This window comes from Maridesulfovibrio zosterae DSM 11974, assembly GCF_000425265.1.
Classification (GTDB): Bacteria; Desulfobacterota; Desulfovibrionia; order Desulfovibrionales; family Desulfovibrionaceae; genus Maridesulfovibrio; species Maridesulfovibrio zosterae.
The window spans coordinates 114,155-171,825 of record NZ_KE384342.1; the positions used below are offsets into that span (position 1 = coordinate 114,155).

The 57,671-nt window shown below is 42.0% G+C and carries 51 protein-coding genes (2 of these 51 running past the window's edge); 37 read left to right on the forward strand and 14 right to left on the reverse strand.

Going from position 1 to position 57,671, the window contains the following annotated elements:
* Together H589_RS0112060 and H589_RS0112065 are read right to left on the reverse strand one after the other, a co-directional pair.
* Positions 1-240, reverse strand: partial view of a GNAT family N-acetyltransferase gene (locus tag H589_RS0112060; protein ID WP_027722252.1) — the 5' portion only. The gene continues 159 nt to the left of window position 1, outside the view; 240 of the gene's 399 nt are visible here — the first part of the coding sequence; its start codon is at positions 238-240; the stop codon falls past the left edge of the window.
* 166 nt (positions 241-406) lie between these two features.
* Positions 407-1,354: a UDP-glucuronic acid decarboxylase family protein gene (locus H589_RS0112065; RefSeq protein WP_027722253.1), complete on the reverse strand. Its 948-nt coding sequence runs from the start codon at positions 1,352-1,354 to the stop codon at positions 407-409.
* A 158-nt stretch (positions 1,355-1,512) separates the two neighbouring features.
* On the opposite strand from H589_RS0112065, the gene H589_RS0112070 reads away from it, so the two are divergent.
* The 14 genes from H589_RS0112070 (at position 1,513) to H589_RS0112135 (ending at position 15,013) form a co-directional block, all read left to right on the forward strand.
* Positions 1,513-2,814, forward strand: a complete 1,302-nt coding sequence (locus H589_RS0112070) for a two-component system response regulator (protein ID WP_245577138.1) — start codon at positions 1,513-1,515, stop codon at positions 2,812-2,814.
* 575 nt (positions 2,815-3,389) lie between these two features.
* Positions 3,390-3,767 (forward strand): NADH-quinone oxidoreductase subunit A, encoded by a 378-nt coding sequence (locus H589_RS0112075; RefSeq protein WP_027722255.1) that lies wholly within the window; start codon positions 3,390-3,392, stop codon positions 3,765-3,767.
* Positions 3,746-4,282, forward strand: coding sequence for an NADH-quinone oxidoreductase subunit B (locus H589_RS0112080; protein WP_027722256.1), 537 nt, complete (start codon positions 3,746-3,748; stop codon positions 4,280-4,282). The genes H589_RS0112075 and H589_RS0112080 overlap by 22 nt, the downstream gene beginning before the upstream one ends.
* Positions 4,282-4,818: an NADH-quinone oxidoreductase subunit C gene (locus tag H589_RS0112085; protein WP_027722257.1), complete on the forward strand. Its 537-nt coding sequence runs from the start codon at positions 4,282-4,284 to the stop codon at positions 4,816-4,818. The genes H589_RS0112080 and H589_RS0112085 overlap by 1 nt, the downstream gene beginning before the upstream one ends.
* Positions 4,819-4,926: 108 nt before the next feature.
* A complete protein-coding gene (locus H589_RS0112090) occupies positions 4,927-6,078 on the forward strand; it encodes an NADH-quinone oxidoreductase subunit D (protein ID WP_027722258.1) in 1,152 nt (383 codons plus the stop codon).
* 12 nt (positions 6,079-6,090) lie between these two features.
* Positions 6,091-7,062 carry an NADH-quinone oxidoreductase subunit NuoH gene (gene nuoH, locus H589_RS0112095; protein ID WP_027722259.1) on the forward strand — a complete coding sequence of 324 codons (972 nt, stop codon included), beginning with the start codon at positions 6,091-6,093 and terminating at the stop codon, positions 7,060-7,062.
* A gap of 11 nt (positions 7,063-7,073) precedes the next feature.
* Positions 7,074-7,670 carry a 4Fe-4S binding protein gene (locus tag H589_RS0112100; RefSeq protein WP_027722260.1) on the forward strand — a complete coding sequence of 199 codons (597 nt, stop codon included), beginning with the start codon at positions 7,074-7,076 and terminating at the stop codon, positions 7,668-7,670.
* Positions 7,667-8,182, forward strand: a complete 516-nt coding sequence (locus H589_RS0112105; RefSeq protein ID WP_211225343.1) for an NADH-quinone oxidoreductase subunit J family protein — start codon at positions 7,667-7,669, stop codon at positions 8,180-8,182. Before H589_RS0112100 ends, H589_RS0112105 begins: the two co-directional genes overlap by 4 nt.
* Entirely contained in the window at positions 8,182-8,490 is a 309-nt protein-coding gene (gene nuoK / locus H589_RS0112110) for an NADH-quinone oxidoreductase subunit NuoK (protein WP_027722262.1), read from the forward strand. The genes H589_RS0112105 and nuoK overlap by 1 nt, the downstream gene beginning before the upstream one ends.
* Before the next feature lie 4 nt (positions 8,491-8,494).
* Positions 8,495-9,988 (forward strand): monovalent cation/H+ antiporter subunit D family protein, encoded by a 1,494-nt coding sequence (locus H589_RS0112115; RefSeq protein WP_027722263.1) that lies wholly within the window; start codon positions 8,495-8,497, stop codon positions 9,986-9,988.
* A gap of 11 nt (positions 9,989-9,999) precedes the next feature.
* A complete protein-coding gene (locus H589_RS0112120) occupies positions 10,000-10,260 on the forward strand; it encodes a hypothetical protein (RefSeq protein ID WP_035076011.1) in 261 nt (86 codons plus the stop codon).
* Complete coding sequence (locus tag H589_RS0112125; RefSeq protein WP_027722265.1) at positions 10,250-12,022, forward strand: Na(+)/H(+) antiporter subunit D; 1,773 nt, start codon at positions 10,250-10,252, stop codon at positions 12,020-12,022. The genes H589_RS0112120 and H589_RS0112125 overlap by 11 nt, the downstream gene beginning before the upstream one ends.
* Positions 12,023-12,037: 15 nt before the next feature.
* Complete coding sequence (locus tag H589_RS0112130) at positions 12,038-13,573, forward strand: complex I subunit 4 family protein (RefSeq protein ID WP_027722266.1); 1,536 nt, start codon at positions 12,038-12,040, stop codon at positions 13,571-13,573.
* A gap of 18 nt (positions 13,574-13,591) precedes the next feature.
* The gene (locus H589_RS0112135; RefSeq protein WP_027722267.1) at positions 13,592-15,013 is read left to right on the forward strand and encodes an NADH-quinone oxidoreductase subunit N; all 1,422 of its coding nucleotides are present in this window, start codon (positions 13,592-13,594) and stop codon (positions 15,011-15,013) included.
* A 501-nt stretch (positions 15,014-15,514) separates the two neighbouring features.
* Here the strand turns inward: H589_RS0112135 and feoB are convergent.
* Together feoB and H589_RS0112145 are read right to left on the reverse strand one after the other, a co-directional pair.
* The gene (gene feoB / locus H589_RS0112140; protein ID WP_027722268.1) at positions 15,515-17,644 is read right to left on the reverse strand and encodes a ferrous iron transport protein B; all 2,130 of its coding nucleotides are present in this window, start codon (positions 17,642-17,644) and stop codon (positions 15,515-15,517) included.
* A 1-nt stretch (position 17,645) separates the two neighbouring features.
* Positions 17,646-17,882 (reverse strand): FeoA family protein, encoded by a 237-nt coding sequence (locus tag H589_RS0112145; RefSeq protein WP_027722269.1) that lies wholly within the window; start codon positions 17,880-17,882, stop codon positions 17,646-17,648.
* A gap of 406 nt (positions 17,883-18,288) precedes the next feature.
* On the opposite strand from H589_RS0112145, the gene H589_RS0112150 reads away from it, so the two are divergent.
* Positions 18,289-19,770, forward strand: coding sequence for an MFS transporter (locus tag H589_RS0112150; protein WP_027722270.1), 1,482 nt, complete (start codon positions 18,289-18,291; stop codon positions 19,768-19,770).
* 156 nt (positions 19,771-19,926) lie between these two features.
* Positions 19,927-20,487, forward strand: a complete 561-nt coding sequence (locus H589_RS0112155; RefSeq protein WP_027722271.1) for a type I restriction enzyme HsdR N-terminal domain-containing protein — start codon at positions 19,927-19,929, stop codon at positions 20,485-20,487.
* Between the two features lie 84 nt (positions 20,488-20,571).
* Here H589_RS0112155 and H589_RS0112160 read toward each other — a convergent pair whose 3' ends face one another.
* Together H589_RS0112160 and H589_RS20945 are read right to left on the reverse strand one after the other, a co-directional pair.
* A complete protein-coding gene (locus H589_RS0112160) occupies positions 20,572-22,170 on the reverse strand; it encodes a sodium:solute symporter family protein (protein WP_027722272.1) in 1,599 nt (532 codons plus the stop codon).
* Entirely contained in the window at positions 22,170-22,334 is a 165-nt protein-coding gene (locus tag H589_RS20945; RefSeq protein ID WP_169433121.1) for a symporter small accessory protein, read from the reverse strand. The genes H589_RS0112160 and H589_RS20945 overlap by 1 nt, the downstream gene beginning before the upstream one ends.
* 618 nt (positions 22,335-22,952) lie before the next feature.
* Here H589_RS20945 and gdhA point away from each other — a divergent pair.
* The 4 genes from gdhA (at position 22,953) to H589_RS0112185 (ending at position 28,565) form a co-directional block, all read left to right on the forward strand.
* A complete protein-coding gene (gene gdhA / locus H589_RS0112170; RefSeq protein WP_027722273.1) occupies positions 22,953-24,299 on the forward strand; it encodes an NADP-specific glutamate dehydrogenase in 1,347 nt (448 codons plus the stop codon).
* A 186-nt stretch (positions 24,300-24,485) separates the two neighbouring features.
* On the forward strand, positions 24,486-27,473 hold the full coding sequence (locus H589_RS0112175; RefSeq protein WP_027722274.1) for a PEP/pyruvate-binding domain-containing protein: 2,988 nt from the start codon (positions 24,486-24,488) through the stop codon (positions 27,471-27,473).
* Between the two features lie 143 nt (positions 27,474-27,616).
* Positions 27,617-28,009, forward strand: a complete 393-nt coding sequence (locus H589_RS19750) for an STAS domain-containing protein (RefSeq protein WP_051249738.1) — start codon at positions 27,617-27,619, stop codon at positions 28,007-28,009.
* Positions 28,010-28,235: 226 nt separating this feature from the next.
* Positions 28,236-28,565, forward strand: a complete 330-nt coding sequence (locus tag H589_RS0112185; RefSeq protein ID WP_245577141.1) for an STAS domain-containing protein — start codon at positions 28,236-28,238, stop codon at positions 28,563-28,565.
* A gap of 71 nt (positions 28,566-28,636) precedes the next feature.
* On the opposite strand, the gene H589_RS0112190 is transcribed toward H589_RS0112185, so the two are convergent.
* Together H589_RS0112190 and H589_RS19755 are read right to left on the reverse strand one after the other, a co-directional pair.
* On the reverse strand, positions 28,637-31,726 hold the full coding sequence (locus H589_RS0112190) for an efflux RND transporter permease subunit (protein WP_027722276.1): 3,090 nt from the start codon (positions 31,724-31,726) through the stop codon (positions 28,637-28,639).
* Position 31,727: 1 nt separating this feature from the next.
* Positions 31,728-32,891, reverse strand: coding sequence for an efflux RND transporter periplasmic adaptor subunit (locus H589_RS19755; RefSeq protein ID WP_084146998.1), 1,164 nt, complete (start codon positions 32,889-32,891; stop codon positions 31,728-31,730).
* 223 nt (positions 32,892-33,114) lie between these two features.
* Between H589_RS19755 and H589_RS0112200 the strand changes: the two genes are divergently transcribed.
* The 12 genes from H589_RS0112200 to H589_RS0112255 all read left to right on the forward strand — a co-directional run bounded on the left by H589_RS0112200 (position 33,115) and on the right by H589_RS0112255 (position 46,707).
* Positions 33,115-34,917 (forward strand): DegV family protein, encoded by a 1,803-nt coding sequence (locus tag H589_RS0112200; RefSeq protein WP_027722277.1) that lies wholly within the window; start codon positions 33,115-33,117, stop codon positions 34,915-34,917.
* A gap of 786 nt (positions 34,918-35,703) precedes the next feature.
* On the forward strand, positions 35,704-36,432 hold the full coding sequence (locus H589_RS0112205) for an amino acid ABC transporter ATP-binding protein (protein ID WP_027722278.1): 729 nt from the start codon (positions 35,704-35,706) through the stop codon (positions 36,430-36,432).
* A 55-nt stretch (positions 36,433-36,487) separates the two neighbouring features.
* Positions 36,488-37,303 carry an ABC transporter substrate-binding protein gene (locus H589_RS0112210; protein ID WP_027722279.1) on the forward strand — a complete coding sequence of 272 codons (816 nt, stop codon included), beginning with the start codon at positions 36,488-36,490 and terminating at the stop codon, positions 37,301-37,303.
* Between the two features lie 85 nt (positions 37,304-37,388).
* Positions 37,389-38,090, forward strand: coding sequence for an amino acid ABC transporter permease (locus H589_RS0112215; protein WP_027722280.1), 702 nt, complete (start codon positions 37,389-37,391; stop codon positions 38,088-38,090).
* A 12-nt stretch (positions 38,091-38,102) separates the two neighbouring features.
* A complete protein-coding gene (locus H589_RS0112220; RefSeq protein ID WP_027722281.1) occupies positions 38,103-38,798 on the forward strand; it encodes an amino acid ABC transporter permease in 696 nt (231 codons plus the stop codon).
* A gap of 225 nt (positions 38,799-39,023) precedes the next feature.
* A complete protein-coding gene (gene deoC / locus H589_RS0112225) occupies positions 39,024-39,677 on the forward strand; it encodes a deoxyribose-phosphate aldolase (protein ID WP_027722282.1) in 654 nt (217 codons plus the stop codon).
* A gap of 3 nt (positions 39,678-39,680) precedes the next feature.
* A complete protein-coding gene (locus tag H589_RS0112230; protein WP_027722283.1) occupies positions 39,681-40,355 on the forward strand; it encodes a precorrin-8X methylmutase in 675 nt (224 codons plus the stop codon).
* 195 nt (positions 40,356-40,550) lie between these two features.
* On the forward strand, positions 40,551-43,367 hold the full coding sequence (locus H589_RS0112235) for an EAL domain-containing protein (protein ID WP_027722284.1): 2,817 nt from the start codon (positions 40,551-40,553) through the stop codon (positions 43,365-43,367).
* Positions 43,368-43,759: 392 nt separating this feature from the next.
* A complete protein-coding gene (locus H589_RS19760; protein ID WP_035076017.1) occupies positions 43,760-44,086 on the forward strand; it encodes a 4Fe-4S dicluster domain-containing protein in 327 nt (108 codons plus the stop codon).
* Between the two features lie 10 nt (positions 44,087-44,096).
* Positions 44,097-45,248: a 2-oxoacid:acceptor oxidoreductase subunit alpha gene (locus H589_RS0112245; protein ID WP_027722285.1), complete on the forward strand. Its 1,152-nt coding sequence runs from the start codon at positions 44,097-44,099 to the stop codon at positions 45,246-45,248.
* A 2-nt stretch (positions 45,249-45,250) separates the two neighbouring features.
* Positions 45,251-46,087, forward strand: coding sequence for a 2-oxoacid:ferredoxin oxidoreductase subunit beta (locus H589_RS0112250; RefSeq protein ID WP_027722286.1), 837 nt, complete (start codon positions 45,251-45,253; stop codon positions 46,085-46,087).
* On the forward strand, positions 46,087-46,707 hold the full coding sequence (locus H589_RS0112255) for a 2-oxoacid:acceptor oxidoreductase family protein (RefSeq protein ID WP_027722287.1): 621 nt from the start codon (positions 46,087-46,089) through the stop codon (positions 46,705-46,707). The genes H589_RS0112250 and H589_RS0112255 overlap by 1 nt, the downstream gene beginning before the upstream one ends.
* A 34-nt stretch (positions 46,708-46,741) precedes the next feature.
* Here H589_RS0112255 and H589_RS19765 read toward each other — a convergent pair whose 3' ends face one another.
* The 5 genes from H589_RS19765 to H589_RS0112280 form a co-directional block, all read right to left on the reverse strand.
* On the reverse strand, positions 46,742-47,386 hold the full coding sequence (locus tag H589_RS19765) for a hypothetical protein (RefSeq protein ID WP_051249739.1): 645 nt from the start codon (positions 47,384-47,386) through the stop codon (positions 46,742-46,744).
* A 3-nt stretch (positions 47,387-47,389) separates the two neighbouring features.
* Complete coding sequence (locus H589_RS0112265) at positions 47,390-48,958, reverse strand: sigma-54-dependent Fis family transcriptional regulator (protein WP_027722288.1); 1,569 nt, start codon at positions 48,956-48,958, stop codon at positions 47,390-47,392.
* Positions 48,959-49,146: 188 nt separating this feature from the next.
* Complete coding sequence (locus H589_RS0112270; RefSeq protein ID WP_027722289.1) at positions 49,147-49,734, reverse strand: indolepyruvate oxidoreductase subunit beta; 588 nt, start codon at positions 49,732-49,734, stop codon at positions 49,147-49,149.
* A complete protein-coding gene (iorA, locus tag H589_RS0112275) occupies positions 49,734-51,578 on the reverse strand; it encodes an indolepyruvate ferredoxin oxidoreductase subunit alpha (RefSeq protein WP_027722290.1) in 1,845 nt (614 codons plus the stop codon). Before iorA ends, H589_RS0112270 begins: the two co-directional genes overlap by 1 nt.
* A 148-nt stretch (positions 51,579-51,726) precedes the next feature.
* Positions 51,727-52,380 (reverse strand): tetratricopeptide repeat protein, encoded by a 654-nt coding sequence (locus H589_RS0112280; RefSeq protein WP_027722291.1) that lies wholly within the window; start codon positions 52,378-52,380, stop codon positions 51,727-51,729.
* A gap of 315 nt (positions 52,381-52,695) precedes the next feature.
* Between H589_RS0112280 and H589_RS0112285 the strand changes: the two genes are divergently transcribed.
* Both H589_RS0112285 and nadD read left to right on the forward strand, forming a co-directional pair.
* Positions 52,696-53,955, forward strand: coding sequence for a glutamate-5-semialdehyde dehydrogenase (locus tag H589_RS0112285; protein WP_027722292.1), 1,260 nt, complete (start codon positions 52,696-52,698; stop codon positions 53,953-53,955).
* A gap of 119 nt (positions 53,956-54,074) precedes the next feature.
* Positions 54,075-54,725, forward strand: a complete 651-nt coding sequence (nadD, locus tag H589_RS0112290; RefSeq protein WP_027722293.1) for a nicotinate-nucleotide adenylyltransferase — start codon at positions 54,075-54,077, stop codon at positions 54,723-54,725.
* A gap of 3 nt (positions 54,726-54,728) precedes the next feature.
* Here the strand turns inward: nadD and H589_RS0112295 are convergent, their stop codons facing one another.
* Positions 54,729-55,733: a glycosyltransferase family 9 protein gene (locus H589_RS0112295; RefSeq protein ID WP_245577142.1), complete on the reverse strand. Its 1,005-nt coding sequence runs from the start codon at positions 55,731-55,733 to the stop codon at positions 54,729-54,731.
* A gap of 259 nt (positions 55,734-55,992) precedes the next feature.
* On the opposite strand from H589_RS0112295, the gene H589_RS0112300 reads away from it, so the two are divergent.
* From H589_RS0112300 to H589_RS0112310, 3 genes are all read left to right on the forward strand, one after another.
* The gene (locus H589_RS0112300) at positions 55,993-57,057 is read left to right on the forward strand and encodes a hemolysin family protein (protein ID WP_027722295.1); all 1,065 of its coding nucleotides are present in this window, start codon (positions 55,993-55,995) and stop codon (positions 57,055-57,057) included.
* Positions 57,058-57,070: 13 nt separating this feature from the next.
* Positions 57,071-57,487 carry a cytochrome c maturation protein CcmE gene (locus H589_RS0112305; protein WP_027722296.1) on the forward strand — a complete coding sequence of 139 codons (417 nt, stop codon included), beginning with the start codon at positions 57,071-57,073 and terminating at the stop codon, positions 57,485-57,487.
* Positions 57,488-57,582: 95 nt separating this feature from the next.
* Positions 57,583-57,671: the beginning of a heme lyase CcmF/NrfE family subunit gene (locus tag H589_RS0112310; protein WP_027722297.1), read on the forward strand. The gene runs 1,789 nt beyond the window's last position; only the first 89 of its 1,878 coding nucleotides appear in the window; the start codon lies at positions 57,583-57,585; its stop codon lies off the right edge, out of view.

A 57,671-nucleotide genomic window follows, 5' to 3' on the forward strand; every position in this document is an offset into this window, starting at 1 on the left:
TCCCTGATAGTCAGGGTGAACCAGTAGATATTGAAAGTAGACTGTAAGTACAGTGTCTGTCATAGAGTTGATCAGTCCTACCAGCTCGTTACCATTCCATACAGAGTAAACTCTATGAGAATTCAGCATAGCCTGTTGAACTTTCTCAGGATAATTTCCTGATTCCCAGTCAACTGATAGAAAAAGTGTTTTCAAAGCATCTGCTGAAAAATTATGCGTCCAACTGTATGAGATTGCCATGACTAACTCCTTTTTCCTCGTGAGTCAGGTATAGGTAACGAGCATTTATATGTCTAATATATAATTCATAGTCGTTTGATACTTTAAGAGTATTGATCATGAAAAATAAAAAGCTGGAGCACTTCAAAAGTGGTCCAGCTTAAATAAAATTTTATAATTTATGTACTTATTCGGATAGGATTCGATCAAAGTACTCAATGGTAGGTTTTAACCCTTTTTCAAGAGGTGTTGATGGAGTCCATCCAAGTTCTTTCTGAGCTAAGGATATATCCGGTCTACGCTGACAGGGATCATTTTCAGGAAGAGGTTTATGAACTAATTTAGAAGATGATCCTGTCATATCAATTACTATTTCAGCAAGTTGCTTGATCGTAAATTCGCGAGGGTTTCCAAGATTGACTGGCCCGGTAAAAGAATCATTTGTATTCATCAGGCGGATAAATGCATCAATCAGATCATCAATATAGCAGAAAGAGCGGGTTTGTGTGCCTTCTCCGTAAATGGTGATGGGCTCATTCCGTAGGGCTTGAACAATGAAATTCGATACGACTCTACCATCATTAACAGCCATGCGCGGACCGTAAGTATTAAAAATACGTGCGACCTTAATAAGTAGCCTATGCTGACGATTGTAGTCGAAGAAAAGTGTCTCAGCACAACGTTTTCCTTCATCATAACAAGCTCTTAGGCCGATAGGGTTAACATTTCCCCAGTAATCTTCTGTTTGCGGGTGACATGTCGGATCACCATATACTTCAGACGTTGAGGCTTGAAAAATTTTTGCTTTAACTCTTTTTGCCAATCCAAGCATATTTATTGCCCCGTGAACTGAGGTCTTAGTCGTCTGGACAGGGTCAAATTGATAGTGAATAGGTGATGCTGGACAGGCTAGATTAAAAATGTTGTCAGTTTCAACATAGAGTGGAAATGTTACATCGTGGCGCATCATTTCAAAATATGGGCTATCAAGCATTTCTACAATATTTGATTTTTGACCTGTGTAGAAGTTGTCCACACATAATACTTCATGTCCAAGTTCCAGCAGTTTTTCACAAAGCCGTGATCCGAGAAAGCCTGCGCCGCCTGTAACTGTATAATGCTGTATTGTTTTCATTTTTATCTCCAGAAACTGAACACGTTGCCTTTTATTTAATAACTATCTTTAAATTATAGATAAAACAAGGTTCAAGGGTAAAAAATAATACATAATGCTCTTAAACATACTTTAATCTTTTATTGAAATGTATTATTGAAAAAAATATGGAAAATTCTTTGAAGATACTTATCGTTGATGACAATGCGGTAAATCTGACTTTGCTCGATAGGTTGCTTAAAAATGAAGGGGCTGATGTATATAAAGCTCTTACCGGAAATGAGGCAATTGAGATCTGCAAAGATAATGATTTTGCATTGATTTTACTTGATGTTCAAATGCCAGGGATGGATGGCTATGAAACAGCTAAAGCCATTAAAGAAATTGAAGAATGCCGATTAGTTCCGATAATTTTCTTAACAGCTATCTATAAAGATCCTACTTATGCCCGTATGGGGTATGAGGCCGGGGCTGTTGATTTTCTCACTCAGCCCATAGATCCTGCTACATTGCGAGGCAAGGTCGGTGTTTTTCTTGAGCTTAAACGGCAAAAGGATTTGCTGGAACGTGAAATAACACAGCGCATCCGGATTGAGCGCGCGTTGCGAATAGCTGAGGAAAAATACCGTAATATATTTGAAAGGGCTGTAGAAGGTATTTTTAGGTCTACTTTGAGTGGGGTTCTCAAAGAGGCGAATCCAGCTCTTGCCCGTATTCTTGGGTACGATACTCCAGAAGAAACCATTGCATGTGTTAATACCATAGAAGCTTTTGCAGAACATGAAGAACGAAACCAGTATCTTAAATCATTGATGAGAGAAAAATCACTCAACGATTATGAGTTTCAGGTTAAGCGTAAAGATAATTCTCTTATCTGGATTTCTGAAAGTTGCAGATTGTTCGAGGAGAATGGTGAATTTTATATTGAGGGAGTCGTAGAAGATATTACACATCGTAAAATCTGCGAATTTGAGTTGCAGACTCAAGCAACAGTTGACGCATTGACTGGAATTCCGAACCGTTATTTGTTTTTTGATCGGCTGAATAAATCTATTGCCAATGCCGGTAGATTCAGTGAGAAATTGGCTTTATTGTTTATAGATTTGAATAATTTTAAATCTGTTAATGATCAGTACGGACATCATACAGGTGATATGCTCCTTGAAAGGGTAGCCAGAAGATTACAGGCTCGGTTGCGCTCTTCGGATACTTTTGCCCGATTGGGAGGTGATGAATTCTGCGTGCTTCTTGAGCGTCCTTCCGGGCGTGACACTATTGCCACTGTGGCTACTGAATTTATTTCCTGCTTGAGTGAGCCATTCAATTTTGGTGGAGTATCCTGCTCTGTAGGTGCATCAATAGGCATAAGCCTTTTTCCTGAGGATGCATCTATTGCAGAGGAGTTGGTTAAACGTGCTGATGAGGCTATGTATAAAGTTAAGGATGAGACGGATAGAAATTATTGTTTTTTCTCTGAGTAAGATAATTTTCAGGCATATTATTACTGTATCTATTTGGCGGTGAGGCCAATGCTTTTTTTAAGGTGTTTTTGCTGTTTTGAGTGAAAACACCTTTTTTATGGGCTGTTTATTGTCAGGAATGATATGAATGATAGTTTGTATCGATTTGATACATGAAGATGCCGATAAATGGTTTTGTGAAAAAAAATGCTAGTTAAAAAACCTTTACACGACTGCATTACATCGGTTTCTAAGCTATGTGTGTCAAAATTTTTCATTGAAATCCACTTGTGTATGATTTGATTTGTGTTAAAAGTAGGTCACTAAAAGCAAATGGCTGTCTCAGTGTTGTAATATACTGTATTTTAAATTTAAAATAATGTGATTTTTTTAACAAATTATAGTTTTAAACTGTATTTAACCGGGGAATTATTTTGAACTTCTTGACACTGTAATAGTCGGGTGCGATAGGTTTAATTAAAAAATAATGCCTGTTTTTATTTTTTTCTAGGGTGTTAGTTCTTCAAAATCTTACGTTTTTAGGTTAGATGTTTGCATCGTGTTATTAAATTGAAAAAAGTAAGAGAGGTAAGAGAATGGTTTTTACCTGGCTCCAGTTTGCCATCTTCATGTTTCTCATAGGTGGACTTCTTTTTGCTGGTGGTCCGCTGATTTTATCAGCTGTTGTAGCCCCAAGAGCAAAGGGGGGGGACATGGGCATGTCTTATGAATGCGGCATGAAACCTCATGGACGAGCCTGGAATCAGTTCGGCATCAGTTATTATGTTTATGCCTTGCTGTTTCTGGCATTTGATGTGGATGTTCTCTATCTCTTTCCTGTTTCAGTCTGGTATCCCCATGCGGTAGGAATGGAGGCATTTGTTGAGGTGGCAGGATTTCTTTCTGTACTTGCTGTAGCAATTATCTATTTTTGGAAGAAAGGAGTATTCACATGGCCCCGCAAGATCTCCTAACACCCGGCGGACATAAGATCGATGACGGTCTTGTCCGGCTGGAATTGGCTGAAGATGCAATGAATATCTGTCGGTCGATGTCTTTATGGCCTATGACTTTCGGTCTTGCCTGCTGTGCTATTGAAATGATGGCTTGCGGTATGGCCCGGTTTGATATGGCCCGGTTCGGTGCAGAAGTTTTCCGGCCATCTGCCCGTCAGGCTGACCTTATGATTGTCGCTGGAACGGTTACTAAAAAAATGGCCCCTGCTGTTGTTCGTCTATATGAGCAGATGCCTGCTCCAAAGTGGGTGTTGGCTCTTGGAAACTGTGCAATTTCCGGTGGTCCATTTAAGTTTAAGGGGCAGTATGGAATTGTAGAGGGAGTTGATAACCTGATTCCTGTCGACGTTTATGTCCCCGGTTGTCCTCCGCGTCCTGAAGCTTTGCTGGAAGGTTTGTTCCAGATTCAGGAGAAGGTAACCGGTAAACGGTGGTGGCCCGTTCCCGAAGCTTTAGAGAAGGAGAATTTCTGATGCAGGTGGATGAAAGATGGCTTGGCTCTGTGACCCCGCTCATGGTCGGTAGATCCGGCTATGAGCGAACTGGAATTAATTATAACTTTTTTCTGTCCTCCAACGATATCTCTTCCGCAGCAGAATCTATGCTCGCCAAAGAATATCATTTAGAAAATATAGATGCCCTTGATGTAACCGAAGGGTTCCTCATCACATATCACTATGCACATTTCGAACAGCCGGATCGTGTGGCCCATCGGGTGCTTCTCCCTAGGGATAAGCCTGAGTTGCCGACTATTTCTGCAATTTATCAGGGGGCAGACTGGCATGAACGTGAGTGTAATGATTTTCACGGGATAATTTTCAGCGGCCACCCCAATTTGATTCCACTTCTGCTGGACCCTGAGACACCTAATGGTGTGCTTTTAAAGAATGACAAAAGTCGTAAACCTCTGCGGGATTTAATCGATCCCGGAAAGGTCCTTTTTAAAATAGATGACTTTAGTCTCTTTGATGAAGAGGTGGAGAAACAACCTGAACAGAATGATACCTAGTTAAATAAATTTAACTAGGTAATCCAGAAGGGGCAGCCCTTTTGGCCGCCGGAGGCGAAATCATCTGTCAAAGCGCAAACCGCATTAAATCAAAAACGGCAGGCTGTTATGAATACATTTCTTGAAGGTGATTTTTACACCAACCATTTTGAGAAGGGTGCTGAAGAAAACACCATGATTCTCAACATGGGACCGCAGCATCCATCCACCCATGGTGTTTTGCGGGTCATCCTCGAATTGGACGGTGAATATATCGTTCGTGCAGAGCCCATTTTAGGCTACCTGCATCGTATGCACGAGAAGATGGCTGAGGTGAAAACATGGGTCCAGTTTATGCCTAACATGGGGAGGGTTGACTACCTGCATCCTCTGGCATGGAACCATGCTTATGTCGGCGCAGTTGAAAAACTTGCTGAAATTGAAGTTCCCGAACGTGCTGAGTTTATCCGGGTGATAACTTCTGAATTTAACCGTATTTCATCCCATTTGCTCTGGTGGGGGGCTTATCTGCTTGATCTCGGTGCTTTTACTCCGATTATGTACGCTTTTGATGATCGTGAAATGATTATGGATATGATGCAGAAGTGTACAGGTTCAAGGCTTACTTACAGCAATTTTCGTATTGGAGGAGTGTCACACGATATTGATGCTGCTTTCGTTGAAAAGGCTAAAGCATTCGTACCTTATCTTCGCAGTCGACTTCCTATGTATAAGGATCTGGTTACCGATAACGTTATTCTTCGTAAACGTATTGAAGATGTAGGGCACATGGATAAAAACATGTGTAATCGTTACGGTGCGACGGGGCCTCTCATCCGTGGAGCAGGGGTTAAGCATGATACTCGTGTTGCAGAGTCTTACTCTGTCTATGATCGTTTTGACTGGGAAGTCCCTGTCTATCATGAAAAAGATGCCATGGCCCGTTATATGGTGCGCATGGAAGAAATAGAACAGAGCCTTAATATTATTGAACAGGCTCTTGAGCAGCTCCCTGAAGGGGAACATATCATTAAAAAGAGACCTAAACCTACATGGAAAGCTCCTGCCGGAGAGGCTTATTTCGCCGCGGAGAGTGCTCGAGGTAAGGTTGGTATTCATATTGTGAGTGACGGAAGTAAGATTCCATACAGAGTTAAACTTCGTGCTCCTGGATTTTCAAATTTAAGCCTGTTCGCTGAATGTGCGAAGGGTACGATGCTGGCTGATGCTGTTGCCATTCTCGGCAGTCTGGACATGGTAATTCCTGAAATCGACAGGTAGAGAGGAGTGTTTATGTCTCAAATACCCGTTGAACTAGTGAAACTGGTCATAGCACTGGTGGCAATTGCCGCATTTGTTGGGCTGAACGGGCTGGTTCTGGTTTATCTCGAGCGTAAGATTGCCGGGCACGTTCAGCGCAGACCCGGTCCTTTTGAGGTTGGTCCTCATGGACTCTTGCAGCCGCTTGCAGATGCGGTAAAACTTATCGGAAAACAACTGTTTACTCCTAAGGGAGCTGATAAAATCCTATTTTGGATGGCTCCAGTATTATCTTTTTTTCCGGTATTGCTGCTTTTCCTGCCGATTCCATTCGGTCCGGTTGCTACCGGGATGGAAATGAATCTCGGTCTGTTGTTAATTCTGGCATTTTCCGGCTTGAACGTACTTGCTTTATGTCTGGCTGGATGGGGCTCCAATAATAAATGGGGTATACTTGGAGCGGCAAGAGCTGTGGCTCAGTCCGTTGCATATGAAATCCCGTTGCTGCTATCCGTGCTGGCAATTGCATTTCAGACCGGAAGTTTGAATCTTTCCGTAGTTGTTCAGGGGCAGGGCGGATGGCCATGGCAGTGGAATGCAATGGTGCAGCCTCTTGCCTTTATCATCTATTTCATAAGTGCCTTAGGTGAAACAAACCGTGCTCCTTTTGACCTTCCTGAAGCGGAAAGTGAGCTTACCGCTGGATTCCATACTGAGTATTCCGGTATGGGCTTCGGTCTCTTCTTTCTTGCTGAATATGCCAATATGATTGTTGTATGTTCCGTTGCTGCTGCCCTTTTTCTGGGTGGCTGGCAGGGGCCATTCTTTGATGGCAGTTTATGGTTTCTGTTAAAGGTTTATGTTCTTCTGGTGGTCATGATCTGGCTTCGCTGGACTTATCCGCGAGTACGTTTTGACCAGCTTCTGAATATCAACTGGAAATGGCTCATGCCCCTGGCTCTGGCCAACCTCTTCATAACTGCATTTGTAACTAAGCTTTTCTAGGGGCGTGAAATATGAGTGCAATTAAAAAGATATGGGAAGATGTGGCTTCACTTTGGTCTTTGATCGTAGGACTGAAAGTCACAGGTAAAAACTTTGCCGATAAGCAGATTACACTGCACTATCCCCGTGAAACCGTGAGTGAGGCTCAGCTTGAAGGATTCCGGGGGCCGCTGGAACTGATCGGTAAGCCTAAGAATCCGGCGAAACCCAAATGTATTTCCTGCATGATGTGTGTCACAGCATGTCCCAGTAAATGCATTACTGTGGTTAAAGCAAAGGCTCCAAAACTTACTGAGGAAGAGCTTCAGGCCATGAAAGAAGCGGAAGAGCGCGGTGAAAAGGTAAATAAACCTAAAGCTCCTAAAGAACCTGCAAAGTTTCTTTATGATTATTCGCTCTGCTCATTGTGCGGGTCATGTGTTGAGAACTGTCCTGTTTCTTCACTGAAATATTCGTCCCACGTGTATTTCACCTCCACTAATCGCAAAGATTTCAAAATGGATCTGCTGGAACGACTGGATAGACAGGCTGCACAAGCTGAATCATTTGTCGAAAGTCCCGAAGCTGCTGTTGAAACATCAGAAAATTCAACAAGGAAAGACTCATGATGGAATTGCTGGCTAAAATCGCTTTTGCTGTCTACGCCATACTCATTCTGGGCGGCGGGACCATTGCTGTAGGAGCACATAGTCTAGTCCGAGCATTGGTAGGTCTTATCTGCTCACTGCTGGGCGTGGCGGGAATGTATATGCTCATGGCAGCTCCGTTTATGGCTTTCATGCAGATTCTTATCTATGTGGGAGCTGTCTGCGTACTTATTTTCTTTGCCATCATGCTTTCACAAGCTGATGCTCAAGGCATTGAATCCGGGACACGCAGACCTGGTAAAGCTGCACTGTCAGCTCTTACTTTTATAGCTCCGGTTTTTGTAATCGGTTTTATACTTGTTAAATTTCAGCCTGCGTCCATCAGCCTTCCGGTTGAGGTCCCGCTGATTACTATAGGTAAAGGGCTGCTGGAAGACTATCCGGTTGCTTTTGAGCTTATTTCGGTTGTGTTGCTGGCAGCTATGGGCGGAGCTGTTCTGCTGGCCTTTGAAAAGAAAGGGAGGAAAGTATAATGAGTCCTCTTTTAATGTATCAGCTTGTGGCTCTTATGCTGCTGGCAATAGGTTTGTACGGCATTGTCTGGCGTAAATCATTTGTGGGTATGCTGATATCTGTTGAACTCATGCTGAACGGGGCAGGGCTATCTATTGTTGCGGCAAGTCAGCTTACCGAAGCAGGCAATTCAATAGGTCAGATAGCCGCACTCTTTATTATGGGACTTGCCGCAGCTGAAGCTACATTGGTTCTTGCAATCATTGTGGTTGTGGCAAGACGGTTTAAGTCTGTTGAAACAGATGCAGTATCAAGGCTGAAAGGTTGATCATATGGCAGTTAATACTGAATTCATAACAAGTTCGCGTGTCTTGATCCCGCTGGCAATCACCTTTGTTGCTCCGTTCCTGATCTGGTTTTTGAGGAACAATATCAACAGACGTGAGGGAGTTTCTATCTGGGCTGGAATACTGACCTTTCTGTCTGTACTCTCAATGGTGCCAGATGTGCTTGACGGGAAAATCCTTAAGTATACTTTGTTCACAATACTTCCGGGCATAAATGTATCATTTATTGCTGACGGACTTACTTTTGTTTTTGCACTTATAGCATCATTACTGTGGGTTTTCGCAACCAGTTATAATATCGGTTATATGCGCAGTATGAATGAGCACGCGCAGACCAGATACTATTTCTGTTTTGCAGTTGCTATTTTCGGCGCAGTTGGTGTTGCTTTTTCTGGTAACATTTTCACCCTTTATCTTTTCTATGAAGTGATTTCTGTATTCACCTATCCTCTAGTTGCGCATCATCAGGATGATGAGGCTTTTTCCGGAGCAAGGAAATACATGGTCTACCTCATGGGAACGTCAAAACTTTTTCTGCTTCCGGCAATGGTACTTACCTATGTGCTGGCGGGAACTCTGGATTTTCATCTGGGTGATGTCGTACAGGGGATTTTCCCTCCGACAGCAGATCCGACTCTGGTTACAATTACTTATGTCTTATATATTGCAGGTCTGGCTAAAGCTGCTCTTATGCCGTTTCATAACTGGCTTCCTTCCGCGATGGTTGCACCTACGCCGGTTTCAGCTTTGCTGCATGCCGTAGCAGTTGTTAAAGCGGGAGTTTTCTCGGTGTCCCGTATAATCCTGTCCGGTTTCGGTGTGGACCTCATGGATAAACTGGGGCTTGGCCTGCCGACTGCTTATCTTGCGGCTTTCACCATTGTGGCGGCTTCGCTTATCGCCCTCACCAAAGATGATATTAAGGCCAGACTGGCTTATTCAACTGTCAGTCAGCTTTCATATATTATAATAGGTGTGGCAATGCTAACACCGGAAGCAGTGCAGGGCGGGCTTATGCATATTGCTCACCATGCGTTTTCAAAGATCACTTTGTTCTTCGGGGCAGGGTCTATCTATGTTGCAACCCACCTTAAGAAAATCAGCCTTATGGACGGGCTTGGACGAAGGATGCCGTGGACCTTCGGAGCCTTTGCAATCGCGTCACTGTCTATGATCGGGGTACCACCTGTATGTGGTTTTGCCACTAAGTGGTATCTGGTCAAAGGGGCTGTCACAATAGGTCAATGGGGGCTTTTAATAGCTTTGCTGGCAAGTACTTTGCTTAATGCCGGATATTTTACTCCAATTATCTACCGTGCCTTTTTTAAGGCTCCGGCGGAAGGGGCAAATATTGAGCAGTATAAAGAAGCTCCCCTGTGTATGGTTATTCCTTTGTTTACTACGGCTCTGATCTCCGTCTGGCTCGGATTGTATCCTCAGACGTTCCTGAACTTTATTAACGTGTTCGGCAAATTCTAAGGAGAGTCCCCATGAGCAATAAATTCGGAAACTGGTTCGAAACCCAGCGCACGAAGAATCTGGGATTCTGGAAGATACTGTTTGCTGTCTTTCTTGTTGTGCTGGTGGTACTCAATTTCTTCATCCATCCCCATGAAGCTGAATATCATTATGATATTTATCCCGGCTTTTGGGAGGCTTTTGCTCTGATTTGTTCAGTGGCAATGGTTTTTCTGATGAAGGTTTTAATTCAACCTTTTCTTGTAGGACCGGAGGAAGGCGATGACATTTAACGGTTTCCTTCATCCCGCATTGGCTTTTATAGCTCTGGCAGTGGCGTTGCCTTTCTTCAGAGGGCGTCAGTGGAAATGGCTTTTGCTGATTCCTCCAATTATAGCTATTGTGGTTGTGTTTACTGCAACTATGGGCAATTTCGGGATCATCCCGTATCTGGGCAATACTCTGATTTTAGGCCGGGTGGATAAGCTTTCGCTGGTTTTTGCCAACGTTTTTGCAATTCAGTCTCTCATAGGCATGATTTATGCTTTGCATGTAGATGACAAGGCGCATCATGCTTCGGCGGCTCTATACGTTGCCGGGGCTTTCGGTTGCGTCTTTGCAGGTGACTACCTGACTTTGTTCATCTTCTGGGAGCTTATGGCTGTAGCATCTACCTTTCTCGTCTGGCTGCATCGGACAAAGACTTCCACTGCTGCCGGATTCAGGTATTTTCTATTCCATATGCTGGGTGGACTTTTTCTGCTTGGCGGACTTCTGCTCAGATATTCTGAGATAGGAACTTTTGCTTTTCTGCCTGTAGATCCTTCATCTGTACAATATTATGACTGGCTGATTCTTATTGGTTTTTGCGTTAACGCAGCTGTTGTACCTTTGCATGCATGGCTTCCTGATGCTTATCCCGAAGCAACTGTTCCGGGCGCAGTTTTCATGTGCGCCTTTACTACCAAGACAGCGGTTTATGTTCTGGCAAGAGGATTTGCCGGGGTATATGTATTGGCAGTAGCCGGTACCATCATGGCTGTTTACGGTGTGTTTTACGCGTCTATGGAGAACAATGCCCGCAGGATTTTATCCTACCACATTGTTTCTCAGGTTGGTTACATGGTTGCCGGTATAGGAATCGGTACGGCTATGTGTCTTAACGGGGCAGTAGCTCATGCATACGCACATATCCTGTATAAGGGTTTGCTTTTCATGGGAGTGGGTACGGTGCTTTACGCTGTCGGTTCTGCTGATCTTGATAAGCTTGGTGGACTGGTCGGTAAAATGCCTTGGGTTGTACTACTCTATATGGTCGGCGCAGTTTCCATTTCAGGTATGCCGTTCTTCAATGGATTCATCAGTAAGACCATGACCATCACCGGAGCAGCTGAATCTCATCATACCCTTTTAGCAATCGGTCTTGAAATTGCCGCAGTGGGTACGTTCCTTTCGGTTGGTATCAAGCTGCCTTATTTCGCTTTCTGGAATAAGCCGGCGCCGACGAATATTAAACTGAACCCCATTCCCAAGAACATGTATGTGGCAATGGGGATTGCAGCCACATTATGTTTTGCCCAGGGTGTGTACCCAAAGATGCTTTATGTACTGCTGCCATTCCCCGTTGAGTATGAACCATATACTCCCTGGCATCTCCTTCAGGCCGCTATGCTCCTATCCTTTACCGGAGTCGGTTTCTGGATAATGCGTAAGGTTATCATTCCGCATCATGGTCGTAACCTCGATTTTGACAAGCTTTATCGTTTTATAGGTAACCTTGGTATTCGGGCTGTCTGCCGTCCTGTCGCATGGGTGGATTCAATCTGGACCACTGTCTATCGTGTAATAGGTCTTAAGTGGCTCATGGATTTGGCTGCCGGATCATCATGGTTCGATCGTAATGGAATTGATACTGTTGTAGACGGCACTGCATACACAGTGAGAAATATAGGCAGGACTGGTGCAAAAATACAGACAGGTAGATTACAGGATTATCTAGGTCTGGCTGTGTTTATTGCGCTCTGTATTTACGGACTTGTCTGGTACTTTGGATAAACTGGAGAGAATTCAATGCAAGAAGTAGCTTATCCGGTTCTGACCAGCTTAGTGTTTTTTCCGCTTTTGGCGGCCTTCGGACTGTTTTTTCTCCGGGGTGACAACACTGTGCGGATATATACACTGGTTGTGTCAGTCATAGAACTCGCACTCTCGTTTCCGCTTTTTGCCGGATTCAAACTTGAATCCGCAGCTTTCCAGTTTGTGGAAAGGGCCACATGGGTCTCGAGATGGGGAATTGAATATTATCTGGGTACTGACGGTATCAGCTTTTTAATGGTGATACTGACTATCGCCGTGCTGCCGTTGTGTGTACTCTGTTCATGGACATATATAACCACGAGAATAAAAGAGTTTCATTTCTGTCTGTTGTTCATGACAGCAGCATGTGTGGGAGTCTTTACCTCTCTTGATCTGGTTCTGTTTTATGTTTTTTGGGAAGCAATGCTTATTCCCATGTATCTGCTCATTGCAGTATGGGGTGGTCCTGAAAAGAAATACGCATCTCTTAAGTTCTTCCTTTACACTCTTGCCGGTTCCGCTTTGCTTCTGGTTGCCATCGTAGCCTTCAGAGTTGCCGGAGGAACATTTGCCATTCCTGAACTTATGGAAAAAACATTTTCATTCGGATTTCAGTTCTGGGCATTTCTGGCTCTTGCACTGGCTTTTGCTATCAAGGTTCCCATGTTCCCATTTCATACATGGCTTCCAGCTGCACACGTTCAGGCTCCTACAGCAGGTTCGGTTATTCTGGCTTCTGTATTACTTAAAATGGGAACTTACGGGTTCTTGCGTTTTAACCTGCCTTTGACTCCAGCTGCCAGTGAATACTTTGCTCCGTTAATGATAGCTATTTCTATAGCTGGCATTATCTACGGCGGTGTTGTGGCTTTGGGACAGAACGATATTAAAAAAGTTATCGCCTATTCATCCGTGGGGCATATGGGCTTTGTTACTCTTGGAATATTCCTGTTCAATCTGCGTGGGCTTGAAGGTGCGCTTTTCCAGATGCTTAACCACGGTATCACTACCGGCGGTCTCTTTATGATGATCGGGGCAATATATGAGCGAAGTCACAGCCGTGAAATTAGCGATAACCTTGGACTTGGCAAATACATGCCGGCCTACATGTTCTTCTGGGGATTGTTTGCTCTATCATCCTTCGGTTTTCCGGGGACCAACAGTTTCGTAGGTGAGATTTTGGTTTTCGTAGGTGCATTTGAACAGAATCCTTGGGTTGGAGCTCTTATGGTTCCAGGCGCAATGGTTGCTGCTGCCTACATGCTTCGTATTTCACTTAAATTGGCTTGGGGAAGGCCTTCAACATGGAAACAATGGTCTGACCTTAATAAACGTGAATGGACTTATCTACTTATTCCTGCGGTATTTGTTTTTTATATTGGTTTGGCTCCGGGGCTTTGTTTCAAAGTTATGGATGCATCATTGGTTAAGCTTTCAAATGATGTTCAGACAAAGTCAAAGCTGGTTAGTATCGAGAATGAAAAACCGCTTGAAATGGCTCTCAATTCCCTTAAGGGAATAGTGAAATAAGCAACAGGAGTTATTGAAATGAATGTGAATCCATATCTTTTCATGCCGGAACTGTTTACGTTCCTGATCATTGCCCTGTTGTTTGTTCAAGCAGTGGGTAGTGTAACTATGCGTGAGAAAGTTGGCGTCTGGCTCCCGATAATGTCAGGAATAGGTGTGGTGGTCGCCCTATTATCTGTGGGGCAGGAAGGTCTTGTTTTTAAAGGGGCCTATCGTGTTGACCCTCTTTCTCAGTTTTTTAAGGTAGCAATAGCTATCGGTTATTTTATTACGGTACTAAACGCTTCACGGCAGCCTACGCTTGAGAGAGAGAAAAGATCAGATTACTTCCTCTTTCTGGCAATGAGTACATGGGGACTCATGATGCTGGCTTCATGTGTTGAGCTGATCTCTATGTATCTTGCTTTGGAGTTATCCTCGTATTCTCTTTATGCAGTAATTGCACTGCGTTCCAAGAGTAAGATGGCAGCAGAGGCGGCTGTTAAATACATAATGTTCGGAGCCGTGGCGACTGCCCTTGCTCTGTACGGCTTCTCATACATTCTTGCTGGAATGCACACTACATATCTGGCGGAGCTTGTTCAAAAGACTTGGACTTTTGAAGCCGCACCAATGGCAGTAACAGGTATGGCCCTGTTCCTTGCCGGAATGTTTTATAAGCTGGCTTTGTTTCCATTTCATTTCTGGTGTCCAGATGTATACGAAGGAACCAGTAACGAAACTGCGGCTTTTGTAGCAACTCTCCCTAAGCTTGGTGCTGTTGTTATACTTATCCGTCTTGCAACCATGTTCAAGCCCGGCTACGACATTACGACTTTGCTTGCCGTACTTGGTGCATTGTCTATGACCTTTGGTAATCTGGCCGCACTGGTGCAGAAAGATGTTAAGCGTATACTAGGTTATTCATCTGTAGCCCATGCCGGTTACATCATGATCGGTTTAGTGGCAGGGACAGCAGAAGGTCTTGCTGCTGCATCTTTTTATGCCCTAGCTTATGTTGCCATGAACCTGACTTGTTTCTGGGTTGTAAGTAGGGTTTCTGTTGATGGTCGTAATCTGCAACTTGATGATCTTAACGGTCTGCATAAGCGTGCTCCTGCTTTGGCTTTTGCTCTTGCAGTTGGAGCGTTTGCTTTAGTCGGTTTACCTCCGATGGCCGGTTTTATGGGTAAGTTATTCCTCTTCTCGGCAAGCTGGAATCATGGGTACAACTGGTTGATTATAATCGCAGGTATTAACACTGCCATTTCTATTTATTATTATCTCGGAATGGTAAGGCATGCTTATACTAAGGATGAGGATGCTGAAGTGCTTATGCCGGATGCCTCAACATTCAGTTGCGTTGGAGCTGTTTTCTTATCCATTCTGGTTCTTGGTCTGGGTCTTATGCCTTCAAATATATTTGATTTTGCATTGCAGGTAGGGACTATCATGCCTTAGCAATATTTAATTCATTATATACGGACCTTTTCTTAATGTTAAGAAAAGGTCCGTCACTCCTGAAAAAGCCCCTGTAAAATTTTACAGGGGCTTTTTCAGGAGTGACGGTGAGTTGTAAGTATAATTATCTGATAGCTGGTTTAGGCCTTATTTTTTGCCTGTAGATTCAAACTGTTGTTTTTACAGTCGTATATAGATTCATAACCTTATGCATTAAATTAAATGTCTGGCATTATTAAAAAGAAAAAATGTGTTAGGATTAATGTCTTTGATTTAAATTTATATTCTTAGTTTATGTGGATGATAGACTTTACTTTTATGCTGATTTTAAAATTGTAAGTCATGGGTATGGGTTAATATCTTTTGAAAAATGATGTGCTAGGCGGGGAGAATATAGTCTTGTGCTTGGGGATTTCTACTTAAGCTGCTGATGTAGGATTTTTACTAATCAAATTCTGCAGGGAAAACTTTTCATATGTTTTCCCTGCAGAATTCGCGGAATTAAAGGTTAAGTGGTCTGAGTTGAGGAGTTTCTTCTACTTCTTTCAGCCCAAGATATTTAAGGGTTGCATAAATAATTGCTAAGACTGCTACAGCTATTGCCATGTATACAGCATTTCTGCCTTCAGCTATCTGATAGAACAAGGTTGCTACTGACCAGCCTAAAGCCGTGCAGTACATTGCCATGATTGCTGAGTAGAAACCGCCCATTTCTTGTCTTGTCGCACCGATAACTGCAAGGCAGGGGAAGTACATCAGGACAAACAGAAGGTATGCGAAGGCTGAGAATATTGTGAAGTTTGCAGCAATGTGCTTGTAAACAGAGGCATCTGCTCCAATTTCTTCTGATACCGTTGCACTGTCTTCTCCAATCAGTCCTATTCCAAGCAAATCAACTGAGGTTACGATGCCGACAAGTCCGTCTCCTATAGTTCCGAATGCTTCGCTGACTGTTGCGCCGATATCGAGTCCTTCATCTGACTCTTCTGCAGCTTGGTCCGTTGCAGGTGCATCCTGCATATCCATTGAAGAGTATAGTGAATTTACTGTACCTACGATTGCTTCCTTGGCGAAGAGTCCTGTGAAGAGGGCTACCGATGCCGGCCAGTTTTCTTCGGTGATTCCCATGGGTTTGAATACTGGAGAAATTGCCATACCCGCATGTGCAAGGATGGAAGCCTGTGAATCTTCGTTACCGAATGATAAGTTTCCGTTTTCAATGCCAATGGTGTTCAGCATAGATAGAACAAAAACTGCGCTGACAACGATGACACCGGCGCGTTTGATAAAACCTCTGAGACGCAACCATGCACTTCTGAATACTGCCCCGGTTCTAGGGATATGGTAGAGAGGCAGGTCCATCACAAAATGAGATGCAGTGCCTTTAAAGAGAGTGTTTTTCAGTAAGAAACCGGTGAAAATAGCCATAGCAAGACCTGACAGATAAATTAAAAATACAGCCAGACCTGAATATGCACCGAAGAGTGCTACGCAAAACAGTGCATAAACAGGTAATCGAGCTCCACATGACATAAAGGGGGCCATGAAGATGGTCATGAAACGGTCACGTTTTGATGAGAGAGTTCTGGCAGCCATAACTGCTGGAACAGTGCAACCAAAGCCGACAACCATTGGGATAAATGCAGATCCTGGCAAACCTATTTTACGCATGAATCGGTCAGCAACAACTGCCACGCGGGCCATGTAGCCAAAATCTTCTAAAATTGCCAAAGCGAGGAACATGAAGAATACGACCGGAACAAAGGTAGCAACTGTCTGGATACCTGCTCCGATACCTCCTGCTAAAACAATGCTAACCCAGTCCGGTGCATTGATACTTGCCAGCAGATTTGTTGGAATATCGACAAAAATAAGTCCTGCCATGATATCAAAGAAGTCGATGAATACTGAGCCAAGGCCGATGGCAAACCAGAAAGTCAGGAACATGGAAATTAGAAAAATTGGTATAGACATGAAGCGGTTCATTACAATGCTGTCTACCCTATTTGTGAAGTTCAGGCTGCGATCTTTATTTTCTTTAAGAACTTTACTGTAAATACTGTCAATAAAGGCGTATTTTTCAACAGTATCCCTGACCTCCTGACGTGTAGGGTGGGAATTGTGGGCAGGAAGATTTTCTGCTTCATGGCTGAGAGTTTTGACAGCGGCTGCAACGGATTTTTTATCTACCGCGGTAACGGGAATTACTGGTAGGCCCAGTTCTTTGCTCAGCTTATCTATGTCAATAGACAAGCCTTCTTTTTCTGCAACATCAACCATGTTGAGAAGTATAATGATCTGATTGGTGCGTTCCTTAAGATCCATCGTCAGGAACAGATTACGGGAAAGGTTGGTCGCGTCTACAACGTTTATGATCATATCATATTCGCCGCTTCTGATCACACGTTCTGCAACTTTCTGATCTTCTGTATCAGGGCTGAGGTTATAAGTCCCCGGAAGGTCAACCAGCTCCACAGTGCTACCTGATAGTGAAAAAGAACCTTCAATCTTTTCTACTGTAACTCCGGGCCAGTTACCAACCTTTTGGTTTGCACCGGTCAGCGCATTAAAAAGTGTAGTTTTACCACTGTTTGGTACACCGGCAATGGCGATCCTTTCAATTTTATGCATCTTACAATTCCTTTACTTTAATCTGAATAGCTTCAATTTTTCTAAGTGCAACCCGGCTACCGCGAATTTCAAAAACCATAGGGTCGGAAATCTGGACTGGTGCAAGTCCAACAGGAGTTCCTTCAACAAAACCCATTTTGCGTAATTTCTGGGCATATACCGAAGTCTCTACATCAAAGCCAAGAATTGCGTATGAACGCTCCTCTAAAATTTCTGAAAGATTGATGTTGGTAGTCATTCTCATCTCCTAAGCAGTCAGACTGCATTCTAAAATTAAGATCGCCCAGCGAGTCGGTAGTCGATCTGAAATAAATATTAATAAAGCCTGCTTATCCAAGCTTACCCAAAATATGAAAAATTATTGATTACGAATCTTACAGCACTTAAAAACATAAAAGCGTGTTAAGGAACTTGAAAATCAAAATCAATTGGAGAACTACAACAGGAGTAAGTTGTGGTCAATAAGAAATTGAAAATAATTTTCAATTTCTTTGAGTAGTGGCATAAAAATATTTATTGTAAGTAGTTGCAAAATTATTATTCCGCTGTTTAGCGGCTGTAATATAACATAAGTGATCAGGACAAAGTAGAATCTCTATGCTAAAAAGATATATCAAATAAATAAAAATTAAGGTGTAGGTAATATGGCTAATGCTGATGAGTCTGTTGAGGTCGTAGCTAGATCAGTACAAGAATATATAGATGAAACTCCATATTGGGCTGATGGGACAGAGGCTCCTTCGTCCCCCATGACTGCTATGCAATGGAGAATATGGCTGTTAGCTTCTGCCGGGAAGTTTTTTGAGGGTATGGTTGTTTTCATGACCGGAGTAGCTCTACCACTTATTGTCCGGGAATTTAATCTTTCTGCTATGGAAAAAGGCGTAGTCAGTGCCGCTACGCTTTTTGGAATTCTCGTTGGTGCATCTGTTCTTGGCGGACTGGCTGATCATTACGGCAGAAAGAAAATGTTTATTGTAGAAATGGTCCTGTTTACAGTTTGTCTTATCTTTTTAGTCTTCAGTCCGGATTTTGTTTTTCTGGTAATATTTCTTTTCGGTATGGGGCTTGCCCTCGGGTGTGATTATCCAACTGCACATATGATTATTTCTGAGAGTATACCAAGCGTTGATCGTGGTCGACTTGTTCTCAGTGCATTTGCTTTTCAGGCAATAGGAGCACTTAGCGGGACAGCAGTTGGCTACATTATCCTTTATAAAGCTTCTGAGCTCAGTGCTTGGAGATACATGTATGGAACAGCAGTGATCCCAGCAATTTTTGTCTTGGTCGGCCGTTTTTTTATTCCTGATAGTGGACATTGGCTGGTTTCAAAAGGCCGTATTAAAGAAGCTGAAAAGGCTTTGACCAGATTGCTATACAGGGTTCCTAGTTATCCAAAAACAATTAAAATTGAGCAGCCAAAAATAAATGGTAATGATAAAAATGGATACATAAAAGGAGCATATATTGATCTCTTTAAGGCAAAAAATATAAGAGCGACAATTCTCGCTTCAGTTCCGTGGTTTCTGCAAGATCTCGGTACATATGGAATTGGTATTTTTACGCCTACTATCCTAGGTTCTGTTATTGGAGCTAAAGCTGTACATGCACGCAATGTGGCGGACCTCATTCATAATGATTTACTTGCGTCCAAGGGGGCGGCGTTTATAGATGTGTTGCTGATTGTCGGTATTATTTTCGCAGTCCTTCTTGCTGACAAGGTAGGACGTATCAAATTGCAGATTACGGGGTTTATCGGGTGTGCAGCTGGGCTTTTTATTGCGACTCTTTCTATAGGAGCTGCTACTTCCTCAATGGGGATGTTTTATCTTTTTAGCGGATTCATGCTTTTCAGCTTCATGACAAACATGGGGCCCAATGCAATTACCTATTTATTGGCCGGTGAAGTTTTTCCAACTCATATTCGTGGAAAGGGTGCAGGCTTTGCAGCTTCTTTTGCAAAACTCGGAGCAGTGCTCACAGCTTTTTTATTTCCCATTTTGCTTAAGAATTTCGGGACTGAATTAATTTTATATTTTCTGGTAGGGTGCTCTTTGCTCGGAGCAGTCGTTACATGGTTTTTTAGAATCGAAACAAGCGGGATTAGTCTTGAAAAATTAGAATAATTATACAGTGCTCAAAATTATCAGTCTTTTTACATAATTCAGAGCTTGCACAACAGTCTGACATGCTTATATATTTAGTTAAGAAAAAATTAACAATCCTCTGATTGCTCCGATTTAACTTACGGGGCCGGAGGCATCAAATATCGGAGACACAAGATGCACGAAGTAAGCATGGGTGGCACATTACGTGATTATTTAAGTGGTGAAGAAATCGATGAGACTACATATGAGGAGTTTCGGCAGGCTTTGGCTAAAATGCTTGTCGAAGAGTTTGGATATCCAAAAGAATCATTGAAGACAAAAATTGATTTGTGCTTTGAAATTGATGGCGATGAAATGTGCCGTACTATTGATTTGGTCGTTTATAATGATGAGCTGCCCCTCATGTTGGTAATGTTTTGCGCAGGTGATGTTGGAAGTTATGAGCGCGAAGCTGTATGCGCAGGAAAGCTTTTTCAGGGTGGCCCGGTTCCTTATGTTATTATCAGCGATTCAATGGATGCCTTTTTACTTGATGCTATTTCCGGCAAGACCCTTGCTCATGGCATCAGAGCAATTCCCCGTTATGACGAGCTAATTAAGATTACTGCTAATTACGTTCGCGAACCATTGCCTGCTGAAAAACGTACGAAAATAGAGCGTATTTTTTACACCTATACAGGTTTTTTACAAGGAACATGCTGTAGTGAATCATGTTCACTGCCTCCAAAAAAATAAAAATTTCCGATAATATGGAAAAAGGGCTGAAACGGATATCTGTTTCAGCCCTTTTTTCTTTTTAAATGGCGAGTTCTTTTATATTTAAATATTAGCCCAGCATGTTTTGAGATGTGCTTTACTCATTTTGGGGGTGACTAGTGCAACGCCGATAGCCAGTGCAAGTGATACCGGAAGTGCGACAACATTAGGATCAACCCATTGTAGCAGCCAGATCCATGATCCTTTGGCTGCGCTTGATACAAGTGTATCCTGTCCAGTGAGCAGTTTGCAAAGCCCTATTGAACTGGACTCTTTGGCATGAACGAAGAGCAGCCAGAACATTGAAGCACTGAAACCTCCGACGATAGAGACCTTAGCAGCCTTCTTTGTCATGCCTTTCCAGTAAAGCCCAAGAAGGTATATGGGTAGAAAGGAAGCTGCGCAGAGTCCGAAGAAGAATGCTGTTGCTCTGGCAATGATAGAGGGGGGAAGAATCCAGGCCCAGGCTATTGCAGCAAGCAATGTGATGGATACTCCTATTTTTGTGATTATTACTGATTTCTCACTTGAAACTTTGACAAATCTCTCAAAGAAATCACGTCCTAATGCTGTTCCGCCGACATGATATTGGGAAGAAAGAGTTGACATTCCAGCTGCAAGCATAGCCAGCAGGAACAATGATGAGAACCAGGACGGCATCATTTGTTCAATATATATGGGAATGATTTTATCCATGTTTCCACCTGCAACAGCAATAGATATTTTGCCTAGCTCTTTATAGAAAACAGCGTTTGAGAGCGCTCCTACTGTAAACGCTACCCCCGTCATCAGAGGAATAAAAAGCCCGCCGTACAGCACTGCACGATTAAGTTCTCGGTCAGATGGTACTGTCATGAAACGGACTGCCAGCTGTGGCTGAGCCAGAACTCCGATGCCGACGCCATAAACTATGGTGGTGTATATAACTAGCCATAGAGGTGTTCCGAAATTTGCTCCCTGAGTCCAGCCGATTATTCCTCCTTTCTGTAGTTTGGCAGGCATAAGGTTTACCATATCTGTCAGAGTTTGATGGGCTTCCGTTAGTCCGCCGAGCATAGCATATGTAGATATGATAAGAATAAGCATCATGGCAGCCATAATTATTCCCTGAAATGCATCAGTATACATAACGGCTTTCATACCGCCTGTAATAACATACAGAGCAAGAATAAGGCTGATCACGATAAGGGCTGTTCCATAAGGAATGCCGAAAGAAATTTCCATCATACGTGAAATCCCGATAAGCACCGCAGCGGCGTATACGGGGATGAACAGAAAAATCACTCCACCGGCAAATCCCTGTATGAATCTGGAGTCATAGCGGCGTCCTAAAAGTTCCGGGAAAGTGTGGCTTTCAAGAGCAAGACCCATGCGGCGGGTGCGTTTGCCAAAGAATACCATAGCAACGAATACTCCTATCACAATAGTAGCAAGCGTCAGCCAGAGTAGCGGAAAGCCGAATAGCCCTGCTGCTCCTCCAAAGCCGATAATAGCGGATGTTGAGACAAAAGTTGCACCATAGGACATCGCCATAACAAACGGGTTCATCTGACGTCCTGCGAGCATATAATCAGTAGATTGTTTGCTGGATTTCCAGCCTTTGAATCCGAGATAGAAAATTATAGCAAGATAAATTAAGGTGATGATTATTTTGGTAGTCATTATTTTTTACCCTTATCTTTGCCTACTTCGATATTTAAAGCCGTTGCATCTGGTTTGCCTTTATTGTTCCAGTTCAAAATTCCGTATGCCACGCAACCGAGCGAAGATATGAGGCATAGCCAGAAAACTACGGCTATTTCAATGCTTCCAAGTCCTAACATCATTTGAATCCTCCAGTATTGTTAAAATTGTAAAAAATGATAGATGCAAAATAATTTATGAGTTTTAGGCGGTGCATATTGGGCAGAAAACCTTGGCGGCAATAAAAAAGGCCGCGGGCTTGATGCCTGCGGCCTGGGGAAATTCTTTTAAGTTTCGCTTACGCGAGTGAACACCACCAGACCACAGGGCTGGTAAAGTTAAAAAAACTAAAAAAAGAAAAATAATAGTTGCGGGCGCTCATGGGTATATTGTTTATACAAGTATTTACTTGCTGTCAATTTTCTATCTTACAATTTTGGATCGTGAAAATAGGGGTTGAAATGGATTGTTTAATTATTTGAAATTGAAGAAAATTTTTTTGTAGCTGGTTTTATGTTGTGATTGGCTTAGTAAAAAAGTCAATTGTACGAATTAAATTCAGTGTTATGCCATGTTTCTTACCTTGTGCGGGGGAATATAACTTACATATTTGACAAAAAAATATTAAAATAAAAAGTAAGTGATTCTTTTTAAAAGATGTGTGGACTTAGTTAGTTAGGGATGGAATAAAGATATTAAGAATAAGGTTGAACTCAAAATTTCATCTATTAACAGGTTCAAGCCGATCAGGAGGCTGTAGAATGGACATTTTGGAATTGGTCAGAAACAGAGATCCCAATGAACGTGAATTTCATCAGGCAGTTAGTGAAGTTGTAGAATCAATCATGCCTGTTCTTGACCGTAACCCGGAGTATCGCAGTGCCAGTATTCTTGAACGTATTGTAGAGCCTGAAAGGGTGATCATGTTTCGCGTTCCATGGGCTGATGATGAAGGTGATGTGCATGTGAACCGTGGTTTTCGTATTGAAATGAACAGTGCTCTGGGCCCATACAAAGGAGGCCTTAGATTTCACCCTTCAGTTAATCTCGGAATTCTTAAATTTTTGGCCTTTGAACAGGTTTTTAAAAATGCCTTGACCTCTCTGCCCATGGGCGGGGGTAAAGGTGGATCAGACTTTGATCCCAAAGGTAAAACTGATATGGAAGTGATGCGTTTTTGTCAGAGTTTTATGCTGGAATTATCACGCCATATAGGACCGAATACAGATATACCTGCAGGTGATATAGGGGTAGGCGCTCGTGAAATTGGATTTCTATTCGGGATGTATAAGCGTATCCGTAATGAATTTACGGGTGTTCTTACCGGAAAAGGTCTCGGCTGGGGCGGTAGTCTGATCCGCCCTGAAGCAACTGGATACGGTTCTGTCTATTTTGCAGCTGAAATGCTGAATGCCAAGGGTAAAACTTTCGATGGTACAACCTCACTGGTTTCTGGTTCAGGTAATGTTGCCCAGTATACAATGGAAAAACTACTTGAGCTGGGCAGCACTCCCATAACATTTTCAGATTCATCAGGTTACATTTATGATGAAAAGGGTGTTGACCGTGAGAAGCTCGACTATCTCATGCAGATCAAAAATGTGAGGCGCGGGCGGGTCAGCGAATATACTGATAAGTATCCTGAAGCCATTTATATTCCGGTTGATCCTGATTTAGATTACAATCCTCTCTGGAATCACAAAGCGGACTGCGCATTTCCTTCTGCTACCCAGAATGAGATAAATGGTAAAGATGCATCAAACATGGTTGCCAACGGAGTCAAGATTGTTTCCGAAGGGGCAAATATGCCGACTATGCCTGAGGGGGTAGATATCTTTCTTGATCAAGGTCTTCTTTATGGTCCGAGTAAAGCTGCAAATGCCGGTGGTGTCTCCGTTTCCGGCCTTGAAATGAGTCAGAACAGTATGAGGCTTAACTGGCCCAAGGAAGAAGTGGATCATAGACTTAAAGTTATTATGCACAATATCCATAAGTCATGTATGGAAACAGCAGAGCAGTATGGAACTCCTTTCAACTACGTAAAGGGGGCTAATATTGCCGGATTTGTTAAAGTTGCTCAGGCTATGCTTGATCAGGGTATTGTTTAGCAAATGATCATTGAATAAAATAAGCCGACACTGCATAATAGACCCAAAGGGCGGATTGCGATTTTTCGCTGTCCGCTTTTTTATTTTAAAATTAGGTAAGATTGATGTTTCAGGAGAATTATTTTCTTTCTGACATTTTTTTATATACGGTTAGATGGGCTGTCGAAGGTATAAATTGGAGCTGTTATGGATGATAAAATGACATTCCTAGGTGGTCAAAGCAGAACTTTTAATCTCTATCATGACCTTATGCAGATCAAAGTTCATGATATATTATTGATTTCAAGTCCTTATGATGCATGGGTAATGGAAGAGGACAGTCGCATATCTGAACGCATTGTCAGTGAATACCGAGGTCTGAACCTGAGTCGTCCACCAAGATTGAAATGGGTTTCAACGATTGAAGAGGCTCTTGAATTGCTTGATGTGCGTTTTTTTGATTTGGTTATCTTAATGCCGCATCTGACCAATATGAATTGTTGCAGTATGGGGAAGATGATTAAAGAGAAAATTCCCGGTATTCCTGTTGCGATGTTGGCTCATAAGCAGTTGGCGGTTTCTGATGAGGATTTGTGTGAAGGGACCGATAGGCAGTTTGTATGGTCCGGTGACGCTGAACTTCTGGTGGCAATGGTCAAAAATCTTGAGGATTTGCTTAATGTTGAGCACGATACAAAAGAAGTCGGTATCCGGGTTATCATTGTTGTGGAGGATTCACCGCGCTATCTGGCTTCATTTCTCCCTATACTTTATAAAGAGCTGGTCCGTCAGACACAGGCATTGCTGGAAGAAGGTCTTAATTCAGAACATCGTCTGCTGACTATGAGGGCAAGACCTAAAATTTTGACAGCCAGGACCTATGAAGAGGCTCTGGGCCTTTTCAAACAATACGAACCGTATATTCTGGGTGTTATCTCCGATGTGCGTTTTCCGCGTATGGGCCGTCTTGATGGCAATGCAGGAATTGATTTGCTAAAAGAAGTGAAAGAGCATCGCGAAGATATTCCATTATTACTTGCCAGTAATGAAGTAGAGAATAAGAAGCGGGCTGAAAACATACCTGCGTATTTTGTAGATAAGAATTCACCGGACCTGATGAGCGCAGTACGTAAGTTCGTTATTGATCACCTTGGGTTTGGAGATTTTATTGTTCGGGATGCAGAAGATAAAGAAGTGGCAAGGGCAACTAGCCTTTATTCATTGGAAAAGATTTTGCGTAGTATGCCCGAAGATATATTTATTCAGCATTGCCAGCGAAATGATTTTTCCCGCTGGTTTTATGCCCGTACTGAAATTACACTGGCAAACAAGATCAGGCCGCTTAAAAGCAAGGATTTTCCTGATTGGGAATCACATCGTCATCATTTACTGGGATTGATTAAAGAACGGAGACTGCAACGTCAGCAGGGAGTCATTGTTTCCTTTAATCCTAAAGATTTTGATCCTGATACTGATTTTTTGAAAATAGGCTCAGGTTCCCTGGGAGGAAAAGCCAGAGGGCTTGCATTTATTTGTTCAATGCTCAGTCGAAATTCATGGCTGCATGAGAAGTATAAAGATATGGTTATCTCTACGCCGAGGACCTTGACTATAGGGACTTCGGGGTTCGATGATTTCATTGAGATGAATGATCTTTCTTATCTAGCTGCTACTGATGTAGATGATGAAAAGGTTGCTCAGATTTTTACAGATGCTTTTTTTCCCGGCTGGATTGAGGCTCAACTCTGGGCATATTTGCAGGAAGTAAAATATCCTTTGTCAGTCCGTTCTTCAAGTCTTCTTGAAGATGCTCAGTATCAGGCCTACGCGGGTTTATATTCCACCTATATGATTTCTAATGACAGCTCAGATATTGAAAAGCGTTTGCAGCAACTTGTCAACGCAATAAAGCTTGTCTGGGCTTCAACGTATTATAAAGCTCCAAAGTCTTTTTCTCTGCGGGTTAATCAGCGTACCGATGAAGAGAAGATGGCTGTTATTATTCAGGAAGTTGCAGGACAGCGATATCAAGATTATTTTTTTCCGGCTATCTCTGGAGTCGGACAGTCGTATAATTATTATCCATATGGCAAAATGAAGCCGGAACATGGTGTTGCTACCATTGCTCTTGGAATCGGTAAATCCGTTGTGGACGGAGAACAGTGTATCCGGTTTTCACCTCGTTATCCAAAGATATTGCCGCAGTGTCCTACTCTTGCAGATTCATTGAAAAATGCGCAGACAACTTTTTATGGGTTACGCATGATGAATGGTGAGATCTGTGAGATTCATGATGATGCAAATCTTGATAAGCTTAATATCGCTGATTTTGAGAATACTGCACCTGTGCGCATGCTTGCCTCTACCTACCTGCCTGACGAAGGTCGGATCAGGGATACATCGCATGTTCCCGGTCCTAAGGTTATTCTTTTTGCTTCAGTGTTGAAACATAAGCTTTTTCCTCTGTCTTTAGTACTTACCGATATCTTAAAATTAGCAGAAAAAGGTATGGGGGGACCTGTTGAAATTGAATTTTGTATCAATCTGTTTGAAGACGGGCGCAAACCTGAATTTAACCTTTTACAGCTCAGGCCTATGAGCGCGCGTGCAGATTTAAATCAGGTCAGTATCAGTGAGGATGATTTACTTAATGCTGTTTGCGTTTCCAGCCATGCTCTTGGAAATGCAGAGAAGAATGACATCTACGATATTCTTATTGTTCGTCCAGATTGTTTTGATGTTGCCAAGACAAGGGAAATAGCTCTTGAAATATCAAAGATGAATGCGCAACTGGTCAAGCAGCAACGTAAATATCTGCTGGCAGGCCCCGGACGTTGGGGGTCTGCCGATCACTGGCTTGGTATTCCTGTTGAGTGGCCTGATATTTCCGGGGTTTCAGCCATTGTGGAAACTTCCACTCAATCACTTAAAGTTGAACCATCTCAAGGGTCACATTTCTTTCATAATATAACGACTCTAGGCATAAATTACTTTATGGTTCTTGATAAACCGGGGAATGTTATGAATTGGGAGTGGTTTACAGCGCAGCCTGTGATTGAAGAAGGTGAATATGTCAGCCATTTAAGAGTTCCCGCTCCTATCGTTTTAAAAGTGGATGGTCGCAGTTCTCAGGGGGTTATACTGGCAGCAAAAGGAAGTAGTGAGTATTGTATGCTTCATGAATGCATAATATAGAGGAGGGAAATCTTTACTTTAAGAGGAATCATTATTAATATTCTTCATAAAATTATTTTTATTTAAATTGGAAGCATTGGGTCGTGCTCTTTGATGGCTAGTATACATTCACCAGGTAATTTATTGGAATTAAAGGATTCAAAATGACTAACAGCAGAGAAAACTTAATTCATAATGCGAATTTGGATAATACTGAGTTTGATTTTACTGAAGAAGATAATGGAAAATATATTAAACTTTGTCCTAAAGGGTGTATCAATACTGCTACTGTCAAGTTTATGAAGAAACGCCTGTATGATCTCAGTTGTGAAAACGATTGTAAAATCATCATGTCACTAAAGGATGTTAAGTCTATTGATAGTGTAGGGCTAGGGACAATCATTACTGCCCATAAGAACTGTGCTCATTGCGGCGGGCAGATTGTTTTCAGTGATCTAAGTCCACTGATTATGAAAACCATGAAAATGCTTAGCCTGGATCGCTATTTGAAAATGACTGTCGATCTGAAAAGCGCGGAATCTATAATTGGTTGTTAGTATTTGTATTGTTTTTTGATTTTAGCTTTATGAATCTCCTTTTTATTACAGACTTTGGTATACAAAATGCAAAGTTAAAATTATGACTAACTTAAATGCGCAAATAACTAATATCAATAGTGGGATAACGATACAGAATTTAAGGGGAAGTTCTGGTCGACATGTTTTTGACGTTGGTAACAACCGTCAAGAATCATTTAGCCAAAACTCAGATCAATTTTTTGATTTGATTGAGCGGCAGAAGGGTGAATTTAAGATATTTGCTCCCAAGGGGCGGATTAATAACGCAACCATAAGGTTTCTTAAGAAGCGTCTCTACGATGCAGCTGATGAAACTGGCTGTAAGATTTTATTCAACCTCAGATTTGTTGATTCAATCGACAGCGTTGGTCTGGGCGTGCTTATTACGGCTCACAAGATGGCTACAGCGCGTGGTGGAATGGTTGTATTCACCGATATGAGTGAGAGAATATTCAAGACCATGAAGATGCTGTATATGGATCGTTTTCTAAAAATGAGTCCTGATATGAAGGGTGCAGTAGAAATGATGCGCTGAGATATTTTTTAGAATTAATCAGTAACCCCGGACTGAGTTTATTCAGCCCGGGGTTTTCTTATTTAAATAAGTTATACTTCATTTTGCTTATGAGGAATACCAAGTAATTCACGTTTTGCTCTGCCTCGTTCATACGACCATTTTTGAAATGAATCCATGTAGGTGTACACGACAGGGGTTAAATAGAGTGTAACTACCTGAGAAAGGATTAGTCCCCCAACAATAGCCAGCCCCATAGGCTGCCTTGCCTGAGCTCCTGCTCCGAGCCCTAAGGCAATAGGCATAGCTCCGGCAATAGCTGCAATTGTGGTCATCATAATCGGTCTGAATCTTTCCAGTGAACCTTTAATGGCTGCCTCTTCAGGAGACAGCTTTTCTTTTTCTTCAGCTTCCAGTGCAAAGTCGACAACCATAATTGCGTTTTTCTTTACAATTCCTATAAGCATAATGACCCCTACTATACCAAACAGGTCGAGGTCCTTTCCAAATAAGGTCAAAGTCAGCAAGCCTCCAATAGCTGCTGAAGGCAGACCTGAGATAATCGTAATGGGATGAATGGCACTTTCATAAAGAATTCCTAGAATCATGTAGATGACAAATACTGCAATTCCTAAAAGGAAAAACACACTGGACATGGATTTTTGAAATTCATCAGCTGTTCCTTCAAAGTCAGAGACAACGGTCGCTGGAAGTTTTTCGAGTGACAGCTTATTGATTGCCGATGTTGCATCACTTAGCGAATATCCTGGAGCGATATTAAATGAATATGTTACCGACGGCAGCATGCCTGTATGGTTAACCTGCATGGGACCGGGCTTTTCCTCAAAGCTGGCAATTGTATCCAGTCGGATTAGATCTCCATTTTTATTGGCGACGTACAATTTCATCAAATCTCTAGGGTCACGTTTATTAAATGGCAGAACTTCAAGAATTACCCAGTACTGATCGGTGTCTCCATAAATAGTAGAAACCTTTCGTTCAGAGTAGGCAGAGTTGAGTGTGTTTTCAATATCATGGGCTGTGACGTTATAGTATGAAGCTTTGTCTCGATCAATTTTTACCCACAGTTCTGGGCTGCTGTCCAGCAGATCGGAAGTAAGTCCGGTTAGAAACGGTATTTTACGTAATTCCATTTCAAATTTAGGTGCCAGTGTAAACAGCTCGTTTTGGTCCGGTGCCTGAATCGTGTACTGATAAAGGTTTTTAGATGTTTTGGCAGTTAGCCTGATCATTGGAGGATTTTGAATCCAGCACATAATACCAGGATCATTGTTAAGCTTATACATCAGTGAGCGGGCAACTTCATCTGCCGTCATATCTCGTTTTCCGGGAGGAACAAGCATGGGGAAAATATATCCCTGATTGAGGATGGGGACTCCTGCTACGGTAATAACGTTTTCAATGTTCTTATCCGCCAAAAGTATCGGTTCAAGTTTTTTGATATGCTCTTTCATACTCTTATATGAAATTCCTTGTTTAGCCTGAGCAAAACCCTGACAATAACTCATGTCATCTGTAGGCAGGAATCCTTTAGGAATAGCAATGAAAAAGTGAATTGTGGCCAGAAGTATCAGTCCTGCGGCCAGCATGGTCATTCTGCGATGACGCATAACAAAATGTAGTGACCGGTCATACATGCGCAACAGGAAGTCAAAGACAACATCTGATTCAGACAGTTTGCTACCTGGTTTTAGAATACGGCTGGCCAGCATCGGAGTCATGGTCAGGGAAATGATTCCTGAGGCAAGAATTGCCACTGTAATGGTCATGGCAAATTCATGAAGTATACGTCCGATGATTCCGCTCATATACATGAGCGGAATGAATACCACCGCCAGTGACAGGGTCATTGAAATAATGGTGAAGGTTATCTGTTTTGCTCCGTCCAGAGCTGCCTGATAAGGTTTTTTTCCCATCTCCAGATGTCGTACAATATTTTCGATCATTACTACTGCATCATCAACTACAAATCCCACCGAGAGCGTCAAAGCCAGTAGGGAAAGAGTATCAAGTGAATAGCCAAAAACATACATGATCGCAAAAGTGAAAATGATAGATACGGGAACTGCAACTGATGCAATAAGTGTTGCGGAAATATTTTTGAGGAAAAAGAAGATCACACAGATAACAAAGAAAATAGCCAGTAGCAGAGTAACCTGTACATCATCAACTGCATCTTTAATCGGTTCTGACCGGTCGTAGAGCACTTTCATGTTAATTCCGGCTGGAATCTGCTGCCTGATTGTAGGCAACATATTAATAATGGTATTGCATACATCAATAGTATTGGATCCGGGCTGTTTTTGTATGGCTATGATAATAGCCCTTTTTCCGTTTACCCATGATCCTGATTTATCTGATTTGATGGAGTTGATTACTTTACCAACTTCAGAAAGCCGTACAGTCCTGCCTTCACTTGATTCGAAGATCATAGGCATGAATTCATCAGCGTTTTTAAGCTGCCCGGTTGATTCAATTGTTACGGACTGAAGTTTATTATCAAGTGTTCCGACTGGTTCTTTGACGTTCTGCGCAGCTATAGCCTGACGTACATGGTCAAGATTAATGTTGCGTGCAGCAAGTTTTTCAGGGTTTACCCGCACACGTACAGCCAATTTTGATTCACCATATATGAGAACTTTTGATACACCGTTGACCATTGAGATTGAGTCGGTCAGAAAAGTAGTGGTATACTCATTGACCTTATACAACGGCATCGAATCTGACCAGATAGCCATATATAGGACAGGATCATCAGCAGGATTAACTTTTTCATAATATGGGGGCTGAGGAAGGTCGGACGGCAGGTTTCCGCTGGCACGTGAAATAGCTGCCTGTGTATCTGAGGCTGCACCGTCAATGTTGCGGTCCAGATCGAATTGCAGAGTAATCTGTGTTTGTCCCAAAGAGTTGATGGAGCTCATAGACCGAAGACCGGGAGTGGAAGTAAACTCTTTTTCTAAAGGGGTGGCTACAGATGAGGCCATGGTTGATGGACTTGCTCCGGGTAGAGAGGCCGTAACTTGTAAAGTCGGAAATTCGACAGCCGGGAGATAACTGACCGGAAGATTCAGATACCCAACAATTCCGAAGAAAACCATCGCAATGACAACCAGTGAGGTCATGACCGGGCGTTTGATAAATACTTCGGTGATATTCATACTATTCACCTTTTCCGTCTTGTGATGTATCAGCCGCCGGATGTGAATCTTTTACTACAACTGTTGCACCTGGAAAGAGTCTGAGTTGCCCGTCAGTTACAATTGTCTCTTTATTTTTAAGACCGTTGGTTATGATATCTACTTTACCGGATCTTCGATCAACAGTTACAGGGCGCATTTCAACTGTTTTGTTCTGGTTCATTACCCACACAAATTTACCGTCAGGTCCTGTACATGTTGCCTGCATGGGGACTTGGATAACGTCTTCCTCGAAAAGTTTGAGACTTATATTCACGTAATTTCCAGGCCAGAGTATGCGATCTTTATTTTCGAATGTTCCCTGCATCCAGATTGTGCCGGTATTTGTATCTACATTGTTATCAATAAAAGTCAGTTTTCCTGTTTCCTGTTTTGCACTTCCTTCAGTTGTAGCTAAAACCTCTAAAGTAGAGTTCGCTGAATATTTTTGAACTTCAGGCAAATATCTTTGGGGCAGATAAAAGTTTACGGCGATTGGTGAAATCGTGTTGATGACAACGAGTTCATCTTTATTTTCTTCAATAAGGTTTCCTGTAGTGGGATTTATATAACCTGCAAGACCGTCAATTGGTGAACGTATGAAGCAGTATGTAAGATCGTTATGAGCATTATTCAACTTGGCCTGAGTAACAGCAATAGAATCACTGGCCGTTTTCATATCAAGTCTTTTCTGTTCATAGTTTTCTTCACTTACTACTTTGCGCCTAACAAGGTCGCGGTAGCGGTTGTAATCTCTTTTAGCCTGTTCATATTTTGTTGTATCGGAGGCCAGCTCGGCCTTTAGCTGTCGTATACTTGCTTCGTAAGGAGACGGGTCCATTGTGAAAAGTTGTTGCCCTTTGGAAACATATTCTCCATTAGATATAAATATTTTACTTAGATAGCCTGTAACGCGTGAGCGCACAGTGATAGAATCTACAGCTTTTACTGTGCCGATTGCTTGTAGATAATATGGTGTGTTTTTCAATTTAGTTTTAGCAATTGTTACTGGAGCAGGAGGTATTTTTCTGGAGAGTTTATCCTTGTCGTTACAGCCCTGCAGAAAAAGGAATGAGGTAGAGAAGATGAGAAAGTATACGAAAATTTTTTGTACACGGGACATTTTTATCAGCTTGTGTGCAATCATTGGAAGTATCTCCTTCGCTGAAAATATTTTTGAAAGCATAACTTAAATAATGATTATTTTGAAGTAAGTTTTATGAATTGGGTTTAATAGAGACGTGTATGTATTTATTTATTTAATAACTTGCAATTGAGTAGTAATGAAGGCAAGAAGATGATGCATTTTGTTACAATGTATACGTTAAAGTTATATTCTGAATTTAAAAGTCCAAACACAAATAATATATATGCAAGCAACAAATAAAGTTAAAATCAACTATGTTGACGGCGTGCGCTTTAAAAGAGGCGTGGTTGCAGCTGCAAGCAGGCTTATTGCCAATTCTCCGCATCTGGATGCCATAAATGTCTTTCCTGTTCCTGACGGTGATACTGGAGCCAATATGGCCGGTACTATGAAAAATATCGTTAAGACTACAGGGGATACGCTGGAAAAATCTATTGAGAAAATGACTGCACTCATCGCCGAATCTGCTTTGGATGGAGCTAAGGGGAACTCTGGTGCGATATTAGCTCAATTTTTGTGTGGGTTTGCAGAAGGTGTTAAAGATCTTCCCAGATTATCACCAGCAGAGTTCGCATCAGCCGCGTCCCTTGCTGCCAAACGATCATGCGAAGCTATTTCCAATCCTAAAGATGGGACTATCATAAGTGTTATCAGTGATTGGGCTTCTCATTTGCATACTCATGGACATACGTATAAAGATTTTCATCATCTGCTTTCCGATTCTCTTGAATACGCCCGTATATCTGTAAAATCCACTACTGAAAAACTTGCTGAACTTAAAACTGCCGGAGTCGTTGACGCCGGAGCTCTCGGTTTTGTTTATCTACTTGAAGGTATTGTTGATTTTCTTGAAAATGGCGAGATCGAGAAAAGTTTTTTGTCTGTACAAAATTCTTCGATTGAAGTTGAAGGCGTTCACGAAAAAGTTGCAGTTGAGAAACTTGATTTCAGATTTTGTACAGAATTTCTCATAAAAGGATCAGATATCGACAAGATTGCTATTCGTGATGCCATAAGCCATATGGGTGATAGTCTTATTGTTGCTGGTTTGCCGGAGTCGGTTAAGATTCATATTCACACAAATGAACCTGATGTCGTTGAAGAAATTGTGTCCGGATTTGCAACCGTTGCCAAACGTAAAGTTGATGACATGCTGGTGCAGCACAAAAGACTGCTTGCTAATGACGTTAAAGTCGGAATTGTTACAGACAGTACATGTGATATTCCGGTTGCGATGCAGGAAGAGTATGATATCCGTGTCGTACCAATGCGTCTGACTATTGATGGAAATGAATATATAGATCAGGTGACACTGACCTCTTCAGATTTTTATAAAATTCTCCCTGATGCAACTAAGGCATTAACTTCCCAGCCATCGCCGGGAGATATGAAAAGGGCTTATGCTAGTGCCAGCTCTGATTATGCTGATGTAGTTTCATTGCACGTTGCAAAAGCTCTCAGTGGGACATATCAGAGTGCTCTGACTGCAAGCAGTCCGCTTGAGAATGTCTGTGCCCTAAATGCTAAGCAGCTGTCAGCTGGACTTGGATTAGCTGTTCTTGAAGCAGCCAGGGCCGCACAGAAGGGAGCTAGTGCTGCAGAAGTGAAGCGTGTTGCGAATCGTGCAATCGCCAATGTAAAAATTTTCGTTACTATTGATACGCTTGATTATGCCGTGAGGGGCGGGCGTATGAGTAAAGGGCAGGGTTTTATTGCTAAGGCTCTTAATATCAAGCCTATTCTGCAGTTTGCAGGCGAAGGATTGCCACGTGTAGTGGCTAAGTCTTTTGGTTGTAAACGGCAGGAAGATGCTCTTATAAAACTGGTACGCGACAATGCCTATGGAAAGGGGAATATGCGTTACGCAATTTCTCATGCAGATGCTCCGGAAACTGCTCAAAAGTTTGCCCGTATTTTAAAGAAAGAATTCGGCGTAGATCCGCAGTTTATCTCTGAAGCTTCTCCTGTTCTTGGCTTGCATAGCGGGCCTGGGGCATGCGCAGTTGCCTTTTTAGTTGATGATTAAAGTGTATCCAGTTTATTAAGTGCTTTTCTCATATCTGATATGTTTAGTTTTTCTATAAATATTAAGGTAGATTTATTGAGTTGAACTACGAACTAATCTTTTATGATTTCCCTTCAGCGGGCTCAGATTAATATCTGAGCCCGCTTTTTTTGTTTAAGGCAAACTCATTTTTTAGATACTTCATGAAGGATAGATTTTTATTGATTAATCGATCAATAAAATTACAATAATAGCAATTAAGGTAAATACTGTTTTGTTTGCTTTTTGTATTATACAAAAATCTTAAAATAATGGTCTTAGTCAGCAGGCATATGACCTTTTGAGTGCAACTAGAATTTGATAAATTCACGGATTAAGCTATAAAAATGGCTTTAAAATTTTAAAAAAATGAAAAATGTTTATTTTTTTATTTCTTTTTTAAATATTGTTTATCTTTTTTGTATATTTGTTCACTCTCATAAATAAGTATGTTATAAATTGCATCAGCTGATTTTTGTCCGCGTAACAACGATTATTCAGGGAATTTATATGTTCTCATGCATGGTTTGCGATGCTCTTTTTTAAATTATGGGAAAGTTGTTTTTTAGATTATACATAAATGGAAAAACAGAGCTGGTTACTTGACTTTTAGCTGTTTTAAGCTATGAATATCACTCACTCTTGATTTCAGAATTGTATGTTTGTGAATTATAAAAACGGCAGTTGCATACTGTTAATTACAGTTTTTGTCGTTACTACAACCAGTTCTGACTTTGTAACCGGTAAGAGAGTTTGGAGTTAAGCATTATGCATATGATTGAAATAAAGAATCTCCATAAGTGGTACGGAGATTTTCATGTACTTAAAGGTCTCAATGATCATGTAGACAAAGGTGAAGTCCTTGTAATTTGCGGTCCGAGTGGATCTGGTAAGAGTACTTTCATTCGATGTATCAACCGGCTTGAAGATTACCAGAAAGGCACTATAACTTTTGATGGAACAGACATTCTTGACAAGAGTGTAAATATTAATGAGCTGCGCGCTGAGATAGGTATTGTTTTTCAACAATTTAACCTTTACCCGCATCTTTCCGTTTTAGATAACGTGACTCTTGCTCCGTTAAAAGTTCGCAATACACCAAAAGCTGAGGCTGAAGAAACAGCCCTTCACCTTCTTGAAAGGGTCGGTATTCACGATCAGGCCCATAAATATCCCGCAGAGCTTTCCGGTGGTCAGCAGCAGCGTGTTGCAATTGCAAGAGCTTTGGCTATGAAGCCAAAAGCTATGCTTTTTGATGAACCTACTTCTGCTCTTGACCCGGAAATGATTAATGAAGTTTTGAACGTAATGAAGGATCTTGCCCGCGAGGGAATGACTATGCTTTGCGTTACCCATGAAATGGGCTTTGCCCGTGAAGTTGCAGATCGTGTAATTTTTATGGATGGCGGTGAAGTTATTGAACAGGCTCCTCCGGAGGAGTTCTTCAAAAACCCCAAACACGATAGAGCTAAATTATTTTTGAAGGAGATTTTGTAACTGTCATATATTTTGACGGTGTGGATGCTAACCTTAAATTTTTCAGGAGGACCTGATGAGAAGACTCTCAATTGTAGTTGCTATGGTTTTGGCTTTGGCTCTTTGCGCATCTGTCGCAATGGCTGACAAACTGCAGGAAGTAAAGGACCGCGGAGTTCTTATTTGCGGTGTTAAAGATGCCGTTGTTCCTTTCGGTTACATTGACGCTGATTCTAAGAAACTTGTTGGTATGGATATCGATATTTGCAACTACATTGCAAAAGAACTCGGTGTTAAAGCCGATTTCAAACCGGTTACATCCGCTACACGTATCCCCATGATTGTACAGGGCTCCATTGACCTTGCTGCTGCAACCATGACTCACAAGATTGCTCGTGATGACACTATTGACTTTTCAATAACATACTTCATGGACGGTCAGAAGCTTCTCGTTAAAAAAGGTTCAGGCATCAAATCTGTTGCTGATTTAAAAGGCAAAAAAGTAGGTACTGCAAAAGGTTCCACTTCAGAACAGAATATTACTAATGCTCAGCCTGATTGTAAGGTTCTCTCTTTTGAAGGCTACCCTCAGGCATTTCTTGCACTTAAGCAGGGTAAAGTTAAAGCAGTTACAACTGACTCCACAATTCTTCTCGGCCTCAAGAATTCCGATCCTAATCCCGATAACTGGGAAATCGTAGGTGATTTTATTTCTCCTGAACCTTACGGTCTCGGACTTCCTGAAAATGAGTCCAATTTTCGCGATGCTGTTAACGTGGCTCTCATCAAAATGTGGAAGAGCGGAGATTACAAGAAAGTATATGATAAATGGTTTGGTCCTGATACCAAATATTATCTGCCTCTGACCTGGAAAATGGAACTCTGGCCTTAACAGGTACTAGTGTCTAAGGTTTTATGCGTAGAAACTGGAGGGCCGTGCTTAGCATGGTCCTCCTGATAAACAACGGATATAAGTTTTGAATTACCAGTTTGATTGGCATCTTGTTCTCAGCGGACAATACGGACAGTGGATTCTTGACGGAGTTAAAGTTACTCTCCAGATTTCAGCTGTTTCTATTGTATTCACGTTGCTTCTTGGGACTATCATTGCTGTTATGCGCATGTCCAAGTTTAAGCCGTTTGAATGGTTCAGCTTTGCCTTTGTTGAATTCTTCAGGAATACACCATTACTTATTCAGATATTTTTTTGGTATTTCGGGTCGTATTCGATTTTGCCCGATGGCGTTAACGAATGGTTATATGATCATGATTTCGAGTTTGCGGCAGGTGTTATTTCACTGACAGTTTATACTGCTGCGTTTGTTGCTGAAGAAATAAGGGCCGGGATTAATTCTATTCCGAAGAATCAGCTGGAAGCTTCTCGTGCTACAGGGCTTTCATTTCTGCAGGCATATAGATATGTTATTTTACCGCAGGCTTTCAGAATTATTATTCCGCCACTTATTTCACAGTCACTTAACCTGATCAAAAATTCATCACTGGTAATGACTATCGGTGTTATGGATCTAACCTATATGGCACGTCAGATTGAATCATACACGTTCCACGGATTTGAATCTTTCACAGTTGCCACATTGATCTATCTGTGTATTTCGCTGGTCGTGTCATTTGCGATCAATATGTATAATAAGCATTTCCTGCTGCAAATTAAATACTAGGAGAGGCGTCTTGTGCAATGGGATGTAGTTTGGAATAATTTTGATTATTTTCTCTGGGGCGCCTTTCCCAATGGTCCACTAGGCGGTCTTGCAGTCAGCATCATTCTTGCTGTGCTTGGGATCTTCGGTGCATTCTGGATTGGTCTTGCAGCAGGGTTAATGCGTCTTTCCCGTAATATACTGGTTAAGTCCATTTCTGTTGTATACATTGAAGTAATTCGCGGTGTGCCACTGCTTATGCTTATTTTCTGGTTTTACTTTTTAGCTCCTGTTTTACTTGGTAAGCCTTTGCCTGAATTCCACTGTGCGCTGGTTGCTTTTATTGTTTTTACCGGTGCATATATTGGTGAGATCGTTAAGGCCGGGGTTATTGCCCTTCCTCGTGGCCAGATGGAAGCTGCTCGTGGTACTGGTTTATCACATGTTCAGGCTATGCGTTATATTATTTTGCCGCAGGCACTTCGTAATATGATTCCATCTTTTGTAAATCAGTTTGTATCACTTACAAAGGATACCTCTCTTGCATACATTATAGGTGTTAATGAACTGACAAGAACTGCAACACAGGTTAATAACAGGACTCTTTCCGCTCCAACGGAAATTTTTATTACTATTGCGGTATTATATTTTATAGTTTGTTATGTGTTGACTCATTTCAGCCGTAAGATGGAAGCGCATCTTGCTAAATACCAGGCTCGCGATCGTTAGATTCACTGATTATATTGTATATTAGGTTATATGGTCCCGGTGTATTTGTATGCCGGGACTTTTATTTTGAGTTGCCATTCAATATGTAACTTTGTTTTGACGCCTTTCCATTCTTATCATAATGTCGCTTTAATGGTAGATTTGCTCTTTTCTCAGGACTCATATTTACCTTGCCTTAAAGCTAATCCGGCAGGGGAATCATTAATTTTCAGCATGGAGATCGACATGAAAAGGATAGATAATCTGGCAGAGTACATTGATCATACACTTTTAGATGTTTCAGCTGTAGGAAGTGATATTGAACAGTTATGCCGTGATGCTGTTGAGCATGGGTTTGCCTCTGTCTGTGTTCACCCATGTCATGTTGCACATGCCGCTGAACTGCTTTTTTCTGAAAAACCTATGGTATGTTCAGTAATAGGGTTCCCTTGCGGGGCAACAATGTCAGAAATCAAAATGCTTGAAGCTATGCGCTTGGTTGATAAGGGTGCTCAAGAGTTGGATATGGTAGTTAATATCGGAGCGCTTAAGGCTGGAGATCGCAAAACATTTTTAAATGATATTTTTATGACTGTTCAGGGCGCTGGACATGTTCCTGTAAAGGCAATTATTGAGACTGGACTGCTTGATGAGGATCAGAAGAAAATTGCCTGCGAACTGGCAGTGACTGCCGGGGCATCTTTTGTTAAAACCTGCACAGGATTTGGTCCCGGGTGCGCGTGTATTGATGACATCAAACTAATGCGTTCAATTGTAGGTAACGCAGCCGGTGTAAAAGCCAGCGGTGGTATTAAAACTTATGAGCAGGCACTCGCATTGGTTGAAGCCGGAGCTAGTCGTTTAGGGACATCATCGTCCATTGATATTGTAAGGAGATAGCATTTGTCAGGGAAAATTGAGCTTATTAAAGTAGCGGAACCAAGTGAAATTGAAAGGAAATCATTCGAGATTATTGATTCTGAAGTTGTTGAGCCAAGGAAATATGACGGCATAGAGTGGCAGATTGCACGGCGGATGGTACATACCACTGCTGATTTTGAATTGATTGATCTTGTACGCATTCATTCTGATGCTGTAACTTCCGGGCTTGAAGCGCTGCGAAGTGGGTGTACTATTGTCACTGATACTGAAATGGCCCGTTGCGGCATACCTATGCGCAGGATGAATCCACTCAACTGTAAAGTTCGTTGTCTTATGAATGATCCTGAAGTTATTGCCTCCGCCAAAATGAATAATACAACTCGCGCTCATGCTGCTCTTGATATGACAGCAAATATTTTAAAGCCTGAGATTCATGTCATCGGAAACGCTCCGACTGCGCTTATTCGTCTGGTAAAACTCATTGAAGACGGAGTCATTGATCCACCTGCTCTGGTGGTAGGGATGCCTGTTGGGTTTGTGAATGCTGCAGAGTCAAAATATTTGCTTATGAATCATAAAGATATACCGTATATTACTATAGAAGGTCGTAAAGGAGGGTCTGCCTTAGCGGCTTGCGTAATTAACGCTCTTGCTGAAGTTGTGCTTGCTGAGAGAGGGCTCTCTTCAGCTTTATAGAGACTGACAAGTATATTAAAATAATGTTAAGTTGTTTAACTAATGTATGGGAAATAGATTTGTTGGTAAGTTGTTATTTTTTTTGCTTAATGGCGTAATGGTATGGACTTTGGTGCCCATCTGTGAATATCATGTACATAACTGCTTCAAGCAGTTTTTTTAATTTACACTGATTCGTTACTGGTAAAGCAAGATATGTCAGATCATAAATCCGGTTCTAAAAGATTCATGTTTACATTCAAAAAAGGTGAGAGATCTATTTCCAAAGATCTTTCAGCTTGTATTGTTTTTGCTCTCGCAATTATTATAGGCCTTGTAAGTGCTTATGAATATTTTGGACGCTCCAGAATGCTACGGCATGAGTTTGAGGATAAAGCTGATACTTATATAGAGCAACTCGCTAAATCCGTTACATATCCTATCTGGAATTTTGATATGGGATCGCTTAAGCATGTTTGCAGCGCCTATACTCAGAATGAGCAGTTTGCAAAGCTTAAGATTACTGATTTTAATGGAGATGTTCTATTCGATTTTGTACGTCCCGGAGAAGAAGATAATAACCCTATTTCCCGTAGTCGTGATCTCTATATTTCAAAAGAGAAAATAGGGACTATCGAGCTTGAATTATCCAGTAAAGCATATAGACGTAATATTGATTGGGTTTTATTTATTTCCAGCCTTACATTTCTCATCTCAGTTGCAGTTATATACGTAATTACAGGTTTTTTGCTAGATTATTTTATCAAAAACCCTTTGGCGCGACTCCGAAAGGGGATGGATAAGGTCGCTATGGGGGATTTTTCATATCGATTTGAAGAATTTCAATATATTGAACTTTTTGAAATCGGTACGCGATTCAACCGGATGACCGAGGAGATTGCCAGTCGAGAGAGACGCCTTGAAGAAGTTAATAAAGCTTTACAGGGAGAGGTTGTGAAGCGTGAAAATGCTGCCCGTTCCCTTATAAAGAGTGAAAAAAGATACAGAGCGTTAGTTGAGACTACGGCCGAAGGTTTCTTTATGATCGATGATGATCAGGTCATTCTTGATGTTAATCCAGCATTTTGCCGTATGATGGGGCTTGCTCGTGAGGATGCTCTTGGTTCAAATGTGTACAGTCTTTTGGGGGCGGCAGCTTCTGAAAAATTTGGTGAACGCCAGAGCGGAGATTATCGGTTTGAATTAAATTTGCTGAATAAAGAAGGTAACGAGATAGATATTTCTATTAACGCAACGCATCTTTATGAAAGCGACATCGATACACTTACCTTTGCATTTATTACAGATATTTCTAGCTACAAGATGATGGAGAAAGCTCTGCGTGCCTCTGAGGAAGAGTATAGAACTATTGCTGAATATACTTTTGACTGGGAAATGTGGATCAGTCCAACCGGGACAGTTAAGTATGTAAGTCCTTCATGTGAAAGAATTTCCGGTTATCCGAAAGGGTATTTTATGGAAGGCCCCATGAGAGTAGAGAACATTCTGCATAAAAATGACCGGGATTATTGGCATTCAGCCATGGGGGGAAACTTTTTTTCCGCTGATGGAACTGATATGCGGTTATTTCGCAGAGATGGTCTGTTGCGCTGGGTTTCACTCACTGGTCATCAGGTTTTTGCCGGTGATGGAACTTCTCTTGGGTTACGTCTTTCACTGCGCGACATCACCAAACGCAAATTTATGGAAAAGCAATTGCAGTATGAAGCATTGCATGATCCTTTAACCGGCCTGGCAAACAGGACTCTTTGTTGTGACCGTATTCTACAGGCTATAGAACGTTCACGTAGACGAGATAATTATTATTACGCCGTTGTTTTTATGGATCTTGATCGATTCAAAATTATTAATGACAGTTTAGGGCACAATATCGGTGACAGGCTGCTTGTTGAAGTCTCTAAGCGCTTGCTGCAGGCAATAAGAGAACTTGATACAGTTTCCCGCTTTGGTGGTGATGAGTTCATTGTTGTACTTGAGGAGCTTTCTTCACCACGTGAAGGTATCCGCATTGTAAGACGTTTGCGTGATAATCTCAGAGTTCCGATGACAATTGAAGGTCATAAAATTAATGTAGCAGCAAGCTATGGCGTGATTTTAAGCCCTATGATTTACGATAAGCCTGAAGAAATTATTCAAAATGCAAATGTGGCCATGCACCAGGCTAAAGAATCTGGACGTGACCGGATCAAGGTTTTCAATAAACGTATGCTTGATAAAGCTGTAATGGCCATGCAGCTTGAACGTGATTTGCGGGCAGCTATGCTTTCAGATGAACTCTTTCTCGATTACCAGCCTATTTATTCGTTGGAAAATAGACAAGTCGTGGGGTTTGAGGCTTTGATTCGCTGGAACCATCCTGAGCGCGGTCTTGTCATGCCCGGAGAATTTATCTCTATGGCGGAAGAATCCGGCCTTATTTTCGACCTTGGAAGTTGGGTTATTACTGAGGCATGCCGGCAGATGAAGAGCTGGATCAGCAATTATGATGATGCGGCAGATATGAAGATGTCTATCAATATTTCGGGCCGCCAGTTTTCACAGCCCTCACTTGTTGATAATATTCTTTCAAAGCTGGATGAGTTTGATCTTCCTCCGGAAAATCTTAAAATTGAAATAACTGAAACAGCTATTATGGAAAGGGCAAGTCAGGCTGTTGAAATGCTTAAAAGACTTAAATCGGCAGGCGTACTTGTTTCAATTGATGATTTCGGAACCGGTTATTCATCTATGAGTAATTTACAGGAATTTCCTCTGGATCAGCTTAAAATTGATCTTAGTTTTGTTCATAAGATCTGTAATTCATCAGAAAATATTGAGATTGTTAAGGCAATTGTTAATCTTGCCCATAATCTTGGATTGAGTGTCGTGGCTGAGGGTGTTGAGGAGATCGAACAGGAAGAAATACTTAAGAATATGGGATGTGAATTCGGTCAGGGATATCTTTTTTCTCGTCCGATTAGTCTTAATAAAGTAGAATCTTTCTTTAAGGGAGAAATCCAACTTGGTGAATAGTGGTTGAATTCAATATATAGAATTTATGTAAATTGGATTTGCTTACAATATATTTTACTGCAATATTTTTGCATAAGTGAAAAGAGTCTGAGTAGAAGGACTCTTTTTTTATTTGTGTGGTAGCGATTGTATAATCAATCAGTATGTATTGGTATGGTTTATTCTGATACTATTACAAGATATTGATAAAGTATATTTAAGTCAAACAAGTTTAGTTTATTTTATAATATTAGTGCAAAAGTACCGAATCATGTTGCATGTACTGTTCTGGCGTGCTAGGGCCGAATTTACATCTTGTTTATTTTTTTATGTCTCAGGATTATTTGTTAAGGTTCGCCCGGTTTTTTAGAATTAAAACGGGTGGGTAAATTACCATCAACCTGGATCAGGCTATGAGTGTCAAAAGCAAAGGGAATAGCACGGTTACGATTTTTCCGGATTGGTGTAAGGGGTGCGGTATATGCGCAGCCTTTTGTCCGGGTAAGGTCATGGAGTTGAATGATCAAGGGAAGGCTGTTGTTGTAAAAGAGGAAGAGTGCATAAGTTGCGGATTCTGTGAATTGCACTGTCCTGATTTTGCAATTATGGTCCGCCCCAAAGCTGATGATGAAATCCCCGCGGTGTGCAGGGCTGTTCTTGAGAAGGCTGCCCGTAAAACCGATATGCCTGCTGACGGCAGTGCTGCGGAAAAAAACAGTTCCGATATGGAAAAGGGATAGGTGAACTTCCATGGCCAGACCCAGAAAAAAGAAAAATACAGAAATTTTTGCTCTAGGTAATGAGGCTGTTGTTGAAGGTGCACTTCTGGCGGGGTGTACTTTTTATGCTGGATATCCGATTACTCCTTCATCAGAGATAATGGAAATTATGGCACAAAGACTGCCTCTTATTCCCAATGGTTCTTTTATTCAGATGGAAGATGAGATTGGAGGACTGGGAGCCGTTATAGGCGGATCGCTCGCAGGGCGAAAGGCTATGACAGCGACATCAGGTCCAGGGTTTTCTCTTATGCAGGAACATATCGGGTATGGGTGCATAACTGAGACTCCGCTGGTGATAGTCAATGTCATGCGAGGAGGACCAAGCACCGGTCTTCCAACTTCACCTGCTCAGGCAGATGTTCAGCAGGCTAGATGGGGAACCCACGGTGACCATTCAATTATAGTTCTTTCCGCGTCAAATGTTCAGGAGTGTCTGGATAATACAATTGAAGCATTTAATTTGGCGGAAAAATATCGTACGCCGGTTATTCTTCTCATTGATGAAATTACTGCTCACACCCGCGAGAAGATAATTATTCCTAATGAAGATGAGTTTGAAGTTTTCAACCGGATTGTCCCTACTATGCCGCCGGAATGGTATAAGCCTTATGAAGAGACTGTCCGCGGTGTTCCGCCAATGCCTGCTATCGGTTCAGGGTATCGGTTTCACGTTACAGGGCTGACACATGATACAAACGGTTTTCCAACTTCCCGCCCTGATGAAGTTCGCGAACTTAATGAACGTTTATTTCGTAAGATAGATCAGTTTCTGCATGACGTACAAATTGTTGATGAAATTGATACTGATGATGTCGATGTTGCAGTTATTGCTTACGGAACTGTTGCACGTTCTGCGGAATTGGCAGTTAAGCAAGCACGGGAACTTGGTGTTAAAGCCGGACTGCTTAAACTCTCTACTCTGTTTCCATATCCAAGAAAGGCTACTGAAAAGATCATGGCAAAAGCCAAGACTATTATTGTGCCAGAGATGAATATGGGCCAGATTTCCAGAGAAGTGAAAAGGGTGAATAACGGTCAGGTCAGTGTACGTACCATTAACAAGGTTGACGGGCAGATTATTACTCCTGCTGAAATCCTCAAAGTCATAACACGGGTGTAGCCATGGCTGATATGAAAGGAACACAACTCATTCATGAGTATTTAAGGCATAATAAAAAGTTCCCGCATGTTTTTTGTGCTGGTTGCGGACACGGTATTGTTCTGGGGTCATTGATTAGGTCCATTCATGGGCTGGGACTTTCAAAGGACGAAGTTTGTGTTGTGGCCGGTATCGGCTGTTCCGGCAGACTTGCTGCCTATGTTGATTTTAATACTGTTCACACCACGCATGGCCGTGCGCTTACTTTCGCTACCGGAATCAAGATGGCGAAGCCCAATATGCACGTAATCGTAGTAATGGGCGATGGTGATTCCATGGCAATAGGCGGTAACCATCTAATTCATGCTGCTCGCAGAAATATCGGTGTTACTGCTCTTATTCTTAACAATAATATTTACGGAATGACTGGCGGACAGTGTTCACCCACGACTCCTTCAGGTGCGTTTACTATGACAAGTCCTATGGGGCAGATGGAACAAAGTTTTGACTGTGTTGAACTTATGACCGCTGCTAAGGCAAACTATGTTGCTCGAGGTTCTGTTTTTCATGTGAAGAAGCTTGATAAAATGATTATGGAAGGCATCAGTAATCCTGGATTTGGAGTGGTTGAGATTATGACTCCATGTCATACTCAGTATGGCCGTAAAAACAAGTTCAAGACTCCTGTAGATATGTTTAAGAACATCAAGGATACTGTTATCTCTATTGAACGCTACAATCAGCTTAGTGAAGAAGAGCAGGCCAGCCGTATCCCCTCTGGAGTATTTGTCCAGAAGGATACTCCCAGTCTGGAAGAAAAGTTTTATCAGATGGCAGCCAGTTGTCAGGGAGGTGCATAATGGCAGATCAGCATCTCGATAGATTCGAAATACGTCTTTCCGGCCTTGGTGGTCAGGGGATTCTTACACTTGGAAAGGTTATGGGGTCCGGTTTGTCTTTGGGGCACAGTTATTTTGTAACCCAGACTCAAAGCTATGGTCCTGAGGCTAGAGGCGGAGCAAGCAGGTCGGATCTTGTCGTCAGTTCAGGTGTTATAAGTTATCCGAAAGCTGAATCTTTGGATTTGCTTATCGCTCTCAGTCAGGAAGCGTGTAATATGTATTATCGCAACCTGAAGCCCGGTGGTCTGCTGATGATTGAAACCGATCTTGTAAAGCAGCCTCCTGTGAATCAGTTTATAGGACTGCCGTTTACTAAGCTGGCGAAAGAGAAAATCGGATTAGTACAAACCATGAACACTATTGTTTTGGGTGCTGCTACTTTTCTGCTTCCTTTTGCTGAGCAGAGAGTAATGCGCAAGAATCTTGAAGAAGTCCTCCCCGCAAAGATCAGAGATATTAATGTTAAGGCTTTTAATCTTGGATTTCGTGAAGCGAAAAAGAATTTCGGAGATCCTGAGCACCTTTGGAAAGCGAATGCAGTCGTTGTTCCTGACGATGATGACTATGATTCTATTTAATTTAAAATGATTATGAAATTTAAAAGCCTTCCGGTTAACTGGAAGGCTTTTTTTCTGATTTGTGATTGCTGTTTTCAGGTCTCTTTATAGGTTCCGGTGGAGGTAATTTGAAACTGAATAATAAATCTGAAATTTTATTAAAATCTGATACTTCTTCTTTTTGTTCATCACTTAAATTAAAAAAATCCCATTGCTCACAAAGTTCTTGAGGCTCACGGGCACGGTTTTGGACTTTAATTACTATCACACTGCGGTTTCCTGATCTAATGGATGTGGTGCGTACCAAGTGGCAGTCAACATGCGCTGTAAAGCATTCTACATCTTTTGAAGAGCTCAGACAGTTCCCTGTTGATACTGTGGACCATTCTCCTATTTCCGGAATGTTGATGCTGGCTTTACGATTAAGTAATACTTGAATTTTGGCAGTACTGTTGCCGTTCTCGAAAAGGTACGTCTGTTGAGTTATAGAAAGAAAGTTCCGTTCACTACTGCCTTCATGATGTAACGCCGGAGATACAGTAAGAACTTTATCGGTAGTAATATATTTTGAATTAAAAGGAACAATAAAGGGTTGCCCCGGTTTTGTAGAACCGGAACAACCCATTGTAATCAGTGGCAGCACACAAATAATTGTGAAAAAAAACAGTCTGTAATTAACTGACCTGCTGAATATTTTCATAAACTATTTTTTCTTTTTTGTGCCTGCATATTTTTTTACATCAATATTATATTTTTTAACTTTATAGTTAACAATTCTGTAGCTGACTCTCAGATCCCGTGCAGCTTGAAGCATGTTGCCTCTTGCTTTTTTTAGGGAGTCAACAAGAAGTTCCTGCTCAAATTTGGCAACAGCTTCACCAAATGAAAGAGAATTATCAGTTGCTGTTGATTCAGCTGTCTGCAAGGTCGGAGGCAGATGATATGTCCTGATTACTTCTTCCTCACAAATGAGAACCGCACGTTCAATGCAGTTTTTCAGCTCACGAACGTTTCCAGGCCAGTGGTACTGAGTGAAAAGATCAATAGCAGGACTGGAAATTCTTTTTATCTTTTTATCGTATTCTTCGGAAAAACTATCAAGAAACTGTTCAGCCAATGGAAGGATATCTTCACGACGCTCACGAAGAGGTGGAATGAAAATAGGAAAAACATTAATACGGTAGAAAAGGTCTTCTCTGAATTTACCTTCACGTAGAAGGGCTTCAAGAGGCTGGTGAGTTGCACATATCAGGCGCACATCAACCGTGATCGGTTGCTCTGAACCAACGCGCTGAATTTCTTTTTCCTGAATGGCTCGCAAAACTTTAGCCTGTGCATCCATAGATAGTTCACCAATTTCGTCAAGGAACAGGGTTCCATTATTGGCGACTTCAAAAAGACCGCGCTTGTTCTGGTATGCTCCTGTGAATGCTCCCTTTTGATGCCCGAAAAGCTCACTCTCAACCAATTCAGCTGGCAATGCTGCGCAGTTAAGTTTTACGAGGGGCTTATCGCGTCGAGGACTGCAAGCATGGATAGCTTCTGCAAGCAGTTCCTTTCCGGTTCCTGATTCTCCTCTAAGCAAAGCAGTTGCACGGCTTGGTCCAACTTGGCGGGCCTGACGCAGAACTTGCCTCATGCTTTTGGATGTAGCAATGAAATCAGATGGCGGTGGAACGTCAACAGCACCGGGCATCATGCCTTGCGACAGCATCTGAGCCTGCATGGACATTTCTTCCTGCAAGCGGGAAACCTGATTGGAAATGAGAGCAGCAACTACTTCGAGAAACTGCTTATGCTCCAAGAGATTGTCCATCGGCAGCACCGGTGAATCTACACTGAGAGTTCCCAGTACTTCCTGATTTCCGTCAGAGTCTGTAGTCTTAATCGGAACACATATATACGCGAGGGTTTTTAATTCCTCTTCTGATCTGCTGAAAGCTTTGTTAATCAGTTCTGTATCATCAGACATTCTGGGAATTACGACGGATTCACCTGTTTCATATACCCTGCCGATAACACCTTTTCCAGGGGAGTAGGTAACTGTATAGTCTTTGGCAGGACTGTGGGTGATGGAAAGTTTAAGTCTTTCCGATTCCGTATTCATAATGGCCAGAAATGCACGCTGGAAGTGGAGATCTTTGGACAGAACTTCTAGAATAGCATTGAGGCTGGGTTCCAAATCATGATGGGGAGCTACTGAGTTGAGAATCTCATTTAATGTTGAGAGATATATATTATTCACTCGTTCCGTCAGTCCGTTAATACTCATTGTTTTACTCATGCCGTCCAGGCTGTTTTTAGTTTTCAGCTTTTTCGAGCAGACAAAAACTGAGTCTGCTTCGTGGTTTCGGCCTAAAATTGGGGGTGACTAATTGAAGATTTTTCTTGGCCTATTGTAGCATAATGATCAAAATTGTCGACAGCCACATCTATTTGTGGCTGTCGGCAATTATTTACTTACGATATTGCCTTAACTCCGAGTTCAAGAGCTTTGAGGTTAATATCCGCAATTTTAGGTTTCATGACTGATTTAATTGTTTCAGCCAGTTCTTCCGGTTTAAGCGGAATACAACCTGTAGCGCAAAGAGCTCCAAGAAGGGCTATATTTCCACTTTGTGGAGCCCCTGCTTCTATACCAAGTGCCTGACAAGGCAGGTAATAAGCTTTGCCCGCACATGCTTCAACTTTCTCCTTGATTGTTTCAAAGGGAATGTTTTCCGTTTTTCCGGTGCAAACGCTGAGGGGAGGAATATATTCAGTGCTGGAAAGTACTGTTCCACCAGGTTTAAGGTATGGCAGGGCGCGCAGAGTTTCTAAAGGCTCAAACCCAAGAATAATATCAGCTTCGCCATAGCCTATTTTAGGAGAGGCCATGCCTATGAGCAGTGCTGATTCTACAACACCGCCACGCTGTGCCATGCCGTGAATTTCTCCTGCAGTAACGTTAATTCCACAGTCAAGAATGGCCTGTGCAAGGAGGTTGGTGGCAGTCAGAGTTCCCTGTCCGCCAACACCGGTCATGAATATACGCAATCTGGTACTCATTAGCTGCTCCTTTTCCGGGCTTTAATATCTTTAGTCAGTTGCAGACAGAGCATACAGCCGGAACAAAGAATTTCATTGATTTCTACTCCGTTAGCAGTTTTTTCAAATGCAGGACAGGCCAGTTCTTCCATAACGCGAAGAACTTCATCTGTCTGATTTTCAACATATGCTGCACGGGCAGGCTTTTTGCGAAGAGTACGTCTGGCAAAGAGCGGGCATGGATCTTTAGCAATAAGCACTCTTACGCCCTTGATTGCCTTTAGCTCTTCTAAAGCCTTCATAGTAGATTTCTGATTGAGTGGGCTGACGGTACGAACTTCGTTTACACCGCAGCCTTTAACAATAGCTTCAATGCTGATTTGCATCGGGTTGGAACCAAGTGTTGTGGTTTCAACTCCTGGATTCGGTTGATGGCCTGTCATTGCAGTCGTGGAGTTATCAAGAATAACCAGCAAAATATCATGCTGATTAAAAACTGCATTTACCAGTCCGGTTATTCCGGAATGGAAGAAAGTTGAGTCCCCGATGAATCCAATTACTGTTTGACCGGCAGCTTTGGAAGCTCCTGAACCTGCAGAGATAGAAGATCCCATACATAGTAGAAAGTCTGCAGCATTAAGCGGGGGAAGAATTCCAAGTGTGTAACATCCGATATCAGATGAACAGATTGCATCAGGTCCGAATACCTTTTTAACTGCGTAATATGCTGCTCGATGGGTACATCCTGCGCAAAGGTTCGGAGGTCTCATGGGCAGTCCCTCTTCTGCTTCGCAGCAATCAACTTTTACTGCTTCCATGCCGAGTATTTCACGAATGGCAGCAGTTACGTTGAGAGTTGAATATTCGCCGTTTAGAGGTAGATTAGGGTTTTCCTTGCCAATTACTTCAACAGCAATTTTATTTTTCTGTGCCTGAATTCTGATTTCATTTTCAATGAAAGGTTCAAGCTCTTCAAGAATTAAAACTTTATCTACAGATGAGATAAAATCGGTTATCATTCTTGTAGGCATCGGATAGGTGAAACCAAGCTCAAGTATTTTAAATTTGTCACCAAGTCCTGTATCAGCAAGAGCATCTTTGAGATATGCTCTGCATATTCCGGATGCAATTATGCCAATTTTACCATTGCCTGAAATTGTGTTGTATGCAGAATTTTCTGCCATTTCACGCAGCTTTTCAAGCTTAGCAAGAAGGTCTACATGCATAGTCCTGGCAAAGGCCGGGATGGGGACATATTGAGCCGGATTCTTCTGGAACCCTTTGGCCGGAGCAAGCTTAGCAATCTCTCCGAACTCAACCGGACCTCGCAGGTGGTTAATTCTGGTTGTGGTCCTGAGCAGGAATGGAGCAGACATTTCGCGTGACATATTAAGGGCGTCGCGAGTCATGTCTTTTGCTTCCTGCGCCGTGGCTGGTTCCATGCAGGGCATACCGGCAAGGCGGGCGTAGTATCGGTTATCCTGCTCATTTTGACTGGAGTGACATCCTGGATCGTCTGCAGAAAGGAGTACCATACCACCGGGAGTACCTACGTATGCCAGAGTCATGAGTGGGTCTGCAGCTACGTTTACACCAACGTGTTTCATCGTTGTCAGAGTCATGGCGCCTGATATTGCAGCTCCGCCGCCGACTTCCAGGGCAACCTTTTCGTTAACAGAGTATTCAAAAGTGTAATCGCCTTCAGGAGAAAGGCGGAAAAATGTATCCGGTACTTCGGAGGAAGGCGTGCCGGGGTAACAGGTAACAACCTGAATCCCTGCTTCAATTGCTCCTCTGACAATGGCTTCATTGCCGAGAAGCAGCTTTTTCATGCCTGATTTGTCAGCTAGAAGTGGGTGAGCCATGAAAATGCTCCTTTTCATTAGGTTGGCAGTAAGTTCAAAAACGCCTGTTTATTTAAGGGAAGAGGTTTCTATTGTAATCCCTCTTCCCCGTTTTTTTATGTCTACGTTTTTGATTCGTCTGTGATTCTAGGTAAGCTAGGTTTTAATATTATAGTTTTGCTTTGAGTTCTTTGATTTTACTTTCAAAGTACATTCTTTCATTAGGATTACTGGTCATAAGAGCCTGATAAGCCTGTATGGCCATCTGTGTGTTCCCGGATTTTTCAGCAGCTTCAGCAAGCATTCTATTAATAGAAGCAGCATATGCGGGACCGGCACTGTTTATAAGGTTCTGCAGGATTTTAGCAGCTTCAGCAGGCTTACCAGCAAGCATTTTACATTTGGCTTTGCCCATTTCAGCAACAGGAGTCATTTCTGCATTTTCTGTTGCGATGTCTGCCCATACAGATTCCGCTTTGCCATATTCAGCAGAATCCATCCATGCTTTAGCTAAAGCAAGCTGGACTGCTGGCTTCATATCAGCAGGGACAGTTTTTGCGAACGTTGAAAGAGCATCAGCCTGTTTGGCTCCACTGTATTTGATAAGAATAGCACCCAGCTCACTCTGAGCTTTGAGCTGTTTTTGCTGATTCATATACTTCATACCTGAAAAGCCGGCAGCAATTAAAATAATTACCACAATTCCAGCCGTAATAATCTTGCCGTTTTCAAGCAGATAATCGAGAAGAGGGTGGATGCTGTCGGGGGTAGATTCGTGAACCTGATTGAGAATGTCCTGAGTCGTATCTTTGTTTTCTTCCATTTAAAGGAATGCCTCCGTGATATTGATGCGTATTTAGTACAAAGTTGAAGTGCGCTTTATAAAGCAGTCTGACAAAAAGGTCAAAACTGAAAAATTAAAATAACTTGTTGTAAAAATAGGATAAATTGTAAAGTGTGTGAAAAAGATTACAAAAAAAGAAAAAAATTTTTCACATATTTTACAACAAAACCACCACTTGCCGAGATACATTGGTAAATGGTAGTTGACTTTTTTGCAATATCCTTAGTAGCCAATTTGAATGAAACAATGGAAAAATTGAAATTTAGTTAATATAAATATGATTTGAGGTGGAAAATGAGTCTTTCAGAAGCAATGAAAAATGTAGCGGTTAAGGCTAAAGACGCGGCACGCAAAGTTTCCTGTGCAGATGGAACAGCACGTAATAATGCAATCGTTGCACTTGCATCTCTGCTTGAACAGGAAAAAGAGTTTATTTTTGCGGAAAATCGTAAGGATCTTGACGCAGCCAAAGAGCGAGGCCTTGATCAGGCCCGTTTGCAGAGATTGGAGATTACTCCGGAAGTACTTGAATATATGATTCAAGGCTGTAAAGAAGTAGCTGGGCAGTCTGACCCTGTCGGTGAGATTGAGAAGATGGAAAGACGGCCCAACGGTATAATGGTTGGAAAGATGAGAATTCCTCTTGGCGTCGTAATGATGATTTTTGAATCACGGCCCAACGTGACCGTTGATGCAGCCGTTCTTTGTTTGAAAGCCGGTAATTCGGTTATTCTCAGGGGAGGATCTGAAGCGATTTATTCTAATATTGCTTTAGCTTCACTGCTTAAAAAGGCTCTCGAAAAAGCCGATTTGCCAGGAGAAGCTGTTCAGGTTGTTGAAGTAACTGACCGCGAGGCTGTGTCTGAGCTGTTAAAGCTTGATGAATATATTGACGTAGTAATTCCGCGCGGCGGAGAAGGGCTCATTCGTGCTGTTGTACAGCAGGCCACCATGCCTGTTTTGAAGCATTACAAAGGTGTCTGCCATATTTATGTCGATGAATTTGCTGAGATTCCCGAATCTGTAAATATTATCAAAAATGCTAAGACCCAGAAACCTGCAGCTTGTAACTCAGTCGAATGTGTGCTGGTTCATGAAGATATTGCTAAAGATTTTCTACCTGCACTCGGGACGATTTTAACTGCATGTGGTGTGACTATGAAGGGATGCCCACGGGCAATGCCTTTGCTTGGTCCTAAAGCTGTTGCTGCTGAATTTGATGATTGGGGACAGGAATATCTTGATCTTATTTTAGCAGTTAAAGTTGTCAGCGGTCAGGATGAAGCTCAGGATCATATTGCGCGGTACGGTTCCAATCACAGTGAAATTATCCTTACTCGTGATCATGCAAGAGCCATGAGGTTTATCCGTGAAGTAGACGCTTCCATGGTAGGTGTGAATGCGTCTACCCGTTTTAATGATGGTGGCCAATTAGGGCTAGGTGCAGAAATAGGTATTTCTACTTCCAAGCTCCATTCTTATGGCCCTATGGGTGCTACTGAGTTGACCAGTACCAAATTTGTTTTATTAGGTGACTGGCAGGTTCGTAATTAGTTTTCGTCACTTTATTAAATTATTTTGTTTTTGTGGAGGCCCGAGTATCTTTATTACAAAGAAGCTCGGGCCCTTGGCTAGCTTCTCTATTTTGTTTTCATCTGGTATATAGGCTTCTTATGAAAATAGGTTTGTTCGGCGGTAGTTTTAATCCTGTTCACTCCACACATATTGATGTGGCCAACTCCGTCATGCAGCGTTTGGGGCTTGATAAAGTATTGCTTGTTCCGGCTGGCAATCCCTATCATAAAGAGCAGGAGGATATGCTTCCTGAAGATCTGCGTTTTGAACTTGTTAAAGCTGCTGTGGAAGGTGAGTCTGGACTTGAAGTCAGTGATATTGATATGGGCGCAAAAGGGCCTACCTACACAATAGATACCTTAAGGGAATCCGCCAGAAGATATCCTGATGACGAATTTTATTTTATAATGGGGCAGGATTCGTTTGAAACTCTTGCCACCTGGAAAGACTGGCAGATGATTCCTAAATTGACAAATATCGTTGCTGTCAGCAGGTATGAAGCTGATTCTGGTGAAATGTCTCAGTTATTGAAAAGTCTTTTTTCTGACCTGATGCAGACTGGAAAAGATGTCTGGAGAGTAGAGGGTGGAAAGTCTATCTATATAATAGGTGATTTAGATTTTGTAATAAGCTCTACTTTGGTGCGTGAAGCATGGAAAAAAGGAAAAGACATCTTGAATTACGTCCCCTTGGCTGTGGCAGATAGTGTCCTTAGAAATTCTAAGATTATTAAAGAGCATTGGGGATAAAATTTATTTCAGAGATATAATCTTCTCAAGTATATCTTCCGGTTTAATTCTTTTCAAACATTTCCTGTCCTTTTTACAATTGCTTTTCCCGTGCAGTGAGCAGGGACGGCAATTCATATCCATTTCAAGAACTTCGTCTTTCGGTCCTGCGGGGTAGAATCCCCAAACTTTTGCAGTAGGCCCGAACATGGAAATAACTGGAGTTCCTACTCCTGCTGCAAGGTGCATTGGTCCGGAATCACCAGTGACTAGCATTTTTGCTCGACTCAACAGTGCACATGTTTCACGAAGTTTTAATTGATTGGTGAAGTTATATTCCTTTTCTCGTGCTTCAAATATATTTTCATCTTTTCCAATTATAACCCATTGGATTTTTTTGTTGTCTAATAGGCTAGTCAATTTTTGCCAATATTCTCGTGGCCAAGCTTTATCGGGATGGGTTGCGTACGGGTGAATCGCTATAAAGTCATTTTCAAGATTATGTTCGGTGACAATCGTGTCAGAAAAGCTGATTTCTTTATCTGTTAAATATATGCATGGCAGAAGTTTATTTGCAGCAGGGGGAATTTCTTCTAAAGCTGCAGCATAGCGTTCCGTTACCCGTTTGTTCTCAAGTGTTTTTTTAAGTTTGGCAGATCTTGTCAGATTAAACAGTCTGCGTTCCAGAGAAAATTTTTTGTATCTGGATACCTTGCCCTGCCAGCGTTTAGATAGAATCATCGAACGCAGAGTCGAGTGTAAATCGATTAGCTCACAGGCTTTGTATTCCTGCGCTATCTGGCCCGCCTTTTTAAACCATGCTAAATCGCTCAGATCTTCTTGTTCAAGCTTAATTATATTTTTAATATACGGATTGTTTTCTAGTATTGAGGCATTATGGCTTTTGGTAATAACTGTGAATGAGTATCCGTACTTTTCAGCCCAGTATTTGATTACTCCGGTTGTTAGCACAACATCACCAAGCGCGCTGAGTCTGAATATTACTTTATGTTTGTTCTGATTAGTCATGGCGGGCATATTCTAATTAGAGATGCTGAAGAGTCAATGTATATTTTTAGGGCGCATATTGTTAATAGTGATAATTCTTTTCTGACTTCAAGACGTTTGAACTCTTGCATAATTTCTATTTACATTTTATTTTGAACCAAACATGTATGGAATCGTGGTGCGACATCCTATTTCTATTGCGCCGCTACCTGCCTTCTGATATTGATGCTATTATGATATTAGTGCCGCTGGCACTGCTTAAACCTTAACAAAGAAATTAATGCTGGAATTAATAATTGCCGTCAGCGTAGCCACGCTCATTTCTGCCTATTGTTCAGTAAGTGAAGCTGTTTTTTATTCTTTTCCTTGGAGCAAAATCGAAACGCTTCGAAAAGAAGGGGATAAATCCGGAGCTATTCTGCATAAAATGCGTTCCAATGTGGATCGGCCAATCACCGCTATTTTAACTCTTAATACTGTAGCCCATACAGCCGGAGCCGCTTTTGCCGGAGCCGCATGGGCCAATATTTATGGAGCTGAAACTCTGCCGTGGTTTACCCTTGGATTTACAGTCATTATTTTAGTCTTATCTGAAATTTTGCCGAAAACCATTGGTGTTGTATATTGTGAACCTCTAGGAAAGATGCTTGCCCGTCCCTTAGAGATTCTTATTTGGATGTTTCTTCCCGTTATCTGGGTCTGTGGATTTATGTCCCGTCTTGTTAACAAGAGCGGTGGAAAAGGACCTCAGGCAACGGAAGAGGATATACGTGCTATGGTCAGTCTGACCAGGAGAACCGGGGCGATCAAACCGTATGAAGCCCTCTCAATTGCCAATATTCTGTCGTTGGACGACAAGATTGTTGAGCAAATTATGACCCCCCGGACTGTTGTTTTCTCTCTGCCCGAAGACATGACTGTAGCTGAGGCTCATGACAAATACAGAGCATGGCCTCACAGCCGTATTCCAGTTTATGAAGGTGATAATCCTGAAGACATTGTCGGAGTCATATACAGGCGAACTGTTTTTGAAGCACTTGCCGATGACCATGACGAGGTTAAACTCACTGAACTTATGAAGCCTGTTCGGTTTGTTCTGGAAAATATTACCCTAGACAAACTGCTGGTAAAATTCCTCGAAAGTCGCATGCATCTTTTTGTTGTGCTCGATGAGTATGGAGGAATGTCAGGAGTTGTCACTCTTGAAGATGTAATGGAAGAAATCCTCGGTAGCGAGATCGTCGATGAGACCGATGAGGTCGTTGATATGCGCGAACTTGCCCGCAGGAGAAGAAAAGAACTTGTCGTCAGTTCGGATGATTTCCAGACTGACGTTTCGAAATAGAACGGAGAAAATAATGGCCAAGAAAGGCGGAAAAGGTGTCTATCTCGCCGCCCTTATCCTGTTTCTAGGTGGTCTTGGATATCTTATATATTCAGGAATATCACAGGATAGCGTGTATTTTCTAAATGTATCTGAAGCACTTGCTATGGATGAGAGCGCGCTTGGACAAGCACGGCTTTTCGGTAAAGTTGCTCCGCAGAATATCCAGCCTAAAGCTGGTGGACTTGGTGTCTCTTTTGATCTGAATGATCAGAAGAATGCGGCCCAGACTATCCGTGTTATATACAGCGGAGCTGTACCAGACACGTTTAAAGAGGGCGTTGAGGTTATTGTGGAAGGGATCTTTGTTAATGGTAACAAAGAGTTCAAAGCCACATCTCTGATCACCAAATGCCCATCAAAATACGAAAAGAAAAATCGTGAAGGTTGATCATTTATTTGAGAAAAAATAATCTTTCCTCATTGCGATAGATGTTTTTTATCATTATATTAATAGCTTATATCCATTAATGGAGTACATATAGTATGCATTTTTTTGCAAACCTGATGCTTTTGATTGCCCTTCTTGCGGCTCTCGGAGCAGGGGCTTATGCGTGTCTGGCATTATTGACTGG

Excerpts from the sequence above, each read along its gene's own strand:
- H589_RS0112065 (WP_027722253.1), bottom strand. The coding sequence starts at position 1,354 with ATGAAAACAATACAGCATTATACAGTTACAGGCGGCGCAGGCTTTCTC.
- H589_RS0112075 (WP_027722255.1), top strand. The coding sequence starts at position 3,390 with ATGGTTTTTACCTGGCTCCAGTTTGCCATCTTCATGTTTCTCATAGGT.
- H589_RS0112080 (WP_027722256.1), top strand. The coding sequence starts at position 3,746 with ATGGCCCCGCAAGATCTCCTAACACCCGGCGGACATAAGATCGATGAC.
- H589_RS0112085 (WP_027722257.1), top strand. The coding sequence starts at position 4,282 with ATGCAGGTGGATGAAAGATGGCTTGGCTCTGTGACCCCGCTCATGGTC.
- H589_RS0112090 (WP_027722258.1), top strand. The coding sequence starts at position 4,927 with ATGAATACATTTCTTGAAGGTGATTTTTACACCAACCATTTTGAGAAG.
- nuoH (WP_027722259.1), top strand. The coding sequence starts at position 6,091 with ATGTCTCAAATACCCGTTGAACTAGTGAAACTGGTCATAGCACTGGTG.
- H589_RS0112100 (WP_027722260.1), top strand. The coding sequence starts at position 7,074 with ATGAGTGCAATTAAAAAGATATGGGAAGATGTGGCTTCACTTTGGTCT.
- H589_RS0112105 (WP_211225343.1), top strand. The coding sequence starts at position 7,667 with ATGATGGAATTGCTGGCTAAAATCGCTTTTGCTGTCTACGCCATACTC.
- nuoK (WP_027722262.1), top strand. The coding sequence starts at position 8,182 with ATGAGTCCTCTTTTAATGTATCAGCTTGTGGCTCTTATGCTGCTGGCA.
- H589_RS0112115 (WP_027722263.1), top strand. The coding sequence starts at position 8,495 with ATGGCAGTTAATACTGAATTCATAACAAGTTCGCGTGTCTTGATCCCG.
- H589_RS0112120 (WP_035076011.1), top strand. The coding sequence starts at position 10,000 with ATGAGCAATAAATTCGGAAACTGGTTCGAAACCCAGCGCACGAAGAAT.
- H589_RS0112125 (WP_027722265.1), top strand. The coding sequence starts at position 10,250 with ATGACATTTAACGGTTTCCTTCATCCCGCATTGGCTTTTATAGCTCTG.
- H589_RS0112130 (WP_027722266.1), top strand. The coding sequence starts at position 12,038 with ATGCAAGAAGTAGCTTATCCGGTTCTGACCAGCTTAGTGTTTTTTCCG.
- H589_RS0112135 (WP_027722267.1), top strand. The coding sequence starts at position 13,592 with ATGAATGTGAATCCATATCTTTTCATGCCGGAACTGTTTACGTTCCTG.
- feoB (WP_027722268.1), bottom strand. The coding sequence starts at position 17,644 with ATGCATAAAATTGAAAGGATCGCCATTGCCGGTGTACCAAACAGTGGT.
- H589_RS0112145 (WP_027722269.1), bottom strand. The coding sequence starts at position 17,882 with ATGACTACCAACATCAATCTTTCAGAAATTTTAGAGGAGCGTTCATAC.
- H589_RS0112150 (WP_027722270.1), top strand. The coding sequence starts at position 18,289 with ATGGCTAATGCTGATGAGTCTGTTGAGGTCGTAGCTAGATCAGTACAA.
- H589_RS0112155 (WP_027722271.1), top strand. The coding sequence starts at position 19,927 with ATGCACGAAGTAAGCATGGGTGGCACATTACGTGATTATTTAAGTGGT.
- H589_RS0112160 (WP_027722272.1), bottom strand. The coding sequence starts at position 22,170 with ATGACTACCAAAATAATCATCACCTTAATTTATCTTGCTATAATTTTC.
- H589_RS20945 (WP_169433121.1), bottom strand. The coding sequence starts at position 22,334 with ATGATGTTAGGACTTGGAAGCATTGAAATAGCCGTAGTTTTCTGGCTA.
- gdhA (WP_027722273.1), top strand. The coding sequence starts at position 22,953 with ATGGACATTTTGGAATTGGTCAGAAACAGAGATCCCAATGAACGTGAA.
- H589_RS0112175 (WP_027722274.1), top strand. The coding sequence starts at position 24,486 with ATGGATGATAAAATGACATTCCTAGGTGGTCAAAGCAGAACTTTTAAT.
- H589_RS19750 (WP_051249738.1), top strand. The coding sequence starts at position 27,617 with ATGACTAACAGCAGAGAAAACTTAATTCATAATGCGAATTTGGATAAT.
- H589_RS0112190 (WP_027722276.1), bottom strand. The coding sequence starts at position 31,726 with ATGAATATCACCGAAGTATTTATCAAACGCCCGGTCATGACCTCACTG.
- H589_RS19755 (WP_084146998.1), bottom strand. The coding sequence starts at position 32,891 with ATGATTGCACACAAGCTGATAAAAATGTCCCGTGTACAAAAAATTTTC.
- H589_RS0112200 (WP_027722277.1), top strand. The coding sequence starts at position 33,115 with ATGCAAGCAACAAATAAAGTTAAAATCAACTATGTTGACGGCGTGCGC.
- H589_RS0112205 (WP_027722278.1), top strand. The coding sequence starts at position 35,704 with ATGCATATGATTGAAATAAAGAATCTCCATAAGTGGTACGGAGATTTT.
- H589_RS0112210 (WP_027722279.1), top strand. The coding sequence starts at position 36,488 with ATGAGAAGACTCTCAATTGTAGTTGCTATGGTTTTGGCTTTGGCTCTT.
- deoC (WP_027722282.1), top strand. The coding sequence starts at position 39,024 with ATGAAAAGGATAGATAATCTGGCAGAGTACATTGATCATACACTTTTA.
- H589_RS0112235 (WP_027722284.1), top strand. The coding sequence starts at position 40,551 with ATGTCAGATCATAAATCCGGTTCTAAAAGATTCATGTTTACATTCAAA.
- H589_RS19760 (WP_035076017.1), top strand. The coding sequence starts at position 43,760 with ATGAGTGTCAAAAGCAAAGGGAATAGCACGGTTACGATTTTTCCGGAT.
- H589_RS0112245 (WP_027722285.1), top strand. The coding sequence starts at position 44,097 with ATGGCCAGACCCAGAAAAAAGAAAAATACAGAAATTTTTGCTCTAGGT.
- H589_RS0112250 (WP_027722286.1), top strand. The coding sequence starts at position 45,251 with ATGGCTGATATGAAAGGAACACAACTCATTCATGAGTATTTAAGGCAT.
- H589_RS0112255 (WP_027722287.1), top strand. The coding sequence starts at position 46,087 with ATGGCAGATCAGCATCTCGATAGATTCGAAATACGTCTTTCCGGCCTT.
- H589_RS19765 (WP_051249739.1), bottom strand. The coding sequence starts at position 47,386 with ATGAAAATATTCAGCAGGTCAGTTAATTACAGACTGTTTTTTTTCACA.
- H589_RS0112265 (WP_027722288.1), bottom strand. The coding sequence starts at position 48,958 with ATGAGTATTAACGGACTGACGGAACGAGTGAATAATATATATCTCTCA.
- H589_RS0112270 (WP_027722289.1), bottom strand. The coding sequence starts at position 49,734 with ATGAGTACCAGATTGCGTATATTCATGACCGGTGTTGGCGGACAGGGA.
- iorA (WP_027722290.1), bottom strand. The coding sequence starts at position 51,578 with ATGGCTCACCCACTTCTAGCTGACAAATCAGGCATGAAAAAGCTGCTT.
- H589_RS0112280 (WP_027722291.1), bottom strand. The coding sequence starts at position 52,380 with ATGGAAGAAAACAAAGATACGACTCAGGACATTCTCAATCAGGTTCAC.
- H589_RS0112285 (WP_027722292.1), top strand. The coding sequence starts at position 52,696 with ATGAGTCTTTCAGAAGCAATGAAAAATGTAGCGGTTAAGGCTAAAGAC.
- nadD (WP_027722293.1), top strand. The coding sequence starts at position 54,075 with ATGAAAATAGGTTTGTTCGGCGGTAGTTTTAATCCTGTTCACTCCACA.
- H589_RS0112295 (WP_245577142.1), bottom strand. The coding sequence starts at position 55,733 with ATGACTAATCAGAACAAACATAAAGTAATATTCAGACTCAGCGCGCTT.
- H589_RS0112300 (WP_027722295.1), top strand. The coding sequence starts at position 55,993 with ATGCTGGAATTAATAATTGCCGTCAGCGTAGCCACGCTCATTTCTGCC.
- H589_RS0112305 (WP_027722296.1), top strand. The coding sequence starts at position 57,071 with ATGGCCAAGAAAGGCGGAAAAGGTGTCTATCTCGCCGCCCTTATCCTG.